At 72.2% G+C, this 56,099-nt stretch carries 49 protein-coding genes and 1 pseudogene (1 of these 50 running past the window's edge); 30 read left to right on the plus strand and 20 right to left on the minus strand.

The genetic code is table 11. From position 1 onward, the window contains the following. Nucleotides 1-403, minus strand: partial view of an IS1380 family transposase gene (locus DDQ41_RS16275; protein ID WP_262508436.1) — the 5' portion only. 1,025 nt of this gene lie to the left of the window's left edge; 403 of the gene's 1,428 nt are visible here — the first part of the coding sequence; the start codon lies at nt 401-403; its stop codon lies beyond the left edge, outside the window. Between the two features lie 1,403 nt (nt 404-1,806). On the opposite strand from DDQ41_RS16275, the gene DDQ41_RS16280 reads away from it, so the two are divergent. From DDQ41_RS16280 to DDQ41_RS16290, 3 genes are all read left to right on the plus strand, one after another. Further along, on the plus strand, nt 1,807-3,246 hold the full coding sequence (locus DDQ41_RS16280; RefSeq protein ID WP_109295141.1) for a DUF2252 domain-containing protein: 1,440 nt from the start codon (nt 1,807-1,809) through the stop codon (nt 3,244-3,246). Nucleotides 3,247-3,304: 58 nt separating this feature from the next. Beyond that, entirely contained in the window at nt 3,305-4,273 is a 969-nt protein-coding gene (locus DDQ41_RS16285) for a hypothetical protein (protein WP_109295142.1), read from the plus strand. 88 nt (nt 4,274-4,361) lie between these two features. Continuing rightward, nucleotides 4,362-4,706, plus strand: coding sequence for a rhodanese-like domain-containing protein (locus DDQ41_RS16290; protein ID WP_109295143.1), 345 nt, complete (start codon nt 4,362-4,364; stop codon nt 4,704-4,706). 8 nt (nt 4,707-4,714) lie between these two features. Here the strand turns inward: DDQ41_RS16290 and DDQ41_RS16295 are convergent. Further along, nucleotides 4,715-4,966: pseudogene (locus DDQ41_RS16295) on the minus strand (hypothetical protein); the annotation flags it as partial. Nucleotides 4,967-5,040: 74 nt separating this feature from the next. Between DDQ41_RS16295 and DDQ41_RS16300 the strand changes: the two are divergent. Next, nucleotides 5,041-5,583 carry a DapH/DapD/GlmU-related protein gene (locus DDQ41_RS16300; protein ID WP_167450260.1) on the plus strand — a complete coding sequence of 181 codons (543 nt, stop codon included), beginning with the start codon at nt 5,041-5,043 and terminating at the stop codon, nt 5,581-5,583. Between the two features lie 158 nt (nt 5,584-5,741). Here DDQ41_RS16300 and DDQ41_RS16305 read toward each other — a convergent pair whose 3' ends face one another. From DDQ41_RS16305 to paaA, 6 genes are all read right to left on the minus strand, one after another. Further along, nucleotides 5,742-6,896, minus strand: coding sequence for an acyl-CoA dehydrogenase family protein (locus DDQ41_RS16305; RefSeq protein WP_109295145.1), 1,155 nt, complete (start codon nt 6,894-6,896; stop codon nt 5,742-5,744). Nucleotides 6,897-7,018: 122 nt separating this feature from the next. After that, nucleotides 7,019-8,071 (minus strand): 2Fe-2S iron-sulfur cluster-binding protein, encoded by a 1,053-nt coding sequence (locus DDQ41_RS16310; protein ID WP_109295146.1) that lies wholly within the window; start codon nt 8,069-8,071, stop codon nt 7,019-7,021. Beyond that, nucleotides 8,072-8,572, minus strand: coding sequence for a 1,2-phenylacetyl-CoA epoxidase subunit PaaD (gene paaD / locus DDQ41_RS16315; protein ID WP_109295147.1), 501 nt, complete (start codon nt 8,570-8,572; stop codon nt 8,072-8,074). It lies immediately after the preceding gene. Further along, a complete protein-coding gene (paaC, locus tag DDQ41_RS16320; RefSeq protein WP_109295148.1) occupies nt 8,566-9,267 on the minus strand; it encodes a 1,2-phenylacetyl-CoA epoxidase subunit PaaC in 702 nt (233 codons plus the stop codon). The genes paaD and paaC overlap by 7 nt, the downstream gene beginning before the upstream one ends. Then, nucleotides 9,264-9,554, minus strand: coding sequence for a 1,2-phenylacetyl-CoA epoxidase subunit PaaB (paaB, locus tag DDQ41_RS16325; RefSeq protein ID WP_109295149.1), 291 nt, complete (start codon nt 9,552-9,554; stop codon nt 9,264-9,266). Before paaB ends, paaC begins: the two co-directional genes overlap by 4 nt. Continuing rightward, nucleotides 9,551-10,582, minus strand: coding sequence for a 1,2-phenylacetyl-CoA epoxidase subunit PaaA (gene paaA, locus DDQ41_RS16330; RefSeq protein WP_172607676.1), 1,032 nt, complete (start codon nt 10,580-10,582; stop codon nt 9,551-9,553). Before paaA ends, paaB begins: the two co-directional genes overlap by 4 nt. Nucleotides 10,583-10,702: 120 nt before the next feature. Here paaA and DDQ41_RS31710 point away from each other — a divergent pair, with 120 nt between their 5' ends. Genes DDQ41_RS31710 through DDQ41_RS16345 form a run of 3 tightly spaced genes read left to right on the plus strand, consistent with a single transcriptional unit; the run spans nt 10,703 to nt 13,523 of the window. Further along, nucleotides 10,703-11,677, plus strand: coding sequence for a DUF5819 family protein (locus DDQ41_RS31710; RefSeq protein WP_167450261.1), 975 nt, complete (start codon nt 10,703-10,705; stop codon nt 11,675-11,677). Further along, nucleotides 11,674-12,867, plus strand: a complete 1,194-nt coding sequence (locus tag DDQ41_RS16340) for an HTTM domain-containing protein (RefSeq protein WP_109295151.1) — start codon at nt 11,674-11,676, stop codon at nt 12,865-12,867. The genes DDQ41_RS31710 and DDQ41_RS16340 overlap by 4 nt, the downstream gene beginning before the upstream one ends. Next, a complete protein-coding gene (locus DDQ41_RS16345; RefSeq protein ID WP_109295152.1) occupies nt 12,864-13,523 on the plus strand; it encodes a TrmH family RNA methyltransferase in 660 nt (219 codons plus the stop codon). The genes DDQ41_RS16340 and DDQ41_RS16345 overlap by 4 nt, the downstream gene beginning before the upstream one ends. 113 nt (nt 13,524-13,636) lie before the next feature. On the opposite strand, the gene paaN is transcribed toward DDQ41_RS16345, so the two are convergent. After that, entirely contained in the window at nt 13,637-15,298 is a 1,662-nt protein-coding gene (paaN, locus tag DDQ41_RS16350; RefSeq protein ID WP_109295153.1) for a phenylacetic acid degradation protein PaaN, read from the minus strand. A gap of 123 nt (nt 15,299-15,421) precedes the next feature. Between paaN and DDQ41_RS16355 the strand changes: the two genes are divergently transcribed. Then, nucleotides 15,422-16,990: a 3-hydroxyacyl-CoA dehydrogenase gene (locus tag DDQ41_RS16355; protein WP_109295154.1), complete on the plus strand. Its 1,569-nt coding sequence runs from the start codon at nt 15,422-15,424 to the stop codon at nt 16,988-16,990. Continuing rightward, nucleotides 16,987-17,580 carry a TetR/AcrR family transcriptional regulator gene (locus DDQ41_RS16360; protein WP_109295155.1) on the plus strand — a complete coding sequence of 198 codons (594 nt, stop codon included), beginning with the start codon at nt 16,987-16,989 and terminating at the stop codon, nt 17,578-17,580. The genes DDQ41_RS16355 and DDQ41_RS16360 overlap by 4 nt, the downstream gene beginning before the upstream one ends. A 169-nt stretch (nt 17,581-17,749) precedes the next feature. Here DDQ41_RS16360 and DDQ41_RS16365 read toward each other — a convergent pair whose 3' ends face one another. Then, on the minus strand, nt 17,750-18,265 hold the full coding sequence (locus DDQ41_RS16365) for an Lrp/AsnC family transcriptional regulator (protein ID WP_109295156.1): 516 nt from the start codon (nt 18,263-18,265) through the stop codon (nt 17,750-17,752). A gap of 214 nt (nt 18,266-18,479) precedes the next feature. Here DDQ41_RS16365 and pdhA (DDQ41_RS16370) point away from each other — a divergent pair, with 214 nt between their 5' ends. From pdhA (DDQ41_RS16370) to DDQ41_RS16400, 7 genes are all read left to right on the plus strand, one after another. Then, entirely contained in the window at nt 18,480-19,640 is a 1,161-nt protein-coding gene (gene pdhA / locus DDQ41_RS16370) for a pyruvate dehydrogenase (acetyl-transferring) E1 component subunit alpha (RefSeq protein ID WP_109297765.1), read from the plus strand. Then, the gene (locus DDQ41_RS16375) at nt 19,637-20,653 is read left to right on the plus strand and encodes an alpha-ketoacid dehydrogenase subunit beta (RefSeq protein WP_109295157.1); all 1,017 of its coding nucleotides are present in this window, start codon (nt 19,637-19,639) and stop codon (nt 20,651-20,653) included. Before pdhA (DDQ41_RS16370) ends, DDQ41_RS16375 begins: the two co-directional genes overlap by 4 nt. Then, nucleotides 20,650-22,344 carry a 2-oxo acid dehydrogenase subunit E2 gene (locus tag DDQ41_RS16380; protein ID WP_109295158.1) on the plus strand — a complete coding sequence of 565 codons (1,695 nt, stop codon included), beginning with the start codon at nt 20,650-20,652 and terminating at the stop codon, nt 22,342-22,344. Before DDQ41_RS16375 ends, DDQ41_RS16380 begins: the two co-directional genes overlap by 4 nt. 91 nt (nt 22,345-22,435) lie before the next feature. Next, the gene (locus DDQ41_RS16385) at nt 22,436-23,452 is read left to right on the plus strand and encodes a molybdenum cofactor guanylyltransferase (protein WP_262508479.1); all 1,017 of its coding nucleotides are present in this window, start codon (nt 22,436-22,438) and stop codon (nt 23,450-23,452) included. Continuing rightward, a complete protein-coding gene (locus DDQ41_RS16390; RefSeq protein ID WP_109295160.1) occupies nt 23,449-24,882 on the plus strand; it encodes a molybdopterin molybdotransferase MoeA in 1,434 nt (477 codons plus the stop codon). Before DDQ41_RS16385 ends, DDQ41_RS16390 begins: the two co-directional genes overlap by 4 nt. A 20-nt stretch (nt 24,883-24,902) precedes the next feature. Next, nucleotides 24,903-25,979 (plus strand): potassium channel family protein, encoded by a 1,077-nt coding sequence (locus tag DDQ41_RS16395; RefSeq protein WP_109295161.1) that lies wholly within the window; start codon nt 24,903-24,905, stop codon nt 25,977-25,979. 10 nt (nt 25,980-25,989) lie between these two features. Beyond that, nucleotides 25,990-26,979 carry an NAD(P)H-quinone oxidoreductase gene (locus tag DDQ41_RS16400; RefSeq protein WP_109295162.1) on the plus strand — a complete coding sequence of 330 codons (990 nt, stop codon included), beginning with the start codon at nt 25,990-25,992 and terminating at the stop codon, nt 26,977-26,979. Nucleotides 26,980-27,370: 391 nt separating this feature from the next. Here DDQ41_RS16400 and DDQ41_RS16405 read toward each other — a convergent pair whose 3' ends face one another. The 3 genes from DDQ41_RS16405 to DDQ41_RS16415 form a co-directional block, all read right to left on the minus strand. Beyond that, nucleotides 27,371-27,910 (minus strand): bacterial proteasome activator family protein, encoded by a 540-nt coding sequence (locus DDQ41_RS16405; protein ID WP_109297766.1) that lies wholly within the window; start codon nt 27,908-27,910, stop codon nt 27,371-27,373. Nucleotides 27,911-28,398: 488 nt separating this feature from the next. Continuing rightward, nucleotides 28,399-29,445, minus strand: coding sequence for a hypothetical protein (locus DDQ41_RS16410; RefSeq protein ID WP_109295163.1), 1,047 nt, complete (start codon nt 29,443-29,445; stop codon nt 28,399-28,401). A gap of 335 nt (nt 29,446-29,780) precedes the next feature. Further along, complete coding sequence (locus tag DDQ41_RS16415; protein ID WP_109295164.1) at nt 29,781-31,466, minus strand: protein kinase domain-containing protein; 1,686 nt, start codon at nt 31,464-31,466, stop codon at nt 29,781-29,783. 307 nt (nt 31,467-31,773) lie between these two features. On the opposite strand from DDQ41_RS16415, the gene DDQ41_RS16420 reads away from it, so the two are divergent. Beyond that, nucleotides 31,774-33,405, plus strand: a complete 1,632-nt coding sequence (locus DDQ41_RS16420; RefSeq protein WP_167450262.1) for a protein kinase domain-containing protein — start codon at nt 31,774-31,776, stop codon at nt 33,403-33,405. Nucleotides 33,406-33,541: 136 nt separating this feature from the next. On the opposite strand, the gene DDQ41_RS16425 is transcribed toward DDQ41_RS16420, so the two are convergent. Together DDQ41_RS16425 and DDQ41_RS16430 are read right to left on the minus strand one after the other, a co-directional pair. Further along, nucleotides 33,542-34,723 (minus strand): phosphotransferase, encoded by a 1,182-nt coding sequence (locus tag DDQ41_RS16425; protein ID WP_109295165.1) that lies wholly within the window; start codon nt 34,721-34,723, stop codon nt 33,542-33,544. A gap of 733 nt (nt 34,724-35,456) precedes the next feature. Continuing rightward, nucleotides 35,457-36,116, minus strand: coding sequence for a response regulator (locus DDQ41_RS16430; RefSeq protein WP_109295166.1), 660 nt, complete (start codon nt 36,114-36,116; stop codon nt 35,457-35,459). A gap of 321 nt (nt 36,117-36,437) precedes the next feature. On the opposite strand from DDQ41_RS16430, the gene pdhA (DDQ41_RS16435) reads away from it, so the two are divergent. The 3 genes from pdhA (DDQ41_RS16435) to DDQ41_RS16445 are packed head-to-tail and all read left to right on the plus strand — an operon-like array spanning nt 36,438 to nt 40,121. After that, entirely contained in the window at nt 36,438-37,628 is a 1,191-nt protein-coding gene (gene pdhA, locus DDQ41_RS16435) for a pyruvate dehydrogenase (acetyl-transferring) E1 component subunit alpha (RefSeq protein WP_109295167.1), read from the plus strand. Between the two features lie 2 nt (nt 37,629-37,630). Further along, a complete protein-coding gene (locus DDQ41_RS16440; protein ID WP_109295168.1) occupies nt 37,631-38,611 on the plus strand; it encodes an alpha-ketoacid dehydrogenase subunit beta in 981 nt (326 codons plus the stop codon). A gap of 10 nt (nt 38,612-38,621) precedes the next feature. Next, on the plus strand, nt 38,622-40,121 hold the full coding sequence (locus tag DDQ41_RS16445) for a dihydrolipoamide acetyltransferase family protein (RefSeq protein WP_109295169.1): 1,500 nt from the start codon (nt 38,622-38,624) through the stop codon (nt 40,119-40,121). A 204-nt stretch (nt 40,122-40,325) separates the two neighbouring features. Here the strand turns inward: DDQ41_RS16445 and DDQ41_RS16450 are convergent, their stop codons facing one another. Continuing rightward, complete coding sequence (locus DDQ41_RS16450; RefSeq protein WP_109295170.1) at nt 40,326-41,249, minus strand: D-alanyl-D-alanine carboxypeptidase family protein; 924 nt, start codon at nt 41,247-41,249, stop codon at nt 40,326-40,328. A 466-nt stretch (nt 41,250-41,715) separates the two neighbouring features. Between DDQ41_RS16450 and DDQ41_RS16455 the strand changes: the two genes are divergently transcribed. Together DDQ41_RS16455 and DDQ41_RS16460 are read left to right on the plus strand one after the other, a co-directional pair. Beyond that, the gene (locus DDQ41_RS16455; RefSeq protein ID WP_174720292.1) at nt 41,716-42,369 is read left to right on the plus strand and encodes a GntR family transcriptional regulator; all 654 of its coding nucleotides are present in this window, start codon (nt 41,716-41,718) and stop codon (nt 42,367-42,369) included. Then, on the plus strand, nt 42,366-43,667 hold the full coding sequence (locus tag DDQ41_RS16460) for an MFS transporter (RefSeq protein ID WP_109295172.1): 1,302 nt from the start codon (nt 42,366-42,368) through the stop codon (nt 43,665-43,667). The genes DDQ41_RS16455 and DDQ41_RS16460 overlap by 4 nt, the downstream gene beginning before the upstream one ends. 222 nt (nt 43,668-43,889) lie before the next feature. Here the strand turns inward: DDQ41_RS16460 and DDQ41_RS16465 are convergent, their stop codons facing one another. Further along, nucleotides 43,890-44,714: a maleylpyruvate isomerase family mycothiol-dependent enzyme gene (locus DDQ41_RS16465; protein ID WP_109295173.1), complete on the minus strand. Its 825-nt coding sequence runs from the start codon at nt 44,712-44,714 to the stop codon at nt 43,890-43,892. A 165-nt stretch (nt 44,715-44,879) separates the two neighbouring features. Here DDQ41_RS16465 and DDQ41_RS16470 point away from each other — a divergent pair, with 165 nt between their 5' ends. From DDQ41_RS16470 to DDQ41_RS16495, 6 genes are all read left to right on the plus strand, one after another. Next, nucleotides 44,880-45,683, plus strand: a complete 804-nt coding sequence (locus tag DDQ41_RS16470) for a carbon-nitrogen family hydrolase (protein WP_109295174.1) — start codon at nt 44,880-44,882, stop codon at nt 45,681-45,683. Between the two features lie 245 nt (nt 45,684-45,928). Beyond that, a complete protein-coding gene (locus DDQ41_RS16475; protein WP_174720293.1) occupies nt 45,929-46,333 on the plus strand; it encodes a DUF6879 family protein in 405 nt (134 codons plus the stop codon). Between the two features lie 13 nt (nt 46,334-46,346). After that, a complete protein-coding gene (locus DDQ41_RS16480) occupies nt 46,347-47,195 on the plus strand; it encodes a helix-turn-helix domain-containing protein (RefSeq protein WP_109295175.1) in 849 nt (282 codons plus the stop codon). 63 nt (nt 47,196-47,258) lie between these two features. Next, entirely contained in the window at nt 47,259-47,483 is a 225-nt protein-coding gene (locus DDQ41_RS16485) for a hypothetical protein (RefSeq protein ID WP_109297768.1), read from the plus strand. 11 nt (nt 47,484-47,494) lie between these two features. Continuing rightward, entirely contained in the window at nt 47,495-47,710 is a 216-nt protein-coding gene (locus DDQ41_RS33235; protein WP_438700388.1) for a DUF7848 domain-containing protein, read from the plus strand. Nucleotides 47,711-47,776: 66 nt separating this feature from the next. Next, on the plus strand, nt 47,777-49,609 hold the full coding sequence (locus DDQ41_RS16495; RefSeq protein ID WP_109295177.1) for an NHL domain-containing thioredoxin family protein: 1,833 nt from the start codon (nt 47,777-47,779) through the stop codon (nt 49,607-49,609). A gap of 104 nt (nt 49,610-49,713) precedes the next feature. Here DDQ41_RS16495 and DDQ41_RS16500 read toward each other — a convergent pair whose 3' ends face one another. From DDQ41_RS16500 to DDQ41_RS16510, 3 genes are all read right to left on the minus strand, one after another. Further along, the gene (locus DDQ41_RS16500) at nt 49,714-49,944 is read right to left on the minus strand and encodes a hypothetical protein (protein WP_109295178.1); all 231 of its coding nucleotides are present in this window, start codon (nt 49,942-49,944) and stop codon (nt 49,714-49,716) included. Nucleotides 49,945-50,120: 176 nt separating this feature from the next. Beyond that, entirely contained in the window at nt 50,121-51,434 is a 1,314-nt protein-coding gene (locus DDQ41_RS16505) for a M18 family aminopeptidase (protein WP_109297769.1), read from the minus strand. 458 nt (nt 51,435-51,892) lie between these two features. Beyond that, nucleotides 51,893-53,719 carry an acyl-CoA dehydrogenase gene (locus DDQ41_RS16510; protein WP_109295179.1) on the minus strand — a complete coding sequence of 609 codons (1,827 nt, stop codon included), beginning with the start codon at nt 53,717-53,719 and terminating at the stop codon, nt 51,893-51,895. Between the two features lie 405 nt (nt 53,720-54,124). Here DDQ41_RS16510 and DDQ41_RS16515 point away from each other — a divergent pair, with 405 nt between their 5' ends. Beyond that, entirely contained in the window at nt 54,125-54,667 is a 543-nt protein-coding gene (locus DDQ41_RS16515) for an SseB family protein (RefSeq protein WP_109295180.1), read from the plus strand. 412 nt (nt 54,668-55,079) lie between these two features. Further along, nucleotides 55,080-56,039 (plus strand): pirin family protein, encoded by a 960-nt coding sequence (locus DDQ41_RS16525; protein ID WP_109295182.1) that lies wholly within the window; start codon nt 55,080-55,082, stop codon nt 56,037-56,039. Nucleotides 56,040-56,099: the final 60 nt, after the last annotated feature.

A 56,099-nucleotide genomic window follows, 5' to 3' on the forward strand; every position in this document is an offset into this window, starting at 1 on the left:
ACCCGCCCGGCCGCAGGTGCAGCAGGCTCCAGACGTGCCGACGCACCCGGGCCCGCACCCGAGCGATCTTCGCGAGGACCTCGGCGTCCATCGCCGCCAGCGTCCGCCGGGTCGTCGAGTCGGACACCGTCGCCCCGAACAAGCCCTGGTGGTGTGCCTGCAACTGCTCGGCGTCCGACAGGTTCGCCGCCCCCAGCACGATCGCCACGGCGAGCTGCACGACCACCACCGCCCGATCCCGCCAGCCGGCCCCCGTCCCGGCGGGCAGCACAGGCGCCAGCGCACTCGTCAACCCCGTACGGTCGGCCAGCCGGCGCAGCAGCACCGCTCCGGCATGCCCGATCAGCCCCTTGCCGTCGGCGACCACGGACAACCGCCGGTCCCACCCTGTAGGCTCGCTCACCAGATTGGTGCCCTGACTCTCGCAGCGGATACGACCTCGACACTCGCATCCTTGCAGGTCAGCGGCACCTTTCTGCTACCGGGGCGTCAGATCCCCCAATTCCGCTGAATATCCAGGGTTGATGGCGCGTTCGAGTCGATCTATCGCAGGGCCGTCATCTGCTGCGTCCAGGGTGTGCTTCAGCCCATCCCGCATCGGCCGAGCCACCCTCGCCCTACCCATCGCGCTGAGCGAGGACCTTGACCTGTAGGTCCCCGCGCAGACATCCCCGGCAAGCCCCGAAGCCACGGAGGCCTGACCGGTGACGTTCGCCCGTTGGCCGCGCCGCCGCACCCGACGGGCGCTGGGGCGCGGCCTGTCCTGCTTCGAGGCCCGGCTGCCCAGCAGGGTGCCCAGCATCGGCTTCACCGCTCGCATCACGGCCAGCCTCCTCACTGCCCCTGTACCCGCAGAGTGCGGCCGAGCTCGCGGCCGCGATCCGGGCCACCCGGTACCAAGCGGCCTCCGACGTCGCACACGACTGTGACCCCGCCGACGGTGCCACCGCCCGCGACGTCTGCGGAGGCCACCTCGCCCGCCGCTGGTCCCTCGCCACGGAGCCGCCCGTCGAGTAGGGGTGATGCCGGCCGACAGCGTTGATCAGGACGGTGGGAAACGATCTACATCAGCGTGGGAAGCGATCTCTGAAGGTGACCGTATTGCCGCTGACCAGCGCGTTTCGTCGGTGCCCCACCAATCCACCACGAGGCACCGGTTTTCGATGCTTCTGATCAGTGGCGGTACGGCTCTCATCGTTATCACGGTGGGAGCCGTTTTTCTTGGGTTTCGGGGCCGGGAGCAGGGCCGATGGTGCAGGCGGCCGGCCGGTGCCCGTCGGGTGGGGTGGTGGCGGACCAGCGGTCGATCTTGCGGCGTCTCGGGCCGCGACAGAGGAATCCGCTCTCTGACAGCACTTTGGAGGATCGCGGCGGCGACCACCGCATGCGCGGCGACCGGCGGGCGCTCCCAGTGCCCGGAATCGGTCTCCGCGGGCACGGGCAGCGATGTGCGGCCGACTGCGGATCAGCGCCGGCCGGGACGCCCGCCGTGCCTCACCCCGGGGCACCCCGGGAAGGTGCCCCGGTGGCACCGGCGAAGCGGTCGGTGTGGTGATCACGGTGCGGGCGCTTCGCCCCGGCGGACCCTCGTCGCCTCCCCGCCCGCCGCGGTTCAGCGCGTTTCGCCCGCTCTCCGCGCACCCCGCATGCGCACTGCCGGACCGAACTCGTGGCGAGCTCCACCCGGGGTCCGGTGGCGGCCGCAACGGGGCGGGGTGGTTTTCCACAGGGGGAGACGGCGGACCTGTCCGGCGGTACGGTCATGGCCACTTGATGTTGCACGACAGCGGGGGAGGCGGTCACGCCATGAGTGGGGCCGAAGCGGTGGCGTACCGGCGGACGGCGTCGGAGGAGGCGCGCATACCGGAGGTCGCGGGGTTCGCCCGCCGGGTACCGGGCGGGGTGCCCGACTCCCCCAAGCGGGACGGCAGGGCTCTGCGCCGGCAGGTGCCGCGTTCCTCCCATGACGTGCTGGTGTCTGCCGGGGGCCGTCCCGATGCGGTGCAGGCCGTTGAGGAGTCCGGCCGGGGCCGGGTCCCCGAACTCACACCGATCCGTGTGGGCAGGATGGCGGCCGCCCCGTTCGCGTTTCTGCGCGGTTCCGCCGGGCTGATGGCCCACGACCTGGCGGGCACGCCGGTCACCGGCATCGCGGCGCAGATCTGCGGTGACGCACACGCCGCCAACTTCGGTCTGTACGGTGATGCGCGCGGCAGTCTCGTGATCGACCTCAACGACTTCGACGAGACCGCCGTGGGCCCCTGGGAGTGGGACCTCAAGCGGCTGGCCACCTCTCTCGTGCTCGCCGGCCGAGAGGCGGGCGCCGACGAGGACGAGTGCCGCAAGGCCGCGTTCGACGCGGCCGGCTCGTACCGGCGCACCATGCGGTTGCTGGCCAGACTCCCGGTGCTGGACGCGTGGAACGCCATCGCGGACGAGGAACTCGTCTCGCACGCCGACGCGCGTGACCTCGTCGGCACGCTGGAGCGGGTCTCGGAGAAGGCCAAGAACAACACGAGCGCCCGTTTCGCCGCCAAGTCGACCGAGGAGTCCGACGACGGGGGCCGTCGTTTCGTGGACTCCCCGCCGGTACTGCGCCGGGTCTCCGATGCGGAGGCCGCGGCGGTAGCCGCGTCGCTCGCCGGGTATCTGGATACCGTCTCGGAGGACCGCCTGCCGCTGCTCGCGCGCTATGCGATCCACGATGTGGCGTTCCGGGTCGTCGGCACCGGAAGCGTGGGGACCCGGTCGTATGTGGTGCTGCTGCTGGACCACCGGGGCGAGCCGCTCGTGCTCCAGGTGAAGGAGGCACGCCCCTCGGTGCTGACGCCCCATCTGCCCGCGGCCGGCTTCGAGCCCGCCGGTGTCCCGCACGAAGGGCGTCGTGTGGTGATGGGGCAGAAGCGGATGCAGGTGGTCAGCGACAACCTGCTGGGATGGACGACGGTGGAGGGCAGGCCCTTCCAGGTGCGGCAGTTCCGCAACCGGAAGGGCAGCGTGGATCCGGCTGCCCTCGCGGCCGACGAGGTGGACGACTACGCCCGTATGACGGGTGCGCTGCTGGCCAGGGCGCATGCGCACAGTGTCGATCCGCGGCTGGTCGCCGGCTACTGCGGCAAGGGTGAGGAACTGGACGAGGCGGTGGCCGGCTTCGCCGTCCGCTACGCCGACCGGACCGAGGCCGATCATGCCGATCTGGTCGCCGCGGTCCGCAGCGGCCGGATATCCGCCGAGCTCGGGGTGTGACGGAGGCATTGTCCGTCCGTGCCCCTGGACGGCCGGTGCTCTGCCATACGCTGGGCGGGTGACTCAGGACGCTCCCGGGGGCCCGGCCACCCGGAACGAGGACGAGCAGGACGGCCAGCCCGTGGACGATCGGAATGCGCAGAGCGCTCGCCCGGCGCAGGAGGGGCCCGGCGCGCGTGGGCCTGGCGCGGACACGCCTGGCGCGGACGAGGGGGGCGCGGACGAGGCGGGCGACGGTTCCGCCGAGGAGTCCGTGCGTGCCGCGGCCCGGCTGGAGAAGGCCGTGCGCGCTGCCGAGCAGGCCCTGATCGAGTTCGAGATCGCGGTCGAGACCTTCCGGGTCGAGGTGGAGAACTTCTCCCGGCTGCACCACCAGAAGCTCGGCCCCATGTACTCCCGTCTGGACGAGCTCGACGCACTCATCGCCGAGGCCCGGGCCGCCCGCAGCGGCGATCCCGAGGACCAGCGCAAGGCCCGGGAGGCCCGGGCCGCGGTGATGCCGATGCCCGGTGTCGAGGAGCTCTTCCACGGCTGGATCGACTCCGAGGGCCTGTCCGCCGAGGCAGCGGCCATGCTCACGGATCGGCCCGTGCAGCCTCCCAGGCGGGTGCGGCCCACGGACGAGGCCCGCAGGCTCTACCGCGAGCTTGCCCGCAGGGCCCACCCGGATCTCGCTCAGGAGGACACCGAGCGCGCCCGCCGGGAGGCGTTCATCACCCGGGTCAACGCCGCGTACGCGCGAGGTGACGAGCAACTGCTTCGGGAGCTGACCCGGGAGTGGGAGGCGGGTCCGGCACCGGAGGAGGTGCGACCGGGCGAGACCGAGGAACTCTACGCCCGCCTGGAATGGCTGGCGCGGCGCAAGGAACTGCTGTCCGTGGTCGCCCAGGACCTGGAGGAAAGCGCGATCGGCGCGATGCTGCGGATGGCGCCCGACGACCCCGACCGGCTGCTCGAGGACATCGCGGAGCAGCTGCTTGCCCAGGTCGCGGAGCGAGAGTCGGAGTTGGCCGCGCTGGTGCAGTAGGTTTTCGCCAGAGACGCCCGGTCGCCCGCGCCCGCACGTGCGGCGAACGCGAGCCGGCACGAGTCCAGGTACGAGAAAGGCCGGAACCATGAACTTCGCCCCGCTGCCCTCGGTGGACGCCGCTTCCGTGCCCGTCGGCGGCCTGGTGCTCGACGTCCGGGAGCACGACGAGTGGGCGGCCGGCCATGTCGAGGGTGCGCTGCACGTCCCGATCAGCGACTTCGCGGCCCGCTTCGGCGAGGTCACCGAGGCCGTGGCCGATGGCCGCCGCGCCTATGTGATGTGCCGGGTCGGCGGCCGGTCCGCCCAGGTCACCCGGTATCTGGTGCAGCAGGGCATTGACGCCGTGAACGTCGAGGGTGGTATGCAGGCATGGGACGCCGCAGGGCGTCTCATGGTCACGGACAGCGGAAAGGATGCCTACGTCCTCTAGGAGCTGCGCTATTCCAAGGGGCAGGTGATCGTGCGAGGTAGCGAGCGGAGGGTGTCTTGTCCGGTGTGGCCGTTGCGCCGGATCACGGTGGTGAGTATGCGCTGAACGACGCGGGCGATGACGCCGTGGGGTGTGCGTCCTTGGTGCTGTTCGAGGTCGAGGCCTCTCCTGAAGGTCTCGTTGACCGACTCGATGATCTGCCGCAGCGGCTTGAACAGGGATCCACAACGCACTGAGCCGGGGATACCCGTCCTTGAGGGCGGGGAGGATGCCGAACAGCGAGCTCGGGCACCTTCGTTCCCGCCCCTACGGGCACCCTTGAAAGGATCGCGGCTTGTCCAGCGACCGTCTCATGCGCATCCACAGCACCGAGTTCCAAGCCATGGCCGAGAGGGTCCTGCGGGTCACCGAGCTCACCTCGCACCTGAACGCCCTGCCTTTCGCAGACGAGGCGGGCAAGGCGAAACTGTTCGGAGAGATCCTCGGCAAGCCACTGCCACCGAGAGTCACGATCTATCCGCCCTTCTACACGGACCACGGCCTGAACCTCGACCTCGCCGAGCGCGTCTTCATCAATCAGAACTGCACGTTCCTGGACTATGCCGGCATCCGGCTCGGCGAGCGCGTGATGATCGGACCGAAGGTCACGTTCATCACCAGCGGCCACCCGGTTGATCCCGGGGAGCGGCGGCTGTATCTCACCGGCGCTCCCATCGACGTCGCGGAGAACGTGTGGATCGGTGCCGGTGCCACGATCCTGCCCGGCGTCAGTATCGGCCGTGATGCCGTGGTTGCCGCCGGTGCGGTCGTGGCCGATGACGTTCCGCCGGCAAGCCTGGTGACCGGTAGCAAGGCGGCCGTGTACCGGCAGTGGTGAGGGACCCGACTGAGCCGTGCCGCGGCCGCGGCTGATGGCAGTCGTGCATCACCTCGGAAGTCTCATGGGCCGGCCCTGCCGGACGCGGGCAGCAGGCGCCGCTCCGGCGCCTGCTGCCCGGGGTCGGCAGGGCGCCGCCCGCAGGCGTGTCGGTGCCGTCAGCCGAGCGGGTGCGACGCGAGCAGTTCTCCCAGGGCCTCCTCGTGAGCCGCGGCCGGCCCGAGGCCGAGTTCCAGTTGTTTGGCCCACGCGTGGTACCGGTGCAGCGCGTAGTCCGTGTCCGCGCCGAAGCCGCCGTGCAGATGCTGTGCCGTCTGGACGACCCGGCGCACACCCTCGGACGCCCAGATCTTCGCGACCGCCACATCACCCGACACGGGCAGCGGGCCGCCCACCGATCCGTTCCGGTCGTCGGCACCGAGCCGCCATGCCGCCTGCCAGAGGGTCGCCTCCATCGCGCGCAGATCGATGTAGCGGTCGGCGGCCTGTACGGCCACGGCCTGGAAGGTGGCGACCGGAAAGCCGAACTGCTCACGCTTGCCGGTGTACTCGCTGGTCATGGACAGGACCTGTTCGCCCAGGCCGAGGGCCAGTGCGCAGGTGCCGGTGGTGAGCAGGCCGCGCAGCCAGTCCCACGAGCCCTCGGTGTCGATCACATCGCCGCCGTCGATCCGCACCCCGTCGAGCCGGACTTCGGCGAGGAGTTCTCCGCTGGTGGAGATCTGTCCGGCGAGTGACAACCCGTCCCGGAGCCGGGGAACGAGAGCGATCACGGCTCGGCCGTCCTCGGCGTGCGCGGGAACGGCGATCAGATCCGCGCACTGCGCCCACGGTACGGCGGTCTGGACACCGTCGAGGAGCCAGGCGCCGTCGCCGGGAGCGCGACGGGCGGAGACGGCGAGTTCGGCAGGGTCGTGGCCGGTGCGTCCGCTGGTGGCGGCCGTCAGCACGACCTCACCGCGGCCGACCCGCGGCAGCAGCCGCGAGGCGCACTCGGAGCCGCCGAAGCGCCGGACGGCAGCCGCGACCGCGCCCGTCTCCAGCAGTGGCACCCGCGCCAGCATTCTCGCTGATTCCCGCAGTACCAGGCAGAGGGCGACGGGGTCCAGGCCGGCACCGCCGTGCTCGGGGCCCAGGACCAGGCTCAGCAGGTCGGCGGCGGCCAGCCGGGCCCAGAGTGCCCGGTCGATGTCGTCCGCCACGGCACCGGCGGTGAGAGCGGGGCTCGGGACCGCGTCCGGTGCGACGCCCGAGAAAACCGCCCTGGCCGCCTCGACGGCCGCTTGCTGCTCCTCGGTGAAGGTGAAGTCCACAGCCCAGTCCCTCCCGTGCACCGGATCGGCCGACGGCCTCGTCGTCCGTCGTCCGGAGTTCCCCACCGGTTATCTGACGGATCGTCAAGATAGGGCAGGATCCCGGGGAAGGGAATGGCGCGTCAGCGGTCGAAGTCCAGCTCGACTTCCGAGGTGACCGGATGGGACTGGCAGGCCAGCACATAGCCGGCCTCCGTCTCCTCCTGCTCCAGTGCGAAGTTCCGGTCCATCCGGACCTCACCCGACACCAGGAACGCCCTGCACGTCCCGCACACCCCGCCCTTGCAGGCGTACGGGGCGTCGGAGCGGGCGCGCAGCACCGTCTCCAGCAGTGACTCGCCCTCCTCCACCGGCCAGGAACCGGAGCGGCCGTCCAACGTCGCCGTCAGCCTGCTGTGCGCCGGCGCCGCGACGGGAGCCGGCGCGGGCACGTCGTCGACATGGAAGATCTCCTCGTGGATACGGCTTCGCTCGACACCCAGCCCCCGCAGGGCCCGTTCGGCGCCCTGTACCAGTCCGTACGGCCCGCACAGGAACCAGCCGTCCACCTCCGGAACATCGAGCAGCACCTGCAGCAGATCCGTCAGCCGGGCCTCGTCGAGTCGGCCCGAGGGCAGCCCCGTCTGCTGCTCCTCCCGGGAGAGCACCGTCACCAGCTGAAAGCGGTCCGGATAGCGGTCCTTGAGGTCTGCCACGTCTTCCAGGAACATCGTCGACGCCGCCGTGCGATCGCTGCGGACCAGGCAGAACCGGGCCTGCGGCTCCCTCGCCAGCAGCGTCGCCGCGATCGACAGCACCGGGGTGATGCCGCTGCCGCCGACCACGGCCGCGAAGCGCCCGGCCCGCGGCTCCAGGACGAACCGGCCGGTCGGCCGCATGACCTCGAGAGTATCGCCGGCCGACAGCTCCTTGAGGGCGTAGCTCGAGAACTCACCGCCGTCGACCAGCCTGATGCCCACCCGCAGCACGCCTTCCTCCCCGGACTGGACGGCCGGGGAGCAGATCGAGTACGTGCGGCGGATCTCCTCGCCGTGCGCCCCCGTCCGGCGCACTGCGATGTGCTGGCCCGGTGTGTGGCGGAAGCCCTCACGGAGATCGGCGGGCACCGCGAGGGTCACGGCCACGGAATCGTCGGTCAGCCGCTCGACCTCGCTGACCCGGAGTGGATGGAACATCTACAACTCCTTGAAGTGGTCGAACGGTTCGCGGCAGGCGACACAGCGGCGCAGTGCTTTGCAGGCGGTGGAGGAGAAGCGGCTCAGCAGTTCGGTCTCGGACGACCCGCAGTGCGGGCAGCGCACCGTGAGCGTGAGGGGAACCGGGCCGTGCACGGCGCTCGGCCGCGGCGGGGCGATCCCGAACTCCGTCAGCTTGCGCCTGCCGTCGGCGCTGATGTCGTCGGTCGACCAAGCGGGGGAGAGCACCTTGACGACCGACACCTCGGCCATGCCGTACTCGTGCAGCACCCGCTCTATGTCGGCGGTCATCGCCTCGATGGCGGGGCAGCCGGTGTAGGTGGGGGTCAGCTCGACCTCGACCCTGCCGGGGCCGAGTATCCGCACCCCGCGGAGGACCCCGAGTTCCTCCAGGGTCAGCACGGGCAGCTCGGGGTCGGGTACGGACCCGGCCAGCCGGCGCAACTCCGCCTCGAGGGCGGTATCCGCCCCGGTCACCACGACGCCCCCGGGTGGCTCCTGTGCAGATGCTGCATCTCGGCCAGCATCCGCCCGAACGCCTCCGTGTGGAGACCCTGGCGCCCGGCGCCGGCCGACCAGGCACCGCTGTCCGCGGTGTCCGGCACGTCGAGGGTGGCCCGCTTGATTACCGCCGTGACCGACTCCAGCCAGGCCGAGCGAAGTGACTCCCGGTCCACGTCCAGGCCCTCGACGGGCTGGAACATCTCGCCGGTGAAACGCCACAGGGCGTCGCAGGCACGCTGCATCCGCTCACGGCTCTCGGCGGTCCCGTCGCCCAGGCGAAGCGTCCACTGCTCCGCGTGGTCCTGGTGGTATGCGACCTCCTTGACCGCCTTGGCGGCGAGTGCCGCGAACTCGCCTTCTCTCGCGGCCAGTTGCCCGTACAGCAGCCGCTGGTACGTGGAGAAGTACAGCTGGCGGGCGATGGTGTGCGCGAAGTCGCCGTTCGGCTGTTCCACCAGCTGGAGGTTCCGGAAGGCCCGCTCCTCACGCAGATACGCCAGCTCGTCCTCGTCGCCGGCGAGGGAGAGCAGTGTCCGGGCCTGCCCCAGCAGGTCCAGTGCGATATTGGCGAGGGCGACCTCCTCCTCCAGGACGGGGGCGTGCCCGGCCCACTCCCCCAGCCGGTGCGAGAGCACCAGCGCGTCGTCGCCCAGGGCGAGTGCCGCGGTCACAGGTGCTTCACCCCTTCGGGAATGTCGTAGAAGGTCGGGTGGCGGTAGGGCTTGTCGGCGGAGGGCTCGAAGAAGGGGTCCTTTTCGTCCGGCGAGGACGCGGTGACCGCCGTGGACGGGACCACCCAGATCGACACGCCCTCGTTGCGCCGGGTGTAGAGATCACGGGCGTTGCGCAAGGCCATCTCGGCGTCGGGTGCGTGCAGGCTCCCTGCGTGGGTGTGGGACAGCCCGCGCCGCGAGCGCACGAAGACCTCCCACAGCGGCCAGTCCTTCGAGTCGCTCATGCCGTCGCCTCCACCTGTGCCTCGTCGGACTCCGTGCCCGACCCGTGCGGCTCTGTCGTCCCGTGCGGTGCCCCGGAGGCGCCGGACGCCTTGGCGGCGTACGCCGCGGCTGCCTCGCGCACCCAGGAGCCTTCTTCGTGGGCTCTGCGGCGCTGGCGGATCCGCTGTTCGTTGCACGGCCCGTTGCCCTTGAGGACCTGCCGGAACTCGTCCCAGTCGATGGCGCCGAAGTCGTGGTGGCCGCGTTCCTCGTTCCAGCGCAGGTCCGGGTCGGGCAGGGTCAGGCCGAGGGCCTCCGCCTGCGGGACGCAGATGTCGACGAACCGCTGGCGCAGCTCGTCGTTGGAATGCCGTTTGATCTTCCAGGCCATGGACTGCGCGGAGTGTGCCGATGCGTCGTCCGGGGGGCCGAACATCATCAGGGACGGCCACCACCAGCGGTCCACCGCGTCCTGGGCCATCTCATGCTGGGCGGGCGTGCCCCGGGACAGGGCCAGCAGCAGCTCGTAGCCCTGGCGCTGGTGGAAGGACTCCTCCTTGCAGACCCGGACCATCGCACGGGCGTACGGCCCGTAGGAGCAGCGGCACAGCGGGACCTGGTTGGTGATGGCCGCGCCGTCGACCAGCCAGCCGATCGCACCGACATCGGCCCAGGTCAACGTCGGGTAGTTGAAGATCGACGAGTACTTCTGGCGGCCCGAGTGGAGTTTGTCGAGCAGCTCGTCCCGGCTCGCGCCGAGCGTCTCCGTCGCGCTGTAGAGGTACAGGCCGTGGCCGGCCTCGTCCTGGACCTTGGCCATGAGGATGGCCTTGCGGCGCAGGGAGGGTGCACGGGTGATCCAGTTCGCCTCGGGCTGCATACCGATGATCTCGGAGTGGGCGTGCTGCGCCATCTGGCGGATCAACGATGCGCGGTAGTCGTCGGGCATCCAGTCGCGCGGCTCGATGCGCTCGTCGGCGGCCACGGCAGCGTCGAACCGCGCCTGCCGCGTCGAAGCCGCAGCCGTCCCTGCTGTCACTGCCGTCATCGGACCCCCTACCGACCGATCGTTCGGTTGAATGACTTCAATGGTGAGTCGGCGGGCCGTAAGGTGTCAACCCTGTGGATAACCGCGGTGGACCATTGGACCGATGGGGATCGGGGCGGGATGGACTCGTACGACGGCGACGGCGACGGCGCCGCGCGCACCGAGGCGGCTCCGTCCGCCGCCCCCGGCGGGATACGCCATACGGAGGGCCCGCGCGGTCCGGGCGGTCCGCTCGGTCCGGACGGGCGCCGGGCGACGGCGGCGAAGGACGCGAAGGACGCGAAGGACGCGGCCGGTGGTGAGCCGGAGGGGACCGGTAGCGCGGGCCGCCCCCACGGCCTAGAAAGCCTCCGAAGCCTCCAAGGTCTCCACGGCTCTGGTGGCGCGGAGAGCGCGCTGCGCCGGCCGCACCCGGCCGGCGGGATCGCCGCCCTGTCCCTCCCGTACCAGGTCGTGGCGGCGGTCGCCCTCGGCCTCGTCGCCGTCTTCGCCTGCGTCCACGTGGCCATGGTGTTCCTGCACGTGGCGCCGTCGAACACGGTGACCAAGCAGCACGGCAAGGTGGTCGACGAGTGGGTCTACCCCGAGTTCGAGCAGAACTGGAAGCTGTTCGCGCCCAACCCGCTCCAGCAGAACATCGCGGTCCAGGCGCGAGCCGAGGTCACCGGACGTGACGGCGCCCGCCGGACGACCGAGTGGATCGGCCTCTCCGCCGAGGACGGCGAGGCCATCCGGGGCAACCTCGTCCCCAGCCATGTGCACCAGAACGAACTGCGCCGGGGCTGGGACTTCTACGCCAACTCGCATACCGACGACAACAAGCCCAACGGCCTGCGCGGCCGGCTCTCCGAGCGCTACGTCCGCCGCATCGTGATGATCCGCCTGGACCGCCACGACCTGGGCGGCCGCGTCGAGCGCATCCAGCTCCGCTCCGCCACCCGCTCCGTCAGGGCGCCGGTGTGGAGCCGCGAGAAGATCGACACCCGCCCGTACTACCGGGTGCTGCCCTGGTGGACGGTGACCTCCGCCGATCTGCCGCTCGACGTGCGCAACGGAGCCGCGGACAGGGCGGGCGACCGGGAGGCGGACCGGTGAGCCAGACCCTCGACCGCAGGCTCGCCGGCGCCGTCCAGCGGGTGACCGCGACGGCCCTCGGCCCGTACCAGAGCGCGATCGTCCGCATCGGCTTCTCCCTGACCTGGCTGGTCTTCCTGCTGAGGGAGTTCCCGCACCGCCGGGAGCTGTACGGTCCGGACGGTCCCTGGGGCTGGGACATGGCCCGGGAGCTGATCGCCGAGAACCACGCCTTCACCGTGCTGATGTGGTCCGACAGCGCTGCCTGGTTCGAGTGCGTGTACGCCCTCGCGCTGCTGGCCGGCGTGCTGCTGCTGCTCGGCTGGCGCACCCGCACCACGTCGGTGGTCTTCATGGTCGGTGTGCTGTCGCTGCAGAACCGGTCCATCTTCATGGGCGACGGCGGCGACAACGTGATCCATCTGATGGCGATCTATCTGGTGTTCACCCGCTGCGGCCGGGTCTGGTCGCTGGACGCCCGGCGGGCGCGGCGGAAGGCGCCGGGGGACCGGGCGGCGGACCGCTGGGGACCGGCGCTCTGGGCGGTGTTCGGCCTGCTCCTCCTCGTCGGGACGCTCACACACCGGACCGGCGGGGAATGGTGGCTGGCCCTCCTGCTCTGGACGCTGTGGGCGAGCCAGGGCGTGTGGTGGGCCGTGAACCGCTGGGCGCCGGGCAGCGAGCCGCGCACCCTGCTCGACGTCCTCGCCAACCTGGCCCACAACGCCGCCCTCGTCGTGATCATGGCGGAGGTCTGCCTGATCTACGCCACGGCGGGCTGGTACAAGATCCAGGGCTCCCGGTGGCAGGACGGCAGCGCGCTGTACTACCCGCTCAAGCTCGACTACTTCACCCCCTGGCCCGCACTGTCCGACCTCATCGCCGACAGCGGACTGATCGTGATGGTGCTGAGTTACGGCACGGTGATGGTGCAGGTCGCGTTCCCCTTCACGCTGTTCAACCGGAAGGTCAAGAACGTCCTGCTGGCGGTGATGATGCTGGAGCACGCCGGTATCGCCCTCCTGCTCGGTCTGCCCTTCTTCTCCCTCGCGATGATCGCCGCTGACGCGGTCTTCCTGCCCACGTCCTTCCTGCGCCGGCTCGGCGGCTGGGTGGCGGGTGCCCGGGACCGGTTCCCGAGGAGGGCCGTACGGATCCCCGAGCAGCGCGCTACGCCCGGGGAACAGGTCGCCCGTACCCTCGTCGGGTGAGCAGCGAGACCCAGGAACCCGTTCAGTACGACGACGGCTACGGTCCGGAGGTGGGCGTCGGGCCCCATCCGGCCCCGTGGCCGGAAGGGGCGCCCTACGATCCCGAGCTGCTCGCGCACGGGGACCGGCGCAACGTGGCCGACCGCTACCGCTACTGGACGCGGGAGGCGATCGTCGCCGACCTGGACACCCGGCGGCACGACTTCCATGTGGCCGTGGAGAACTGGGGCCATGACTTCAACATCGGCTCCGTGGTCAGGACCGCCAACGCGTTCCTGGCCAAGGAGATCCACATCGTGGGGCGGCGGCGCTGGAACCGGCGCGGTGCGATGGTCACCGACCGCTACCAGCATGTGCGCCACCATCCCGACACCGGATCGCTGACCGCCTGGGCGGCCGCCGGGGAACTGCCGATCATCGGCATCGACAATCTGCCGGGTGCGGTGCCCCTGGAGCGCACCGTGCTCCCCAGGCGCTGCGTGCTCCTCTTCGGCCAGGAAGGCCCCGGACTCACCGAGGAGGCGCGGGCGCGCGCCGCCATGGTGTGCTCGATCGCCCAGTTCGGCTCCACCCGGTCGATCAACGCCGGTGCGGCCGCGGCTATCGCCATGCACGCCTGGATCCAGCGGTACGCGGACGTCCCGCCGTCACCGTGACCGCTGCCGTGGGCGGCACCGGCCACCCGGCCACCCGGCCACCCGGCCCGGCACCGGCCCGGCACCGGCCCGCGAGGGTGGGGCACGGGACCGGCCGGCCGGTGGGCGCGGAGTCAGGCCTGGCGGCGGACCTCCACCACACGGAAGCGGTTCGAGACGAAGGCGGCGTCGCACAGGGCCGCGTTCGCCGCGGGGTTGCCGCCGGAGCCGTGGAAGTCCGAGAACGCCGCCGTCTGGTTCACATAGACCCCGCCCGTGAGGTTGAGGGAGAGCTGCGCCGACTCCTCCAGGCAGACCTCCTCGACCGCGCGCTCGGTCTCCGCCGAGGTCGTGTACGCCCCGACCGTCATGGCGCCCTTGTCGCGCACCGTGCGGCGCAGCAGGTCGAGCGCGTCCCCCGTCGAGTCGACCGCCACGGCGAAGGACACCGGCCCGAAGCACTCGGACATGAAGGACGCCTCGTCGTCCGGTTTGGCGCCGTCCAGTTTCACGATCACCGGCGTGCGGACGACGGCGTCGGGGAACTCCGGGTGGGCGACCTCGCGGGAGGGCAGCGCCACCTCGCCCAGCCCCGCCGCTGCCTCGAGCCGGGCCTTCACGTCCGGGTTCACCAGGGCGCCCAGCAGGGCGTTCGCCCGGCCGTCGTCGCCGAGCAGACCGCCGACGGAGGCCGCGAGGTCGGCGACCACCTCGTCGTACGACTTGGGGCCGGCGTCCGTGGTGATGCCGTCGCGCGGGATGAGCAGGTTCTGCGGGGTGGTGCACATCTGGCCGCTGTACAGGGACAGCGAGAAGGCCAGGTTCGAGAGCATCCCCCGGTAGTCGTCGGTGGAGTCGATGACCACCGTGTTGACGCCGGCCTTCTCCGTGTAGACCTGGGCCTGGCGGGCGTGCTGCTCCAGCCAGTCGCCGAAGCCGGTCGAGCCCGTGTAGTCGATGATCTTGACTTCCGGGCGGAGGGCGAGCGTCTTGGCGATGCCCTCGCCCGGGCGCTCGGCGGCGAGGGCCACCAGGTTCGGGTCGAAGCCGGCTTCGCCCAGCACCCCGCGGGCGATCCGCACCGTCATCGCGAGCGGGAGTACCGCGCGCGGGTGGGGCTTGACCAGCACGGGGTTGCCGGTGGCCAGCGAGGCGAACAGGCCCGGATAGCCGTTCCACGTCGGGAAGGTGTTGCAGCCGATGAGCAGCGCGATACCGCGCGGCGCGGCCGTGAAGGCCTTCCGCAGCTCCAGCGGATCCCGCTTGCCCTGGGGCTTGGACCACTGGGCGGTCTGCGGCGTGCGCGTCTGCTCCTGGTAGGCGTACGCCACCGCCTCCAGGCCGCGGTCCTGGGCGTGCGGGCCGCCGGCCTGGAACGCCATCATGAACGCCTGGCCGCTGGTGTGCATGACCGCATGGGCGAACTCGTGGGTGCGGGCGCTGATCCGCGACAGGATCTCCAGGCAGACCAGGGCGCGTGTCTCGGCACCCGCGTCCCGCCAGTCCGCCATGCCCGCGCGCATCGCGGGCAGCAGGACGTCGAGGTCCGGGTGCGGATACTCGATGCCCAGCTCCGGACCGTACGGCGACACCTCCCGGCCGGTCCAGCCGTCGGTACCGGGCTGGCCGAGTTCGAAGCGGTTGCCGAGCAGGGCCCGGTAGGCCGCCAGACCGTCGGCCGCGCCCGTCTCGCCGTACGCCTTGGGGTGCTCGGGGTGGGGAGACCAGTACTCCCGTGAGCGGATCGCCTCGAGCGCCCGGTCGAGCGTCGGCCGGTGGGTCTCGGTCAGCTGCATGAAAGACCAACTCCTCGGTGAGCTGGGCAGGGGAACGCGGACAGAGTTAGAGTAACCGAACGATCGGTCGGGACAAGGGGGGTCGCGGATCCTGTGGACAACTCGTAGGGGAGGATCACTGCCATGACCGTCACCGACGCCGCAGGCGGCCCGAGTGGCCAGAGCGGCCCGAGCGGCACCGGCGCCGTCGCGCCCGGTCGTACCGTCGCCGTCGTGGGCGCAGGCACCATGGGGCAGGGCATCGCGCAGGTCGCGCTGCTCGCCGGCCACCGGGTGCGGCTCCACGACGCCGCCCCCGGCCAGGCGGAGACCGGCGCGGAGGCGATCCGCACCCGTCTGGACCGCCTGGTGGAGAAGGGGCGGCTGGAGGAGGGGGCCCGCCGTGCCGCGGCCCGCCGGCTGACGTGCACGGCGGAGGTCGCCGAACTCGCGGACAGCGCCCTCGTCGTCGAGGCCGTAGTCGAGGACCTCGCCGTCAAGCAGGAGCTCTTCCGCGCCCTGGAGGAGGTCGTCGCCGACGACTGCCTGCTCGCCACCAACACCTCCTCGCTGTCCGTCACCGCCGTCGCGGGCGCCCTGCGACGGCCCGGGCGCTTCGTCGGACTGCACTTCTTCAACCCGGCGCCGCTCCTCCCGCTGGTCGAGGTCGTCAGCGGTTTCGCCACCGACGAGGCGGCGGCCGCCCGCGCCTGCGAGACGGCGAGGGCGTGGGGCAAGACCCCGGTCCGCTGCGCCGACACCCCCGGCTTCATCGTCAACCGCATCGCCCGCCCCTTCTACGCCGAGGCCTTCGCCGTCCACGAGGAGCGCGGCGCGGACCCCGCCACCATCGACGCGGTCCTGCGCGAGTGCGGCGGATTCCGGATGGGCCCGTTCGAACTCACCGACCTGATCGGCCAAGACGTCAACGAGGCCGTCACCCGCTCCGTGTGGGAGTCGTTCTTCCGGAGCCCGAAGTTCGAGCCCTCGCCGGTCCAGCGCCGGCTCGTGGAGTCGGGCCGCCTGGGCCGCAAGTCGGGCCACGGGTGGTACCCCCACGGGCCCGGGGCGGAGCGCCCCGAACCGCACACCGCACCGGCGGCCGAGCCGCCGCCGCAGATCGTCGTGGAGGGCGACCTGGGGCCGGCCGGGGCGCTGACAGCGCTGTGGCGGGAGGCCGGGATCACGGTGCGCGAGGAGGACGGGGACCGCGGGCCCCGCGTCCTGCTGCCGAGCGGCGGGCAGCTCGCCCTCGCCGACGGCCGGATGTCGGCCGAGTCCCGCGATGTCGTCTACTTCGACCTGGCCCTCGACTACCGGGCGGCGGCAAGGGTCGCGCTGTCCGCGTCCGAGGCCACCGGCCGGGAGACGCTGCGCCAGTCGATCGGCCTGTTCCAGGCCCTCGGCAAGAAGGTCAGCGTCATCGGCGACGTCCCCGGCATGATCGTCGCGCGGACGGTCGCGATGCTGGTGGACGCCGCGGCCGACGCCGTCGCCAAGGGAGCGGCGTCCCCCGAGGACATCGACACCGCGATGCGGCTCGGGGTCAGCTACCCGGTCGGCCCGGTGGAGTGGGGCCACCGGCTGGGGCGCGCCTGGGCGCACGAACTCCTCGACGAACTCCACGCACGTGTGCCGACCGGCCGGTATGCGCCGTCCCTGGGCCTCTATCGTCAGTCGTACGCCACGACGAAGGGCGACCAGGCCTCATGACGACTGCCAAACGCGACACCTACACCCCGGAGACACTGCTGTCCGTCGCCGTCCGGGTCTTCAACGAACGCGGCTACGACGGCACGTCGATGGAGCACCTCTCCAAGGCCGCGGGCATCTCCAAGTCCTCGATATACCACCATGTGTCCGGCAAGGAGGAGCTGCTGAGGCGGGCCGTCAGCCGCGCCCTGGACGGTCTCTTCGGGATTCTCGAGGAGCCGGGCGCGACTCGCGGGCGGGCGCTCGAGCGGGTCGAGTACGTGACCCGGCGCACCGTCGAGGTGCTGATGGCCGAGCTGCCCTACGTCACTCTGCTGCTGCGGGTCCGGGGCAACACCAGGACCGAGCGGTGGGCCATGGAGCGGCGCCGCGAGTTCGACCACAGGGTCGCCGACCTCCTCAAGGCCGCCGCGGCGGACGGCGATCTGCGCGCCGACCTGGACACCAGGCTCGCGACACGGCTGCTGTTCGGCATGGTCAACTCCCTGGTGGAGTGGTACCGGCCGCAGGCCGGCACCGGCTACGACCGGCAGCAGGTGGCCGACGCGGTGGTCCGGCTGGCCTTCGACGGGCTGCGCACGGCGTCCTGAGCCACGGGTGCGCCGCCCGGCCGGCGGCGTACCGGGGCGGGACCGCGCCCCGGTACGCGCCGTCGGCCGGGGCCCTCCGGTCGGCGGCCCGGGGCGCGCTTCCGTCACCAATCGGCGGCCTCCGATCGGCCGTCCCCGATCGGCCGGGCCGGGCCGGGGTGCGCGGGCCTCAGCGGGCCGGGTCGGGATCCAGGTCCGTCTCCTCGAAGACCAGCAGCGTGCGTGTGGACAGCACCTCGGGGATCGCCTGGAGCCTGGTCAGTACGAGTTCCCGCAGGGTGCGGTTGTCCGGTGTGTGGACCAGGAGCAGTACGTCGAAGTCGCCGCTGACCAGCGCTATGTGTGCCGCCCCCGGCAGCGCCTGCAACTGCTTGCGGACCGTCCGCCACGAGTTCTGGACGATCTTGAGGGTGATGTAGGCGGAGGCGCCGTGGCCGGCCCGCTCGTGGTTCACGCGTGCGCTGAACCCCCGGATCACCCCGTCGTCGATCAGCCGGTTGATGCGGGCGTACGCGTTGGCCCGCGACACATGGACGCGTTCGGCGACGGAGCGTATCGAGGCCCGGCCGTCGGTCTGGAGGATGCGGAGGATGTCGCGGTCGATCGAGTCCAGGCTGCGCGGCGACGGCCCCTGGCCCGCGCCGGGCACCACTTCCCAGGCCGTGCGGTCCCCGCCGTCGGCCATTTGTTCAGCTGTCACGTCCCCCCACCTTTCCGCTGTGGACGACCTGCTCCTATCCCAGGCTGTGGAGAACCGTTTGTCCACAGGCTGGAGGTGCCTGTAGCCAAAATGCGCCCACGACCGAACAATCGGTAGGTGAGGCGCCTCACACTCCGCGCCCTTCAAGGGTCCTTATGCCCGCTCCCACGAGGAGGTGCTCGCGTTGAAGAAGAGCAGCATGACGGTCCAGGAGCGGCCGGGCGCGGCCTACCGGCCCACCCCGCCGCCCGCCTGGAAGCCGCGCACCGACCCCGCGCCGCTGCTTCCCGACCCGGAGCCGTACCGGGTCCTCGGCACCGGCGCCGCGTCCGGGGCCGACCCCGAGCTGCTTCTGCGGCTTTACGCGGAGCTGGTCCGCGGCCGCAGGTACAACGCGCAGGCGACCGCCCTCACCAAGCAGGGCAGGCTCGCCGTCTATCCGTCGAGCACCGGCCAGGAGGCGTGCCAGGTCGCCGCCGCCCTCGCCCTGGAGCAGCGCGACTGGCTGTTCCCCAGCTACCGGGACACCCTCGCGGCGGTCGCCCGCGGCCTCGACCCCGTGCAGGCGCTGACGCTGCTCCGCGGTGACTGGCACACCGGCTACGACCCGCACGAGCACCGCATCGCGCCGCTGTCCACCCCGCTCGCCACCCAGCTCCCCCACGCGGTGGGTCTGGCCCACGCCGCGCGCCTCGAGGGCGACGACGTCGTGGCGCTCGCCATGGTCGGCGACGGCGGCACCAGCGAGGGCGACTTCCACGAGGCACTCAACTTCGCCGCCGTCTGGCGGGCACCCGTCGTCTTCTTCGTGCAGAACAACGGGTTCGCCATCTCCGTGCCCCTCGCCAAGCAGACCGCCGCACCGTCCCTCGCGCACAAGGCGGTGGGATACGGGATGCCCGGCAGGCTCGTCGACGGCAACGACGCGGCGGCGGTGCACGAGGTGCTCGGCGAAGCGGTCGCGCGGGCCCGCCGGGGCGGCGGGCCCACCCTCGTCGAGGCGATCACCTACCGCATCGACGCGCACACCAACGCCGACGACGCCACCCGGTACCGGGGCGACGGCGAGGTCGAGGCCTGGCGCGCGCACGACCCGATCCGGCTGCTGGAGACGGAGCTGACCGGCCGCGGGCTGCTCGACGAGGACGCGGTGAGGGCTGCCGCCGAGGGGGCCGAGGCGATGGCCGCGCGCTTGCGGGAACGGATGAACGCGGATCCCGTGCTGCACCCGATGGACCTTTTCGAGCACGTCTACGCCGAGCAGACCGGACAGCTGCGGGAGCAGGCCGCACAGCTGCGGGCCGAGCTGGAGGCCGAGGGCGCCGAGGACGCCCACCGCGCGGAGGGTGACGCACGATGAGCACGGCAACCGCACGGCAGGCCAAGCCCGCCACGATGGCGCAGGCCCTTCAGCGGGCGATGCGCGACGCCATGTCCGAGGACCCGGCCGTCCACGTCCTGGGTGAGGACGTCGGCACCCTCGGAGGGGTCTTCCGGGTCACGGACGGCCTCGCCGAGGAGTTCGGCGAGGACCGGTGCACCGACACCCCGCTGGCCGAGGCGGGCATCCTCGGGACGGCCGTCGGCATGGCGATGTACGGGCTGCGCCCCGTCGTCGAGATGCAGTTCGACGCCTTCGCCTACCCGGCGTTCGAGCAGCTGATCAGCCATGTGTCCCGGATGCGCAACAGGACGCGCGGGGCGATGCCGCTGCCGATCACCGTGCGGGTCCCCTACGGCGGGGGAATCGGGGGTGTCGAGCACCACAGCGATTCCTCCGAGGCGTACTACATGGCCACTCCGGGGCTGCATGTCGTCACCCCGGCGACGGTCGAGGACGCCTACGGACTGCTGAGGAAGGCGATCGCCTCCGACGACCCGGTGGTCTTCCTGGAGCCGAAGCGGCTCTACTGGTCCAAGGCCGACTGGTCGCCGGACGCCCCGGCGGCCGTGGAACCGATCGGCCGTGCGGTGGTGCGCCGCACGGGGCGCAGCGCCACGCTCGTCACCTACGGTCCCTCGGTGCCGGTCTGCATGGAGGCGGCCGAGGCGGCCGAAGCCGAGGGCTGGGACCTGGAGGTCGTGGATCTCCGTTCGCTCGTTCCCTTCGACGACGAGACCGTGTGCGCGTCCGTGCGCCGTACGGGCAGGGCCGTCGTCGTCCACGAGTCGACGGGCTTCGGCGGGCCGGGCGGCGAGATAGCGGCGAGGGTGACGGAGCGTTGCTTCCACCACCTCGAGGCCCCCGTGCTGAGGGTGGCCGGTTTCGACATCCCCTATCCGCCGCCGATGCTGGAACGTCACCACCTGCCGGGTGTGGACCGGGTGCTGGACGCCGTGGCACGGCTGCAGTGGGAGGTGGAGAGCCGATGACCCAGGTGCTCGAATTCAGGCTGCCGGATCTCGGCGAGGGCCTGACCGAAGCGGAGATCGTCCGCTGGATGGTGGACGTCGGCGACGTCGTCGCGGTCGACCAGCCGGTCGTCGAGGTCGAGACGGCCAAGGCGATGGTCGAGGTGCCCTGCCCGTACGCGGGCGTGGTCACGGCGCGCTTCGGTGCGGAAGGGGCGGAGCTCCCCGTCGGCGCTCCCCTGCTCACCGTCGCGGTGGGCGCCAGGGAACCCGGCTCCGCGGAGGGTGCGGGTACAGCCGGGGACCCGGTTTCCGCCGCGAGCCAGGAGGAGGAGACCTCCGGCAATGTCCTCGTGGGCTACGGGACGGGTGCTCGGGCGGCCCGCCGCCGACGGGTCCGCCCCGCGTCGCCGACGGGCCGGGACCGCCCGGACCGCCCGGGGTACGGGACCGGTGGCGACTCCCCTGCCGCGAGCGGTCCGGGGCCCGTCGCCTCCGCCGCCGGACCGGCGCCCGGGGAGACGCCCGGTCCGGCGCCCGAACCGGGGCGCAGGGCGGCGCCCGGGGCGCCCGGGGGGACGCCCGGTCCGTCCTCCACGGCGCGTGAACCGGTGTGGGACAGTGCCGTGGAGAGCCCGGCGCCCGACGCGCCGCGCGGCATCCCCGCGTTGGGGGACGCCGTCCTCGGCACCGCCCGGTCCGCCCACGAGGGTCCGGTCGCGGTCATCTCGCCCCTGGTGCGGCGCCTGGCCCGGGACAGCGGGGTCGATCTGCGGAAGCTGCGGGGATCCGGGCCGCACGGGCTGATCCTCCGCGTAGACGTGGAGCACGCCGTACGGGTCGGGGCCGGCGCGACCGAGCAGCGTGTCCCGACTCAGCCGCCCCAGCCGACTCAGCCGCAAGAGCCGACTCAGCCGCCCCAGCCGTCGGCTCCGCTCACCGCTTCCGGACCCGTGTCGGCCCCGGACTCCGCTACCGGAACCGTGCCGGTCTCCGCTCCCCGACCTGTGGCGGCCCCGGCCACCGGTGAGCGGATCCCGCTGCGCGGGGTGCGCGGCGCAGTCGCGGACAAGCTGTCCCGCAGCCGCCGTGAGATCCCGGACGCGACCTGCTGGGTCGACGCGGACGCCACCGAACTCATGGCGGCCCGCACGGCCATGAACGCGGCCGGCGGCCCGAAGATCTCGCTGCTCGCCCTGCTGGCGCGCATCTGCACGGCGGCACTCGCCCGCTATCCCGAACTCAACTCCACGGTGGACCCGGAAGCCTGGGAGATCGTGCGGATACCCGAGGTCCGCCTCGGCTTCGCGGTCCAGACCGACCGGGGCCTGGTCGTCCCCGTCGTCCGCGACGCCGGGAACCGCACGGCCGAGTCGCTCACCGAGGAGTTCGCGCGGCTCACCGGCAAGGCCCGCCAGGGCACGCTCACCCCGGCGGACCTCACCGGGGGCACGTTCACACTCAACAACTACGGGGTGTTCGGGGTCGACGGCTCCACACCGATCATCAACCATCCGGAGGCGGCCATGCTCGGCGTCGGCCGCATCGTGCCCAAGCCCTGGGTGCACGAGGGGCAGCTCGCCGTCCGCCAGGTCGTCCAGCTCTCGCTCACCTTCGACCACCGGGTGTGCGACGGCGGTACGGCCGGCGGCTTCCTGAGGTATGTGGCGGACTGCGTGGAGCAGCCCGCGGTACTGCTGCGCACCCTGTGACCCCGTCGCGGTTCCCCGGTGGATGCCGCAGACCGCGCATCCACCGGGGCCGGCTGGTTCCGTATCGGCGGCCACGGCCCATACTTCTGGGGTGACTGCCGATGCCGAAACGGAATACGACGTCATCGTGCTCGCCGGAGGTGGCGCCAGGCGCCTTGGCGGGGCGGACAAGCCAGGGGTGACCGTCGGGGGCCGAACACTGCTCGACCGCGTCCTGACGGCGAGCCGGGGCGCCCACCGCACGATCGTGGTCGGCGGGCGCCGCCGCACCGCGCGGCCGGTGACCTGGACGTGTGAGATCCCGCCGGGCGGCGGGCCGCTCGCCGCGCTCCACGCGGGGCTCCGCCAGTCCCGCGCGTCCACCGTCGTCGTGCTCTCCGCGGATCTCCCCTTCCTTGACGGCACGGCCGTACGACGGCTGCTCACAGCCCTGGACTCCGGCGGGCGGGAGGGTGTGCTCCTCGTCGATTCCGACGGACGGGACCAGCCGCTCGTCGCGGCGTACCGCGCGGAGCCGCTCCGGCACGGACTGGCACTGGTCGCAGCCGAGCACGGCGGTCTCTCCGGGCTGCCGCTGCGGCTGCTGACCGGCGAGCTCGACCTCGACCGGGTGGCCGCCGAACCGCTCGCCGCGTTCGACTGCGACACCTGGGAGGCCGTTGTCACGGCCCGGGCCAGGATCAGGGAGCATGGGAATGTGCTGGATGAATGGATTGCCTCGGTGAAGGACGAACTCGGCATCGACCTCGAGGTGGACACGGGTCTGCTGCTCGACCTCGCCCGGGACGCCGCCCACGGCGTCGCCCGGCCTGCCGCTCCGCTGACCACCTTCCTCGTCGGCTACGCGGCGGCCAGGGCGGGCGGGGACGCCCAGGCGGTCGCCGAGGCCGCCGGCAGGGCGGCGGCCCTCGCGGAACGCTGGGCTGCCGAGGCTGCCGAGGCTGCCGGGGCCGCCGGGGCCGCCGGGGCCGCCGGGGCTGCTGAGGCTGCCGGGGCCGCCGGGGCTGCTGAGGCTGCTGAGGCTGCCGAGGCAGCGGGCGGCGCGTCGGGTGACCGCGAGGCCGGCCGGCACGGTCCGGCCCGGAGTGACGAGGCCGGCAGCCGATGACCGCGCAGGACCACGATCTCGGCGCTGCCGCCCCGGGGCAGGGCGCCACGGAGGAGCCGGCGGCGGATCCCGTGCCCCACGGCAGGTCAGCCGACCGCACCCGCACCCCGGTGGCGGACGGCGACGACGGCGTCGAGGACGCCCTGGCGCTGGTGGGGACGCGGCCGGGGTCCTCGCACCGGAACCACGGCGCCCCCGCACCCGGCCAGGGCACTCCGGCCGGACGGCACCACGGCATGCCATGGGAGGAGGCCCGCGCCCTGGCGTCGCGCGCCGGACGCGCCGGTGTACTGCGCACCCGCCGCGACCCCCTTCCCGCCTCCCTCGGCCGGGTGCTCGCCACTCCGCTCATCGCGCTCGTCGACCTGCCGTCGTTCGACACCTCCGCCATGGACGGCTGGGCGGTCGCGGGCCCCGGGCCGTGGACGGTGGCGTCCGCTGGGAGCGGCATCCTCGCCGGGCACGGCGGGGCGGAGACCCTCGTGGACGGCACTGCCGTACGGATCGCGACCGGCGCCCGGATTCCGCCCGGTGCCACCGCGGTGATCCGCAGCGAGCGCGCCAGGGCCGACCGCACCGGCCGGGTGCACGCGCTGGGCCGGGTGATGCACGGTCAGGACATCAGGCCGCGTGGCCAGGAATGCCGTTCCGGCGATCAACTGCTGCCCGCCGGGACGCTGGTGACCCCCGCCGCGCTCGGTCTCGCCGCCGCCGCCGGCTGCGACGAACTGCTCACGGTGGTCCGTCCGAAGGTGGAGGTACTCGTTCTCGGCGACGAACTGCTCACCGAGGGGCTGCCCCATGACGGGCTGATCCGTGATGCCCTCGGGCCGATGATCGGTCCCTGGCTGCGGGCCCTCGGAGCCGAAGTGACCGGTACCCGCAGGTTCGGCGACGACGCCGACGCACTGCGGCGGGCCGTCACCGAATCGGATGCCGACCTCGTGATCACCACGGGCGGTACGGCCGCGGGACCGGTCGACCATGTCCACCCCATGCTCGACAAGGTGGGCGCCGAGCTGCTGGTCGACGGAGTCGCCGTACGGCCCGGGCATCCGATGCTGATGGCCGGGCTGGCCGGGGGCGGGCATCTGGTGGGACTTCCCGGCAATCCGCTCGCTGCCGTCTCCGGGCTGCTCACCCTCGCGGAACCCCTGCTGAGGCAGCGGTCCGGGCAGGCAACGCCGGCGCCGTACCGCGCGTCCCTGAGGGACGAGGTCCATGGTCATCCGCAGGACACCCGGCTGGTGCCGGTGGTCCACCGCGGCGACCAGGTCGTGCCGTTGCACTACAGCGGTCCGGCCATGCTGCGGGGCATCGCCGCCGCGCACGGCCTCGCCGTCGTGCCTCCCGGGGGAGGGCGGCCCGGCGACGAGCTGGAGATCCTCGACCTGCCCTGGCCGCCGAGTTCCGAAGGGTGTTTCACGTGAAACTTCCCGGCCATGACGCCATGGCCCGGCAAGCGGACGAGCAGATCGCCGCCTCGCGGGTGCACCTGCCCAAGCAGACCGTCGAAAGACCACTGCGGCAGGTCACCAAGCGGCTGCTGCTCGCCCTGGGCGTCCTTGTGCTGACGGTCCTCATCGTCTGGCTCGACCGCGGCGGCTACTACGACAACGCCGACCAGAAGGTCGACTTCCTCGACGCCGTCTACTACTCCACGGTGACGCTCTCGACCACGGGCTACGGCGACATCGTTCCGCACAGCGACACCGCCCGCCTGGTCAATGTGCTGCTGGTGACGCCGCTGCGCGTGCTCTTCCTGATCATTCTGGTCGGTACCACTCTCGAGGTCCTCACCGAGAGGACCCGGGAGGAGTGGCGGCTGAACCGTTGGAGGTCCACCTTGCGTGACCACACTGTCGTCATCGGCTTCGGCACCAAGGGGCGCTCCGCGCTGCTGACCCTGTGTGCGACGGGCCTGCAGAAGTCGCAGGTCGTCATCGTCGACCCGAGCTCGAAGGTGGTCGAGGCGGCGAACGCGGACGGATTCGCCGGTGTCATCGGCGACGCGACGCGCAGCGACGTACTGCTCCGCGCCGAGGTCCAGCGGGCACGGCAGATCATCATCGCCACCCAGCGCGACGACACGGCGGTCCTGGTCGCGCTCACCGCACGGCAGCTCAACCGGGGCGCGAAGATCGTGGCAGCGGTCCGGGAGGAGGAGAACGCCCCGCTGCTGCGCCAGTCGGGCGCCGACGCCGTGATCACCAGCGCCAGCGCGGCGGGCCGGCTCCTCGGACTCTCGGTGCTCAGCCCGTACGCGGGCACGGTGCTGGAGGACCTGATCCAGCAGGGCACCGGACTCGATATCGTCGAGCGCCCGGTGATAAAGAGCGAGGTCGGCAAGAGCGTCAGGGAGACGGAGGACCTGGTGGTAAGCGTGCTGCGCGGGCACCGGCTACTCGGTTACGACGACCCCCAGGCCAGCCCCCTCCAGCTCACGGACCGGCTCATCACCATCGTGCGGGCGGTGAACACACCCCCGGGAGCGGTGCGGGGCAGCGGTGTCAACAAGCCGGAGTAGCCTCGCGGCCATGCATGCGATCACGATTCCCGAACCCGGTGGTCCCGAGGCGCTGGTCTGGGCCGAGGTGCCCGACCCCGAACCCGGCCAGGGAGAGGTTCTCGTCGAGGTTGCCGCGAGCGCGGTCAATCGCGCCGACATCCTCCAGCGGCAGGGCTTCTACGACCCCCCACCCGGTGCGTCCCCCTACCCGGGGCTCGAGTGCTCGGGCCGGATCCTGTCCGTCGGCCCGGGGGTGTCCGGATGGAGGGAGGGCGACGAGGTGTGCGCGCTGCTGTCGGGCGGCGGATACGCGGAGAAGGTGGCCGTGCCGGCCGGCCAGCTGCTGCCGGTACCCAGAGGCCTCGACCCGGTCACGGCGGCGGCCCTGCCCGAGGTCACGTGCACCGTCTGGTCCAACGTGTTCATGGTGGCCCGTCTGCGGCCCGCCGAGACGCTGCTGGTGCACGGCGGCGCCAGCGGGATCGGCACGATGGCCATCCAACTGGCCAAGGCCGTGGGCGCACGCGTCGCCGTCACCGCAGGAGGACCCCAGAAACTGGCGCGCTGCGCCGAGCTGGGAGCCGACGTCCTGATCGACTACCGCGAGCAGGACTTCGTCGAAGAGCTGCGCAAGGCGACGGACGGGGCGGGGGCCGACGTCATTCTCGACATCATCGGTGCCAAGTACCTGGAGAGGAACGTTCGTGCGCTTGCCGCCAACGGACGGCTGGCCGTGATCGGACTGCAGGGCGGCGTGAAGGGCGAGCTGAACCTCGGGATGCTGCTCGGCAAGCGGGGCGCGGTGACCGCGACGTCGCTGCGCGGACGGCCGCTGCAGGAGAAGACGGCGATCGTCGCCGCGGTGCGGGAGCATGTCTGGCCGCTCGTCGAGGCGGGCACGGTGAAGCCCGTGGTGGACCGTGTACTGCCGATGCCGGAGGCGGCGGAGGCCCATCGGACCCTCGAGTCCGGCGCCCATGTGGGCAAGGTACTGCTGGTGGCGCCTGCCGATCGCTGAGCGGGGGCCGACCGGACCCCTGGCCCGGACTCCAGGCCCGGACCCCTGGCCCGGACCTCCGAGGCGGGCCGGGCGCGGACCCTGGCGAGCAGTTGCTCCGGGCTCCTGTCCGGTTGTGCCCCGCGATGCCGGGCCGGCCCGGTCCCGGGGCTCGCGCAGGGCCCGCACCCGGGCCGGTCTCTTCGCAGCACCGTGCCCCGATGATTCGCCGCCCGGATGATTCGCTGCCTCGTCGGTCCGCCGGCCGCCAAGCCGCTGCTCCGCCGAGTCGGCGATCGGCGGACCAGCGGACCAGCGGAGCAGCGCGGCGGTCGGCGGGCCCGGGTCGGCGGAACTCATCCTCGCCGGGAGGCGGGACCGCGCCCCGGGGAAGACCCGGGCCGTGGGAAACTCAGAGGTAGGGGCCCGAGCGGGCAGGGCCGCCGTGCACGGACTCGTCATCGGTGGGGGCGCCCGGCGGAAGGGCGCGGCGCATCTGCTCCAGCTGGGCGCGGGCCGCCATCTGCTGGGCGAACAGCGCCGTCTGGATGCCGTGGAACAGCCCCTCGAGCCAGCCGACCAGCTGGGCCTGGGCGATCCGCAGCTCGGCCTCCGACGGCACGACCTCGTCGGTGAACGGAAGCGACAGCCGCTCCAGCTCCGCGACCAGCTCCGGCGCCAGCCCTTCTTCGAGTTCCTTCACCGAACTCGCGTGGATCTCCTTCAGCCTGACCCGGCTCGCCTCGTCCAGAGGTGCCGCCCGCACCTCCTCCAGCAGCTGCTTGATCATGCTGCCGATCCGCATGACCTTCGCAGGCTGTTCGACCATCTCCGTCACCGGGATTTCGCGAGCCTCGCCGTCACCTTCACCGCCGCCAAGCGCCATCCCGTTCTGTCCCACGATCAGGACCGGGGGACTCTCCTGCGACCGTTCACTCCTCGGCATCTCCATGCCGTCCATTCTCTCGCACATACGGTTCACCCCACGGTGTGCCCCCGCACCGAGTTGATCCACCCTGGTGCGCGGACACGATTCGGTCCGGCCCGTCCCCAGGGTCCTCGGACCGCCTCGCGGCGGGTCACCGTTCCCCGGGACCGGGCGACCGGTGCCGCCCGTACCGCTTGTGCTGCCCGTGCTGCCCGTACTGCCCGTACCGCCCGTACTGCCCGTACTGCCTGTACCGCCGCGCCGAGCGGCACCGTACCCAGCAGGGCGGCCAGGGTCCCCGGCGAACGGTGGTCGCGGCCACCGGCGGAGTCACCTGCGTGCCCCACCAGCCGGAGTCCAGGGTCTGCTCGTGCCACCCGAGCTGCCGACGGTGTTCGGTGGGCCGCGGGCCGCGGGCCGATCGCGGGCGGGACTCCCGCGGCCGAGCCGACGCATGCCGCCTGAACCAGCCGGGTCGATGGCCGCGGTGCAGGGTCCCCGTGCGCCCGGGCTCAGCGCCGGCGCAGCCGCAGCCCTATGTAGCCGAGCCCCAGCCCCATGAGGGCACAACCGGCGCCCAGCGTGAGCGACGGGGCCTGGCGTTCGAGCGGCCGGGGCACGGGATACGGGTCCGACTCGCCCGCGGCTGCGGGTGAGGGCGCGTCGGCGGAGGCGGACCGCGGTGTGGCCGGGGCGTCGGGCAGGGGCCGGAACCCACCCTCCTCGCCGTCGCGCGGTGCCGCGCTCCCGTCGGGCTCGCGGTCGTGGTCGCGGACCTCGTCGCGCCTGCCGTCGTGCCCGCCGTCGCGGACCTCGTAGCGGCCGCCGTCGTGGACCTCGCGGCCGTCACCGGGCCGATCGGGTGATGCCGGTGAACCGACCGAGGGGTCTGCGGTCCGGCCGGGGCGCAGCCGGCCCTGACCGGCCTGGCGTCCGGCGAGCGAGGCGCTGAGCGATGGGGAGGGCGACGGGGAGGGCGACGGGGTGGGCCGTTCGGCGGACTGCCGCAGCGGGGGAGTGTGGGGCTCGCCGGGACGTCGGGCAGCCGCCGCAGGGCGGTCGCCTTGCCTTGCGGGGCCCGGTCCCGCCGCGGCGCCGCCGGTGGTCCGCGGCGCCGCCGGTGCGCCGTGCGCAGGGCTGCCGTGGCCGGGTGCCGGCGGACCCGGACCCGGACCCGCCGCGGCAGGGTCTGCGGCCTGCCCTCGGGAGCGCCCGTGCACCCCGCCGCCCGGGTGGCGGCCGGACCGGTCGCCCATGGCGGCTCCGTCACCGTAGCGCGCGCCCTCGCGGCGCCCGGGGCTGCCGGATCGGGTGCCTGCATCGCCCACGGCGCCGTACCGATGTGCTGCGGCCGGCCCGGCGCTGTCGTCCCGCCGTGGTCCGTCGGACCGGTCGTCTCCTCCGCCGGTGGCGCGCGGCCCCCGCTCCCCGCCGTCCTCCCCGCGCGACGCCCCGGCGCGGGCCGGGGAGCCCTCGGCGTAGGCGTACACGGTCACCGGCAGGGCGAGCACCAGTGCCGCGAGGGTCGTCGCGCAGTGTGTGCGGAGCTTCGGAGTCACGGGTGACCCCCTCCCGAGCCGGGTCGCCGAGGTCGTCGAGGTTGCCGGTGCCAGTGGACGGAACCCGGGCAGCGCACGCCGTCGAGACTGCCGGGCGAGGTTGCCGAGATCTCGAAGTCGCAGAGCTTGCAGACGTTGCAGAGCTTGCAGACGTTGCGGAGGTTGCGGAGGTTGCCGAGGTTGCGGACTCAGCGTCACATGGCGGAGGAGTTCCGGCATCCCGGGCGAAGCGGGGGCGATGATTGAGGAGCGGCGCGGCATGAGCGCAAGCAGAGCCGGGACTCACCGCCGGGGCTGAGGTCGCGGAGCGGCGCTGCGAAGCACCCGGGCGGTGCCTACGGCTCCGGGTACCCGCTCGCGACCATGATCTCGAATGTCTGGTCGCCCAGGAGCACGGCCGTGCCCTCCGCGGGGGACTGCTCGATGACCTGGTCCTCCGCGTACTGCGGATGGTCGACCCGGGTCTCCTTGATCTTCCAGCCGGCGGCCTGGAGGCACGACTTCACCGAGATCAGGTCCTTCTGCACGAAGCTGGGGGCCTGGACCTTCCCCGGATCTTCGGTGTCCTCCTCCGCGTCCGAGCACTCCTCCGCGTCCATCGTGCGGTCGCGCTCGGGCGGCCTGTGGCCCCAGGCCTCGGCCGCCTCCGTCACCGACGGGCCGGCGTCTCCGTCTCCGTCGTCGCCGCCGATCAGGTTGAGCGCTGCGTTCAGTCCGCCGATCGCGAGGAGCGCCACCAGGATCGAGCCGATGACCACCGGCATGATCCGCCCGCCCTGGCGGGACGGTGCGGGGGCTCCGGCCCGCCGGGCGGAGTGGTGGTACGCGGGCGGCACGGTGGCCGGGCTCCGGTAGGCCTGGGCCGGGGCCTGGTGCGGGTAGCCGTAGCCGGGACCGGGACCGTGGCCAGGACCAGGACCAGGACCGGGACCGGGTGCCGGGGCCGGTGGGCCGTACGGGCCCGGCTGGTACGGCTGCTGGACATGGCGGACATGGTGCGGACCGGGGGGCGGGCCCTGGGCCGACCGGTCGACCGGCGGGAACACCGCGGACCCGACCCCCGAGCCGCTGTTCGTCGTCGGCGTGCCGTGCACGATCACCGGTGGGTGCGCGCCGCCCGCGCTCGCGACCCGCAGGCACTCGTCCCGCATGGCGGCGGCGGTGGGGAAGCGCTCGTTGGGGTTCTTCCTCATCGCCCGGGCGACGAGGGCGTCCATCGCCGGTGTCACCGAGCGGTTGACGGAGGACGGGGCGGCCGGTTCCTCCTGCACATGGGCGTACACGATCGCCAGCGGTGATTCCGCGTCGAACGGCAGCCTGCCCGTCAGCAGCTGGAAGAGCATCACGCCGACCGAGTACAGGTCGGAGCGGGCGTCGACGCCGCGCCCCAGGGCCTGCTCGGGGGACAGGTACTGAGGGGTGCCGACGACCATGCCGGTCTGCGTCATCGACGCGACGCCCGACTGCATGGCACGGGCGATGCCGAAGTCCATCACCTTCACGACGCCGCGCTTCGTCATCATCACGTTGCCCGGTTTGATGTCCCGGTGGACCAGTCCCATCTCGTGGCTGGTCTCCAGCGCCGCCAGCACGTCCGCGGCCACCTTCAGAGCCTTCTCGGCGGGCATCGCGCCGAACTGCCGGACGTCCTCGTGGAGCACGGCACCCAGCGGCATGCCCTCCACGTACTCCATGACGATGTACGGCATCGGCATGCCGTCCCCCGCGGGGGAGCCGTCGAACGCCACCGCGTCCTCCCCCGTGTCGAAGACGGACACGATGTTCGGGTGGGACAGCTTGGCCACGGCCTGCGCCTCGCGCCGGAAACGCTCGCGGAAGGACTGCTCCCGGCCGAGTTCGGTGTGCAGGGTCTTCACGGCCACCTGGCGGTCCAGCGCGGTGTCGTACGCCAGGTGCACCGACGCCATCCCGCCCTCGCCGAGCAGATCGCGAAACCGGTACCGGCCGCCCCCGACCGAACCGCCCGCGTAGCGGCCGCCCCGTGCGCCGTCCTGGCTCATGACTGTGTTTCCCCCCAAGGCGCGAACACCGCCGAGCGGTGGCCGCGGTGATCCCGACTACGGGGCAAGTCTGCCCGAGGGCGGTGACACGTCAAGCCGGACGCCCTTTCCGTGACCGTACGCACAAGAAGCGACTCGCGAGCGTTACACGAACCGGACACGATTTGCTCCCGTGCGGGGGCAACGGGTTTGATGGCCGGTCCATCTCGGACCGGCGGGTCACCGGAAGCCTGTAGCGTGGCGTGTCGAACCACCGGCAGACGCCGCTCGCAGCGCGCGGCGCGGCAAGACACGACGGCGAGGACTGATGGCACCCGAATCCGAACCACCTGGCGGCGGAGTGTCGGATGCTGCGGACTCCTGGGGTGAGGGCAAGCTCGTCGGCGACGGCCGCTACCGAATGACCCACCGTCTGGGACGGGGCGGCATGGCCGAGGTGTTCGCGGCGGAGGACGTCCGGCTCGGCCGCACCGTCGCGGTGAAGCTGCTCCGGGCAGACCTGGCCGAGGACCCGGTGTCCAAGGCGCGTTTCACACGCGAGGCGCAGTCCGTCGCGGGCCTCAACCACCATGCCATCGTCGCCGTGTACGACTCCGGCGAGGACGTGGTGGACGGCCAGCCCGTGCCGTACATCGTGATGGAGCTGGTCGAGGGCAGCACCATCCGCGATCTGCTGATCAACGCCGAGGCGCCGCCGCCCGAGCAGGCGCTCATCATCGTCTCCGGTGTCCTGGAGGCCCTCGCCTATTCACACCAGCACGGCATCGTCCACCGCGACATCAAGCCGGCGAACGTCATCATCACCAAGAGCGGCGCGGTCAAGGTGATGGACTTCGGCATCGCCCGCGCCCTGCACGGCGCTTCGACGACGATGACCCAGACCGGCATGGTCATGGGCACCCCGCAGTACCTCTCGCCCGAGCAGGCGCTCGGCAAGGCCGTCGACCACCGCTCCGACCTGTACGCCACGGGCTGCCTGCTGTACGAACTGCTCGCGCTGCGACCGCCGTTCACCGGTGAGACACCGTTGTCCGTCGTCTACCAGCACGTCCAGGACATGCCGGTGCCGCCCTCCGAGGTCTCGGACGTGGCGCCGCCGGAGCTGGACGGCCTGGCGATGCGCGCGCTCGCCAAGGACCCCGACGACCGGTTCCAGAGCGCCGAGGAGATGCGGGCGCTGTTGCAGTACGGGCTGCAGATGCTCCAGCAGCAGGGCAGCCACACGGGTGCCTGGAACACGGGCCCGGTCGTGATGCACGAGGCGGGCCACACCCCGGCGCAGGGCATGGGCGCTACGGCGGTGATGGGGCACCCGCACCACGGGGAGACCTCGCAGGGCCCGCTCCTCCCGCCGCGCAATCCGGAGGACGGAGCCTACGGCGCCGGACCCGGCGGCGGGGGCGGACGGGGCAAGGTGTGGCTGTTCGTCGCGCTCGCCGTGATCGCGGTCGTGGCGGGTGTGGCCTTCGCGCTGGACCGGGCGGGCAGCCCCGGCACGACGCCCAGGGACGACCAGAAGGTCTCCGAATCCCCGACCACGTCCGGCCCTTCGACGACCCCCTCCTCGGAGGAGCCGGAGGAGGAAGAGGAGCCGGAGCAGAACACCAACGGCCACCAGGGCAACTGGCCGCCGAGCGAGCGTCCCTCCCAGCGGGACAGGTGGCCGTCCGCGCCGCAGACCCCGAGTGACGCCCCGAGCGGCACCCCCTCGACCACCGAGGGCGCCACCGAGGGGGCCACGGAGGGCAACACCAGCGAGGGGACGACGGAGGGCAACACCAGCGAGGGGACGACGGAGGGCAACACCAGCGAGGGCACGTCCACCGGTACTTCCACCGGCACGTCGACCGGCACCTCCGCCGGCACGGACGCCGGCACGACGACCGGCACGGACGCGGGTGCGGACGCCGGCACCACCGCCGGGGACACGGGCAGTTGACCCCCGGGCGGGGGGCGTTCCCGCCCGGCGCGGGCGGCCGACCACCGGGGCGCGGGCGCCCTGCCGGGAGCGGGCGGCCGGCTCCCGGGCAGTTGACCCCCGGGTAGGTCCCCCGCCCGGGGGCCGGCCCGCGCCGTCATCCGGCGAAGGCGTCGCACACCGCCTCGTACTCCCGAGTCCACCACACCGCCAGGGCCGACACCGCGGGGAATTGCGGGTCGGCCCTTCGGTCGTGCAACTGGTAGCGCCAACGCAGTATCCAGAAGTCGTTGAGCCGCTCCCACCACACCCGGTGCACGGCGGCGGCGAGTTCCGCCCGGTCCGCCCCGGCCGCACGCCGGTAGGCGCGCGCATAGGCCCGCACCTTCCCCAGTTCCAGCCGGCCGGACGGCCGTACGAAGAAGATGGCCGCGGCCCGTACGGCCTCCTCGGCCCGCGGCTGGACGCCCAGCCGGTCCCAGTCGACGATCGCGGCCGGCTCCGCGCCCGTGTGGTCGCCCCGGTAGAGGAGGTTGAGCGGGTGGAAGTCCCCGTGCACCCAGCCGCCGGCGGCGGCCGGCGGCGGCCGGCGGTGGGCATGGCCCTCCAGCAGCGCCCGGCGCTCCAGCAGCCGGTACTCGGCGAGCGCGTCGAAGCTGTCCCGCGGACGGTGGGCGCGAGCCAGCACCAGCAGCGTGTCGATCAGGGCGAAGGTCTCCCCGGGGTCCGCGCTCTCGTGCGGGCGCAGTGCCCCCGGGTACCCGTCGGTGCCCGTGACGGTGCCCGCCGCGCCCGCCGTGCCCGCGCCCATGACTTCGTATGTCTCGGGGCTCACGGCTGCGTTCACGGTTGCGTTCACGGCTGCGTTCATGGGCGCGGCCATGGACGCGCCCGCGTCTGCGTGCATGACCCGCTCCAGGCCGGTATGGACCAGACCGAGCAGCGCGCCCAGCCGGCGGGACTCGACCGTGGTGAGCTGGGCGCCCCGGCGATGCCTTCCGTCCACCCAGGGATGCAGGGCGTAGCAGTGGCCGCCGATCACGGCCACCGTGTCGCCGGACCGGTCGGCCACGGGTGGGGCGACGGGCACTCCGATGGACTGGAGGCGGCGTACGGCGCGGTGCTGGCGGGCGATGGTCGCGCGGTCGGCGGTCGGCTCGTCCACGTGCTGTTTGAGGAAGTAGGCACCGCGTGTGGTGGCGATCCGGTAGCCGCGGTTCAGCAGGCCCTGGGTGACGGGCTCGCAGGAGAGAGGTTCGCCGGCGTCCTCGTACCGGCGCAGTAGCGCGGTGAGAGGGGGTGGGGCAGGGGGTGGGGCAAGAGCAGATGAGCGCGGCACCCGTCAGATGTTAGATCACTCAGCGTGTCGCCGATGTCGCTGCCCGGGAGGGGCCGGGTGCGAACCAGGGCGAAGCGGGCTGCGATGCGTGTTCGGACCGGACCGGACCGAAGGGCGTGGGCGGCGCAGCGCGGGGTGGGGTCCGTCCCTGCCGAGGTGTCACGCGGCTCCACCCGGGTCCCGGCACGGCCCGTACGGCCGGCCACCCGCGCCGCCCACCCCGTACGGCTCGGGCCCAACCGGGTGGAGTCCGGGCGAGGGCGGCCGTGAGGGCCCCGGGGCGGACTCCGTCCAGGTGGCCTGGGGGCGCCGCCCGCGGACGTCCCGGTGCCTCGGTGGGGTCCGCTGGGGTCCGGTGGGGTCCGGTGGGGTCCGGTGGGGTCCGGTGGGGTCCGGTGGGGTCCGGTGGGGTCCGGTGGGGTCCGGTGGGGTCCGGTGGGGCTCCGGTGGGGTCCGCTGGGGTCCGGTGCGGCCCGGTGCCGCCCGGCCTCGCCCCGCCTGTCCCGGTTCTGGACGGTCTCGCCCTGTCTCGCCCTGTCTGTCCCAGTCCGGTGCGGCCGGATCCGGTGAGGTCCGGTGAGGTCCGTCCTGGTGGTTGATGTCCCGGGCTGCGCCGGTGCTGTTCGTCGAGGTGTGTCCTGTCCCGGTTCGGGGCGCCTCGGTGCGATTTGTTCCGCCACGGGTTGCCTCGGTGCGGTTTGCGTCGATGCGGCCTGCCCCGGTACGGCTCCGCTCAGTGCCGCTCGGCGTGGAGCCGCGCCACGTAGGCGGCGGCCTGGGAGCGCCGTTCCATGCCCAGCTTCGACAGCAGGCCGGAGACGTAGTTCTTGATGGTCTTCTCCGCCAGGTGCAGCCGCTCGCCGATGGCCCGGTTGGTGAGCCCCTCGCCGATCAGGTCCAGAATCCTGCGTTCCTGCTCGGTGAGGCTCGCCAGCCTGTCGTCGGTCCTCGGGGCGTTCCCGTCGCGCAGCCGCTGAAGGACGCGCGCGGTGGCGGCGGGGTCGAGCAGCGACCTGCCCGCAGCCACATCGCGCACCGCCGCGAGCAGCTCGGCGCCGCGGATCGTCTTCAGAACGTAGCCGGAGGCCCCGGCCGTGATCGCGTCGAACAGCGCCTCGTCGTCCGCGTGGGAGGTGAGCATCAGGCACGAGGTGTCCTCGTTCCGCGAACGGATCTCCCGGCAGACCGCGACCCCGCTTCCGTCGGGAAGACGTACTTCGAGGATCACCACATCGGGGCGCAGCGCAGGGATCCTGACCAGGGCTTCTGTCGCCGTGTCGGCCTCGCCGACGACCTCGATGCCGTCCTCGGCGGACAGCAGCTCGTACACGCCGCGACGGACGACCTCATGGCCGTCCACCAGGAATACGGTGATTTTTCCCTTTTCATGCACGGCCCAAGTCTCACATACTGACTCTTCCCATGCCGGGGTGACCGGGATAACGTGCCGGTGTTCCGGCAGTCGCAAGGCTGTGACCAGTGGTTGTTCCCGTGTTTCTCGATTTACTTGGAAATCCAAGCAAAATCGCAGGTCAAATGGGGTTTCGCAGGAATGCTCCCCACTGGGTAACGTGCCTTTGGCAGGCGCTCGCCGGGGCACCTGTCACGCCTGTCCCCGGCCGAGCCGCACCCACCCCGTGCACCGTAGGGAGACAGGCGAGCCGCACTGGACCCCGGCGGACCCCGGGGGCCGGACAGACGGAGGAGCACGCACGTGACCGTGGAGAACACTGCCGCGCGCAAACCGCGCCGCAGCAGTAAGCGCGTCAGCGCCGCGAAGAAGCCAACGAGTTCCGAGCCCCAGCTCGTACAGCTGCTGACGCCCGAGGGCGAGCGGGTGGCCAACCCGGACTACGACCGCCATGTCGCCGACCTCGGCCCCGAGGAGCTTCGCGGGCTCTACCGGGACATGGTTCTCACCCGTCGTTTCGACGCCGAGGCCACCGCCCTCCAGCGCCAGGGCGAGCTGGGCCTGTGGGCCTCGCTGCTCGGCCAGGAGGCCGCCCAGATCGGCTCCGGACGCGCACTGCGCGACGACGACTACGTCTTCCCGACCTACCGCGAGCACGGGGTCGCCTGGTGCCGCGGAGTCGACCCGACGAACCTGCTGGGAATGTTCCGCGGCGTGAACCACGGAGGGTGGGACCCCGGCAGCAACAACTTCCATCTGTATACGATCGTCATCGGCTCGCAGACGCTGCACGCCACCGGGTACGCGATGGGGGTCGCCAAGGACGGCGCGGACTCCGCGGTGATCGCGTACTTCGGCGACGGCGCCTCCAGTCAGGGCGACGTGGCGGAGTCGTTCACCTTCTCCGCGGTCTACAACGCCCCGGTCGTGTTCTTCTGCCAGAACAACCAGTGGGCGATCTCCGAGCCCACCGAGCGCCAGACCCGGGTACCGCTCTACCAGCGAGCCCAGGGCTACGGCTTCCCCGGTGTCCGCGTCGACGGCAACGACGTGCTCGCCTGCCTGGCCGTGACCCGGTCGGCGCTGGAGCGCGCCCGCCGCGGGGAGGGCCCCACGCTGGTCGAGGCGTTCACCTACCGCATGGGCGCCCACACCACCTCGGACGACCCGACCCGCTACCGCCACGACGACGAGCGGGCGGCCTGGGAGGCCAAGGACCCGATCCTGAGGCTGCGGAAGTACCTGGCCGACCAGGGCCACGCCGACGAGGCCTTCTTCACCGGGCTGGAGGCGGAGAGCGACACGCTCGCCAAGCGCGTCCGCGAGGCGGTGCGCGCCATGCCCGACCCGGACGACATGGCGATGTTCGAGCACGTCTACGCCGACGGGCACGCGCTCGTCGACGAGGAGCGCGCGCAGTTCGCCGCGTACCAGGCGTCGTTCAGCACGGAGCCGGACAGCGGCTCCGCCGCGGGTGCCGAGGAGGGCAAGTAGCCATGGCCGTAGAGAAGATGTCGCTCGCCAAGGCGCTCAACGAGTCGCTGCGCAAGGCTCTCGACACGGACCCCAAGGTCCTCGTGATGGGCGAGGACGTCGGCAAGCTCGGCGGGGTCTTCCGTATCACCGACGGGCTCCAGAAGGACTTCGGCGAGGAGCGGGTCATCGACACCCCGCTCGCCGAGTCCGGCATCGTCGGCACCGCGATCGGACTGGCGCTGCGCGGCTACCGCCCCGTCGTCGAGATCCAGTTCGACGGTTTCGTCTTCCCCGCGTACGACCAGATCGTCACCCAGCTCGCCAAGATGCACGCCCGCGCGCTCGGCAAGGTCAAGCTGCCGGTGGTCGTCCGCATCCCCTACGGCGGCGGGATCGGCGCGGTCGAGCACCACTCCGAGTCGCCCGAGGCGCTGTTCGCCCATGTGGCCGGCCTCAAGGTCGTCTCGCCGTCCAACGCCGCCGACGGCTACTGGATGCTGCAGCAGGCCATCCAGAGCGACGACCCGGTGATCTTCTTCGAGCCCAAGCGGCGCTACTGGGACAAGGCCGAGGTCGACACCGAGTCCATCCCGGACCCGCTGCACACCGCCCGGGTCGCCCGCCCCGGCACGGACATCACCCTCGCCGCCTACGGCCCGATGGTGAAGGTCTGCCTGGAGGCCGCGGCCGCCGCCGAGGAGGAGGGCAAGTCGGTCGAGGTCCTGGACCTGCGCTCGATGTCCCCGATCGACTTCGACGCCGTGCAGCGGTCGGTGGAGAGGACCGGCCGGCTGGTCGTCGTCCACGAGGCCCCGGTGTTCTACGGCTCGGGCGCGGAGATCGCCGCCCGTATCACCGAGCGGTGCTTCTACCACCTGGAGGCGCCGGTCCTGCGGGTCGGCGGATTCCACGCCCCCTACCCGCCGGCCCGGCTGGAGGAGGAGTACCTTCCGGGACTGGACCGGGTGCTCGACGCCGTCGACCGCTCGCTGGCGTACTGAGGAGAGGGTCGTGACGACGATGACTGACGCTTCCACGCGCTTCCGCGAGTTCAGGATGCCCGACGTGGGCGAGGGGCTCACCGAGGCCGAGATCCTCAAGTGGTACGTCCGGCCCGGCGACACCGTCACCGACGGCCAGGTCGTGTGCGAGGTCGAGACCGCCAAGGCCGCGGTGGAACTGCCCATCCCCTACGACGGAGTGGTGCACGAGCTCCGTTTCGACGAGGGCACCACCGTGGACGTCGGCACCGCGATCATCACCGTGGACGTGGCGCCGGGCTCCGGCCCGGCCGAGCGGTCGGCACCGCCGGCGGCCACCGGGTCCGCGGTCGCGGCCGCCGAACCGGAGACCGGGGCGGAGACCGGAGTGGGGACCGGGTTGGGTACCGGGGCGGAGGAGAAGCCCGCCGGCCGCCAGCCCGTCCTGGTCGGCTACGGCGTCGCCGAGTCCTCCACCAAGCGCCGCCCGCGCAAGGGCACTGCGGCATCCGGGCAGGCCCGGTCGGCCGCGCGGACCGAGGCCGCGGCGGCCGTGCAGGCCGAGCTGAACGGCCACGGGACCGCGGCGTCCGCCGCGTCCCGCCCGCTGGCCAAGCCCCCGGTCCGCAAGCTGGCCAGGGACCTCGGGGTGGACCTCGCCACGGTCGTGCCCAGCGGCCCCGACGGGATCATCACCCGCGACGACGTCCGGGCGGCCGCGGCGCCGGCCCAGGCGCCCGCGCCCGTCGCGGCAGCCGGGCAGGGGGCGGCGCCCGAGCAGGTGGCGGCGGAGGCCGCGGCGGCGCCCTCCGGGCCGGCGGTGGCCGGTGCCCGCGAGACCCGCGTCCCGGTGAAGGGCGTCCGCAAGGCCACCGCCCAGGCGATGGTCGGCTCGGCCTTCACCGCGCCGCACGTCACCGAGTTCGTCACGGTCGACGTCACGCGCACGATGAAGCTGGTCGAGGAGCTGAAGGCCGACAAGGACATGGCCGGGCTGCGGGTGAACCCCCTGCTGCTCGTCGCCAGGGCGCTGCTGGTCGCGATCAGGCGCAACCCGGAGGTCAACGCCGCCTGGGACGAGGCCAACCAGGAGATCGTGCTCAAGCACTACGTCAACCTGGGCATCGCCGCCGCCACCCCGCGCGGTCTGATCGTGCCGAACATCAAGGACGCGCACGACAAGACCCTGCCGCAGCTCGCCGAGGCCCTCGGCGAGCTGGTGTCCACCGCCCGTGAGGGGAGGACGACCCCGGCCGCGATGCAGGGCGGCACGGTGACGATCACCAATGTGGGCGTCTTCGGGGTCGACACCGGCACGCCGATCCTCAACCCCGGCGAGTCGGCGATCCTCGCGGTCGGCGCGATCAAGCTCCAGCCGTGGGTCCACAAGGGCAAGGTCAAGCCCCGCCAGGTCACCACGCTGGCGCTCTCCTTCGACCACCGGCTGGTCGACGGGGAACTGGGCTCGAAGGTCCTGGCGGACGTCGCCGCCGTGCTGGAGCAGCCGAGGAGGCTCATCACCTGGGCCTGACGCTCCGGTTCGGCACGCAACGCCGTACGGCCGTACCACCGCACCGGCGTACCACCGTATCGCCGCACAAACACGCGGCCGGGCACGGGCGGGCGGACGGGCGGACGGGCGCGCTAGTCGGTACGAAAGAAGGTCCCGGGACGCCGCCGCGTCCCGGGACCTCCTGCGCCGATCGGTGGGTGCGCCGATCCGCGACGGGTTCGATCAGTCCCGCTGGGTGCCGGCCGGGAGCGAACGCAGCTCCATCGTGCGGGCGCTGCTGGAGGCGAAGCCGAAGTCGAGCAGCTTCGCCGCGTCCTTGAACCGGTTGTCGCCGGTGGACGAGGCCAGCACCACACCGGTGTAGGTCTTGCCGTTGCGGGTCGCGGCGAAGACGAGGCAGGGCCCCGCCGCCGTACCGGTACCGGTCTTCACGCCGATCGCGCCGCTGTAGGAGCCGAGCAGCTTGTTGGTGTTGTACCACGTGTAGGTGCGGGTGCCGCCCGTGCTCGTCGTGGCCGCGGCCTTGTAGGACGTCGGCTTGACGACCTCGCGGAAGACGGAGCTGCTCATCGCGTGCCGGGCCAGCTTCGCCAGGTCCGACGGGGTCGTGTAGTTGTTCCCGGTGCGCGAGATGCCGTCGAACGAGTCGAACTTGGTGTTGACCAGGCCCAGTTGCTTGGCCTTCGCGTTCATCTTGCCGATGAAGGAGCTGGTGCGGGCGGCGGTCGTCGTGCCCGTGCCGTACGTGTCGGCCAGGGCGTACGCGGCGTCGCAGCCGGACGGCAGCATCAGCCCGGAGAGCAACTGGCGGACAGTCAGTTTGTCGCCGGTGCGCAGGTCCGCGGTGCTGGCGCCCTCGCGGGCGACGTAGTTCCGGTACTCCGCCTTGACCGTGACCTTCTTGTTGAGGTCCACTCCCTTGATGGTGAGGACCGTTATGGCCGTCACGAGCTTGGTCGTGCTGGCCATCTGACGGCGGGTGCCGGTGGCCTTGCCGTAGACGGCCTTGCCGTCCGCCTGGTCCAGGAGGAAGCCGCCCTTGGCCGTGATGGACGGGGTCGGCGTCGCCGCTTGGGCGGGGGCGGCCAGGGGCGAGACCGTCAGCAGCACGCCACCCGCGAGAGCGACGGTGGCGGCGCGGCGCACGCCCTTGTGGCTGGTTTTCAAAGGAAACACTCCGATGGTCGCGTATGCGAGGAATGCGTGGGGCTCTCAGAGTCGATCGGGCCCTCGGGAAACAAGGATCCCGATACAAGACGCCCGAGGGGCGTGAATGGATGTACCGGTGTGGCGCGCTTCTCGGCGCACCCTCGGTGCGGGTCCGGCTCTTCCCGCCCCCATCCCGGTCCGCCTTCCGGCTCCTTCCCGGTCCGCGTCCGGCCTTTCCGGGCCGCGGTTGACCCGACCCGGTCCGGCCTGTACCGCACGACCCGGCCTGCACCGTACGACCCGACCCGGTCCGGCCTGCACCGCCTCCGGAGTCCCGGCTCAAGCCACCCCGCCACCCGGCCACCCGGCCACGCCGCCACCCGGCCACCCGGCCACGCCTCCGCGCCGTCCTGCATGCTGGACGACGCCGCCGTTGCACACCTGTTGTATCTATGCTGTGCGCATGCCCGCCGCCCCCGTGCGACAGCCCCCTGCCGCCGAACGCGTCTACGCCCATGTCAAGCAGGCCGTCCTCGACCGCCGATACGAGGGCGGCACCCTGCTCACCGAGGGCGAACTCGCCGACGCCGTAGGGGTGTCCCGCACCCCGGTCCGCGAGGCGCTCCTCAAGCTGGAGATGGAGGGACTCCTCAGGCTCTACCCGAAGAAGGGCGCGCTCGTCCTCGCCGTCTCCGCGCAGGAGATCGCGGATGTCGTCGAAACCAGGTTGCTGGTCGAGGAGTTCGCCGTCCGCCGGGCCGTCCCCGCCCCGCCCCGGCTGATCCGGCGCCTGGCGGAACTGCTCGACGAGCACAGGAAGTGTGCCGAGTCCGGCGACCTCGCCGAGGTCGCCGCCACAGACCGCCGCTTCCACGCGGAGATCGTCCGCCACGCCGGCAACGAGATCCTGTCCCGCCTCTACGACCAGCTGCGCGACCGCCAGTTGAGGATGGGGGTCGCCGTCATGCACTCCCACCCCGACCGCGTCGCCAAGAACATCGCCGAGCACGCCGAGCTGCTGGACGCCATCAGGGCCGGTGACGCCGAGCGGGCCGCGGCCTGTGTACGCCGGCACCTGGGCCGGGTCAGGGTGCTGGTCCGGGGGGAGCAGGGATGAGCCGGGACTGCGCCGCACTGCCCGGTGACCCCCCGGGTGGACGCCGGGCCGCCCTCGTCTGGGGCATCGGCGTCGCCGTCTACTTCGTCGCCGTCATCTTCCGTACCTCGCTGGGAGTCGCCGGGCTCGACGCGGCCGACCGCTTCGACGTCAACGCCTCCGCCCTCTCCGCCTTCTCCATACTCCAGCTGCTGGTCTACGCGGGCATGCAGATACCCGTCGGTCTCATGGTCGACCGGCTCGGCACCAGGAAGGTGCTGACCCTCGGCGTCGTCCTGTTCACGGCGGGGCAGCTCGCCTTCGCCTTCTCCCCCTCCTACGGGACCGCCCTCGCCGCGCGGGCGCTCCTCGGCTGCGGCGACGCGATGACCTTCATCAGCGTGCTGCGGCTCGGCTCCCGCTGGTTCCCGGCCCGCCGCGGACCGTTCGTCGCCCAGGTCGCGGCGCTGTTCGGGATGGCGGGCAACCTGGTCTCCACCCTGGTGGTCTCCCGGATGCTGGAAGGCCTCGGCTGGACCGCCACGTTCGCGGGCAGCGCCGCGGCCGGAGCGATCGTCCTCGTCCTGCTCGTCCTCTTCCTCAGGGACCATCCCGAGGGTGCGGAGCCGCCGTCCGCCGTCCGCACCGGCGCGGCCTTCGTCCGCCGGCAGCTCGCCCTCTCCTGGCGGGAGCCCGGGACCCGGCTCGGGATGTGGGTGCACTTCACCACCCAGTTCCCCGCGATGGTGTTCCTGCTGCTGTGGGGGCTTCCGTTCCTCGTCGAGGCCCAGCGGCTCTCCCGGGAGACCGCCGGCTGGCTGCTCACCCTCGTGGTCGTCTCCAACATGGTGGTGGGACTGGTCTACGGCCAGGTCATCGCCCGGCACCATGCCGCGCGGGCACCACTCGCCCTCGGCACGGCCGCGGCGACGGCGGCGGTGTGGGCGGCCACCCTCGCCCACCCGGGCGGCCGCGCTCCCCTGTGGCTGCTGATCACCCTGTGCGCGGTCCTCGGGGCGTGCGGCCCCGCCTCGATGATCGGTTTCGACTTCGCCCGGCCGGCCAACCCGCCGGAACGCCAGGGGACCGCGTCCGGCATCGTCAACATGGGCGGTTTCGTGGCCTCCATGACCACACTGCTGGCGGTGGGCGTACTGCTGGACGCGACCGGCGACGACTACGGCGTCGCGTTCTCGTCCGTCCTCGCCCTTCAGGCGCTTGGCGTGACCCAGATCCTGCGGCTGCGGGCGCGCACGGTCCGGCTGGAGCGGGAGCGGCTGGTGGCGAGCCGGGTCGAGGCGGTGCACGTCCCGGTGTGAGGCGTGCGGCCGCGGGCCCTCGGGTGTGCGGGCGTGCGGCGCCGGCCCTCGGGCGTCCGGGTGGGGACCGTCGGGCACCTCCCGGCGTCAGGCAGTCCGTGTACGCCCGGGCGCGAGGGTACGAGGGTACGAGGGCGCGGCGGCCGGGGGGCGGACCCGACGCGCCCGCGCCCGCCACGGCGCCCGCGGTGGAACCGGCCGCGGTGCCCCCGGATCCACCCGCTAGGGCGTCACCGCGAACGACTCCAGGATCGCGGCCGCGAGCCCGGCGTCCCCTTCGATCTTGATCCGGTCGGCGACGGCGGCGGGCCGGACCCGGCCGGCCGCCAGCCGCACATAGGTCTCCCAGTCCAGGGCCAGGGTCACGGCCGGGCCCAGTGAGGGCGAGCCGTCGACGGTGCCGCGTCCGTCCGCGCCGACCCGCACCGTCCGCAGGAACTCCACCGGCCCGTGCACATCGAGGACCACCGCCGTGTGGGGCGGCGCCCCGGCGCCCTTCGCGACGACCTTCGGCAGCGCCGAGATGAACTGGTCGCGGGCGACCAGCGCCCCGGGGGAGTCGAGGTTGCCGGGCGCGTTCAGCGCCACGCGCAGGTCCTGTTCGTGCACCCAGACGTCGAACGCCCGGATGCGGTAGGCCTGTTCCAGGGTCTGATGCGCACCCAGCGGGGCGCGCACCATCGTCTCCGGAGAGCGGTTCTCGTTCCGCAGCTGACGGTTCCGCCGGATGATCGTGTACTCGAACTCGGAGGTCATCTCCGGCGCCGTGTGGTGGCGGCGCACATCGACCTGCATCTCCATGTAGCGGGCGAACTCGCTTCGCACATGGTAGAGATCGCGCGGCAGGCTGTGGATGGGGCGGGGGTCGCCGAGCATCTCGCACTCCATGCCGATGATGTGCGACACGATGTCGCGAACCGACCATGCGGGGCACGGTGTCGCGCGGTTCCACTGGCCCTCCGCGAGCGGCTTCACCAGCTCGAATATGGCTTCGATGGAGTGGGTCCAGGCGTCGGCGTAGGTCTGGAGACTGGGATGGACGGTCACGGAACCCCTCGGCGGTCGTGCGCGGTCTGGGTGCGGGCGGCTGCCGGGGGTCCTGGGGGTGACCCCCGGGAGAGAACAGTACGCTGCCCTTGGGCACCCCGGCAGTGCTTTCGTGTGACGATCGTAGGCCCGTGTTGACGGCTCGAATGCCAGGACGGTGGTAGTGTGCGCGCCTCACTCATCCAGATCGCAGTAGATCGTGACGAACCGGTGGACTCCCGCCGTCGCCGCGCGGCCGCACTGGTGCGGGAGCAGCGCGGTTCCGCCCTCGTCGTCCTTCCCGAACTCTGGACCGTGGGAGCCTTCGCCTACGACTCCTTCGAGGCGGAAGCCGAGACGCTGGACGGCCCCACGCGCCGGGCCATGGCGGAGGCGGCGGCCGACGCGGGTGTCTGGCTGCACGCCGGCTCCGTCGTCGAGCGGGCCGCCGACGGCCGCCTTTTCAACACCTCGCTGGTCTTCTCCCCCGAGGGCCGCCTCGCCGGTGTCTACCGGAAGATCCACCGGTTCGGCTTCGACAAGGGCGAGGCCGTGATGATGGCCGCGGGCGAGGAACTGGTGACCGTGCGGCTGCCCGACGCCACCCTCGGTCTCGGCACCTGCTACGACCTGCGCTTCCCGGAGCTCTTCCGCGGTCTGGTCGACGCCGGCGCCGACCTCCTCGTCGTCCCCGCCGGCTGGCCGGAGCGTCGGCGTGCCCACTGGACCCTCCTGGCGCGCGCCCGGGCGGTCGAGAACCAGGCGTACGTTCTCGCCTGCAGCACCGCCGGTACCCACGCGGGCGTCGAGCAGGCGGGGCACAGCACCGTCGTCGACCCCTGGGGCGAGGTCCTTGCGGAGGCGGGCGCCGGTGAGGAGATCCTCGCGGTCGACCTCGACCCGAAGAGGCCGGCGGAGTCCCGTGAGCAGTTCCCGGCCCTCAAGGACCGCCGCCTGGGCCTGGCACCCCCGGTGGTACGGGGGAGCTGACGCCCCGGGACCGGCCCCGCCCGGCCCCGGTCGGCCGGGACCCCGCCCCGCCCGGCCGGGACCCGGCCACTCCCGCCCGCCGCGGGTCCGTGGCGGTCAGCCGTGGGTCCCGGCGGTCGTGGGTGGTCCCCGTCGGCGGTCGTGTGGTCCCCGTGTGTCCACTGCGTCCCGGGAGGAGCGGCCCCCCGCCGTGCGGTGCCGGACCGCCCGCGGTTCCCCGCTCCGCGAGTGGCACCCTTGACCGCATGAACGCCGCCGCTTCCCCCGCGCCCCGCCGCCGTGCCCGTGTCCGTGCCCCTGAGCTGATCGGCAAGGGTGGCTGGCTCAACACGGGTGGCAGGAGTCTGACGCTCGCGGACCTACGAGGTAAGTGCGTTGTCGTAGATTTCTGCACGTTCACAAACATCGCGACGGGTGAGCTGGTCCGGTGGCTGCCCCGGCGGCAGACCACGGACTTGGCCTTGCCGGGTACCGATTTCTGGCTGTTCGACAGTGCGCAGGCGCTCTTCCACCACTTCACCGGGAACGGGCAGCTCGACCAGGACGGGCGGGAGTACGCGGACGACCCCGAGCGGGTGAAGCTGTGCGCCGGCGCCTTCGAGGCAGCTTGGCAACGGGCCGTTCCACACGAGGAGTACCGACCGCGCTGAGCTGTCACCCACCATGGCCGTCTCACCCTCATCAAGCGCACAGCAGGCCCGGCAGGCTCTGGCGAATCGACTCGCTGAGCTGTGCCGGGATGCCGGCCTCACCGGACGGGACATCGCCCGTTTGTGCTCCTGGCATCCGTCCAAGTCGTCACGGATCATGAACGCCCGTACGCCTCCGTCCGCTGATGACATCCGGGCGTGGTGCCGGGCGTGTGGCTCGGAAGATCAGACGGAAGATCTGTTGGCCTCGCTGCGTACCGCCGAAGGCATGTGGGTCGGGTGGCGGCGAATGGAGCGCGCCGGGCTCAAGCAGGCCCAAGAAGCCCGTCTCCCGCTCTTCGAGCGAACCCGCCGGTTCCGCGCGTACTCCTCGTGGTTCGTTCCGGGCCTGATCCAGACCTACGGCTACACGGAAGCCGTCTTGCGCGCGGTCCAGCGCAGACGGGTCGAAGTGGACGACGTCGCCGATGCGGTCGCCGTCCGCATGGAGCGTCAGCGCGTGCTCTACAAGGGTGATCGGCGGTTCGCGTTCCTGGTTGAGGAATCGGTCTTGCGGAACGGGCTCGGAGGGGCGGAGGTACAGGAGGAACAGCTCCGCCACCTCCTCACGGTCGGCTCTTTGCCCAGTGTCAGCCTGGGCGTGGTCCCCACACGTACCGAGCGCTCGCGGATGCCGGTGGAAGGTTTCTGGATCTTCGACACCGCGCAGGTCAACGTCGAGTTGGTCTCGGGCTACCTCACGCTGACCCAGCCTGGTGAGGTTGCCGCTTACGCGGACACGTTCAGGGAACTTGCTGACATGGCGGTCTACGGAGCGAAGGCCCGAGCGCTGATCACGAGCGTCATCCAGACCCTGCGGTGATAGCCGTGCAACCTCATGCAATCTCATGGGAAGTGCGACCTCGGCGTTCCTAGCGTGGTCACCATGCGGACGACACGAGATCGGGCCGTGAAGCCGATCACCTATGCGCAGCCCCCGGTGGAGCTGCCGCTGCGAACGGATTCGGAGCCCGTACCGGCAGCCGGCTGCGGAGTCTGCGCCGCCCTGGCCGCGCAGCGCCGAGAGGCCCGCCTCGAAGGCGACGGCTCCGTGGTCAGTGACTGCAACGTGGAGCTCAGGAACCACCCGCACCCCGGGGAGTCGACGTGAGCGTGAAAGCCGTGCTGCGGTACGTGAGCTACGTCATGCGCCGCCACCCATCGGCCGAGACGACGGCAACCGCGCGGTGCCTGAACCCGGATTGCCGGTGGACCTCAGAACCGACCGGGAACGCGGACGTGTGCACCGACATGTGCATACAGCACACTGGCCGGACCGGGCATATGACCTACCTCCGAGAATTCTCGGAGGTCGCCGTGGTGGAGCGGATCCCATAGCTGCGCAGGGCAACCGCGTCGTACGGCTGTGATCCGGTGTTCATGGGCCAATGGCAAGCTTGAAACATGAACGATGCTGCCCCGGCGCCCACCCCCGCGCCCGCACCCCGCCGTGCCCGTGTCCGTGCCCCCGAGCTGATCGGCAAAGGCGGATGGATCAACACAGGCGGGAAGGACCTGAAGCTCGCCGACTTCCGAGGTCGCACATTGATCCTCGATTTTTGGACCTTCTGCTGCGTCAACTGCCTGCACGTCCTGGACGAGCTGCGCGAACTCGAGGAGAAGCACCGCGACACCACGGTGGTCGTCGGCGTCCACTCGCCGAAGTTCGTGCACGAGGCCGAGCACCGGGCCGTCGTGGACGCCGTCGAGCGGTACGGGGTGCACCACCCCGTCCTCGACGACCCCGAACTCGCGACGTGGAAGCAGTACGCGGTACGGGCCTGGCCGACGCTCGTGGTGATCGATCCCGAGGGGTATGTCGTCGCCCAGCACGCGGGCGAGGGTCATGCACACGCCATCGAGCGGCTGGTGGAGCAGCTGGAGGCCGAGCACTCGGCGAAGGGCACCCTGCGGCGCGGCGACGGCCCGTATGTCCCGCCGGAGCCGGTCGCGACGGATCTCCGCTTCCCGGGGAAGGCCCTGCGGCTGCCCTCCGGGCGCTTGCTGGTGTCCGACTCGACGCGGCACCAGCTGGTCGAGCTGGAGGCGGACGGCGAGACCGTGGTGCGGCGGATCGGCGACGGCGACTTCCGGGAGCCGCAGGGCCTCGCGCTGCTGCCGTCGGGGAAGGTGATCGTCGCCGACACGGTCAACCACGCGCTGCGGACGGTCGATCCCGCGACCGGCGCGATCGAGCGGGTCGCGGGGACGGGGCGGCAGTGGCGGCAGGGGGCGCCGACGTCGGGTCCGGCCCTCGAGACGGATCTGTCCTCGCCCTGGGACGTGGCCTGGTGGCAGGGCAGGGTGTGGATCGCGATGGCCGGGGTCCACCAGCTGTGGACGTACGACCCGGAGGCCGGCACGGTCGAGGCGGCCGCCGGCACGACCAACGAGGGACTGGTGGACGGACCGGCCTCCGAGGCGTGGTTCGCGCAGCCGTCCGGGCTGGCCGCGGCCGGGGACCGGCTGTGGATCGCCGACTCGGAGACGTCCGCGCTGCGATGGATCGACACCGGTGGCGCGGTGCACACCGCCGTCGGCACCGGCCTCTTCGACTTCGGGCACCGGGACGGCGACGCCGCACAGGCCCTGCTCCAGCACCCGCTGGGCGTCACCGCGCTGCCCGACGGCTCGGTTGCCGTGTCCGACACGTACAACCACGCGCTCCGCCGCTACGACCCGGCGACCGGCGAGGTGACGACCCTCGCCACCGATCTGCGCGAACCGTCCGGCGCGGTGCTGGACGGCGGGGAGATCGTCGTCGTGGAGTCGGCGCGGCACCGGCTGACGCGGCTGCGGCTCCCGGAGGAGGCCGTCCGGGTCGAGGGGGTGGCGCACCGTACGCAGCGTGCGGCCACCGAGGTGGCGCCGGGGACGCTGCGGCTCGACGTGGTCTTCCGGGCGCCCGAGGGGCAGAAGCTCGACAACCGCTACGGACCCTCGACCAGGCTGCTGGTGTCGTCGACCCCGCCGGAGCTGCTGGCCGGGGGCGGGGGTGCGGGCACCGACCTGTTCCGGGACCTGGAGTTGGACCCGGCGGTGGCCGAGGGCGTGCTGCACGTGTCGGCGATGGCCGCGTCCTGCGACGATCCTGCTGGGGGCACCTCCCAGTCGGAGACCGGGGGAGAGTACCCGGCGTGCCATGTGCACCAGCAGGACTGGGGCGTTCCGCTCAGGGTGACCGGTGGGGGAGCGTCCCGGCTGCCGCTGGTGCTGGCGGGCATGGACGACGCCTGACAGTGCCGGCCGGCCCGCTCGCGCCGCGCGACGGCGCCGGCGGGGCGGCGCGTCATGGCCCGGCCGGTGGCAGGCCCCTTCTGCCGGTCCGGCCGGAGGCCGCGTCAGCGCTCATGGCCGCCGTGCCGGGGCTCCTCGATCACGGTCGGGGCGACCGGGGAGACGAGTGCCCGGCGGCGGCGCGCGATGGCGGTGAAGGCGGCGACCCCGATGATGCCGACCGCCATCATGATCAGTCCGACCAGGTCGAGGTTGACGCTCTCGGACTTCCAGTCGGTCGCGAAGGTCAGAATCGCCCCCGCGCCGATCAGCAGGATGCAGCCTCCCAGGCCCATGGTCTCCGCCTCCCGTGTCGATGTGGGTCAACCGGCTACCCCGGCCCGCAACTCCCAAGCGGGAAAGCTTCCGTGGCGGTGCGCGGTCCTCGGCGGAGGGACCCCGGCCGGCTCTCGGCGGCTGCCGGCGGCTGCCGGGGCCTGCCGGCCGGCTCTCGGGAGGGCCCCTGCCACGGTCAGCCCTCGAGGAACGCGACCAGCGCGTTGGCCAGCAGGTACGGGTCGTCCGAGCCGCAGAGTTCGCGGGCGCTGTGCATCGAGAGGATCGCCACGCCGATGTCGACGGTCCGGATCCCGTGGCGGGCGGCGGTGATCGGGCCGATCGTCGTGCCGCACGGCATCGCGTTGTTGGAGACGAAGGTCTGCCACTCCACGCCCGCGCGCTCGCAGGCGGCGGCGAAGACGGCCCGGCCGCTGCCGTCCGTCGCGTACCGCTGGTTGACGTTCACCTTCAGGATGGGGCCGCGGTTGGGGCGGGGGTGGTGCGTGGGGTCGTGGCGCTCCGGGTAGTTGGGGTGCACCGCGTGGCCGGTGTCGGAGGACAGGCAGACGGTGCCGGCGAAGGCCCGGGCGCGGTCCTCGTAGGTGCCGCCACGGGCGAACACCGAGCGCTCCAGCACCGATCCGAGCAGCGGGCCGTCCGCGCCGGTGTCGGCCTGGGAGCCGTTCTCCTCGTGGTCGAACGCGGCGAGGACCGGGATGTACGGCAGGTCGTCCCGGCCCGAGACGGCGGCGAGCGCCGCCGTCCCCGCGTGCACGGAGAGCAGGTTGTCCATCCGCGGGCCGGCCACGAGTTCGCGGTTGCGGCCGAGGAACGCCGGGGCCTCCACGGCGTGGGTCATCAGGTCCCAGCCGGTGACCTCGCCGGGCGGCAGGCCGCTCTCCTCCTCCAGGAAGGAGATCAGGTCGCCTTGTCTGACGGTGCCGCCGAGGCCCCACACGGGCTGCATGTGCTTCTGCTTGTCCAGTTGCAGCCCCTTCTCGTGGATCGAGCGGTCCATGTGGATCGCGAGCTGGGGCACGCGCAGCAGCGGACGGTCGATGTTCACCAGGCGGGTGGAACCGTCCCGCAGCGTCAGCCGGCCCGCGAGGCCGAGGTCGCGGTCGAGCCAGGAGTTGAGCAGCGGTCCGCCGTAGATCTCGACGGCGATCTGGCGCCAGCCGTACGCCCCCGTGTCCGGTTCCGGCTTGACCCGGAGGTTGGGGGAGTCGGTGTGGGCGCCGACGATACGGAAGGGGGTGTGGGCCGGTGCGCCCTCCGGCACGTACCAGGCGATGACGGCGCCGCCCCGGAGCACGTACCTGCCGCCGCCGGCGCCGTCCCAGACGTCGGTCTCCTCGACCCGTCGGAACCCGGCTCCGTCCAGCCGCTCGGCGGCGCTCGCCACGGCGTGGTACGGCGTGGGGCTCGCCGCGAGGAAGGACATCATGTCCTCGGTGTGCCCGCGGTCGAAGGGGGTGGGCGACGGGGAGGCTGCACGGCTGTTCATGGTGCTCACCTTAACGAGCGTTCCTCGCACGGCCGGTCCGTACGGTGGACCGCGGCCGGGCGCTGCGGCACGGGGCCGCTCCGTGCGGTGGGCCGTGTGGTGTTCCGGTCCGTGTGGTGTTCCGGTCCGTGTGGTGTTCCGGTCCGTGCGGTGCGGTGGGCCGTGTGGTGTTCCGGTCCGTGTGGCGTTCCGGTCCGTGCGGTGCGGTGGGCCGTGTGGTGTTCCGGTCCGTGTGGCGTTCCGGTCCGTGTGGTGTTCCGGTCCGTGCGGTGGGCCGGGTGGTGCGCCGGTCCGGGTGCCGGTCCGTGCGGTGCGGCGTGCCGTGCGGTGTTCCGGTCCGTGCGGTGGGCCGGGGCGCGGCGGCGGGCCCGGTACGCGGGAAGACCCGCTCCCGGGCGGGAGCGGGTCTTCGCTTCGGTCGGCGTGAGGGCCGGACCGGGTCGATGCGGGGGCCGGGATCAGAAGGCCGCCTCGTCCAGGTCCATCAGCTCGTTGTCCACGCCCTCGGCGATCTCGCGGGCGAGCGAGACACCCGGCAGGACGTTGGCGGCGAAGAACCTCGCGGCCGCGATCTTGCCCTGGTAGAACGCCCGGTCCTTGGCGGAGGCGGTCTCCAGCTTCTCGGCGGCGACGGCCGCGCCGCGCAGCAGCAGGTAGCCGACGACCACGTCACCGGAGGCGAGCAGCAGACGGGTGGTGTTGAGGCCGACCTTGTAGATGTTCCTGACGTCCTCGCCCGTGGCGGTGAGGTCGGTGAGCATCCGGCCGACGATCGCCTCCAGGTCGACCGCGGCCTTGGAGAGTGCGTCGCGGGCGCCGGACAGCTCCTCGCCGCCGGTGCCGACCGCGAGGAACTTCTTGATCTCCTCGGCGAGCGCGTTCAGCGAGGCGCCCTGGTCGCGGACGATCTTCCGGAAGAAGTAGTCCTGGCCCTGGATCGCCGTGGTGCCCTCGTAGAGGGTGTCGATCTTGGCGTCGCGGATGTACTGCTCGATCGGGTACTCCTGCAGGTACCCGGAGCCGCCGAAGACCTGCAGCGACTGGGCGAGCTGCTCGTACGCCTTCTCGGAGCCGTAGCCCTTGACGATCGGCAGCAGCAGGTCGTTGAGGCCCTGAAGGGACTTGGCGTCCTCGCCCGCGGCCTCCTTGGACGCGATCTCGTCCTGCACCGACGCGGTGTAGAGGACGAGGGCGCGCATGCCCTCCGCGTACGCCTTCTGCGTCATGAGCGAGCGGCGCACGTCGGGGTGGTGGGTGATGGTGACCTTGGGCGCGGTCTTGTCCATGAAGTTGGCCAGGTCGGGGCCCTGGACGCGCTCCTTGGCGTACTCCAGCGCGTTGAGGTAGCCCGTGGACAGCGTGGAGATCGCCTTGGTGCCGACCATCATGCGGGCGAACTCGATGATCATGAACATCTGGCGGATGCCGTCGTGCTTGTCGCCGATCAGCCAGCCCTTGGCGGGGTGCCTGTCGCCGAAGGTCAGCTCGCAGGTGTTGGACGCCTTGAGGCCCATCTTGTGCTCGACGTTGGTGGCGTAGACGCCGTTGCGCTCGCCCAGCTCGCCGGTCTCCCAGTCGAAGTGGAACTTCGGCACGAGGAAGAGGGACAGGCCCTTGGTGCCGGGGCCGTGGCCCTCGGGGCGGGCGAGGACGTAGTGGAGGATGTTCTCCTCCATGTCGTGCTCGCCGGAGGTGATGAAGCGCTTCACGCCCTCGATGTGCCAGGAGCCGTCGTCCTGCTGGATCGCCTTCGCGCGACCGGCGCCGACGTCCGAGCCCGCGTCGGGCTCGGTGAGCACCATGGTGGAGCCCCACCGCTTCTCCACCGCGATCCGGGCGACCTGCTTCTGCGCCTCGTTGCCCTCCTCGTAGAGGATCCCGGCGAAGGCCGGGCCCGAGGAGTACATCCATATCGCGGGGTTCGAGCCGAGGAGCAGCTCGGCGTAGGACCAGACGAGGGAGCGCGGCGCGGTGGTGCCGCCGATCCCCTCGGGGAGGCCGAGGCGCCAGTACTCGGAGTCCATGAAGGTCTGGTAGCTCTTCTTGAAGCTCTCCGGCACCGGAGCGGTGTTGGTCTCCGGGTCGAAGACCGGCGGGTTGCGGTCGGCGTCGGCGAAGGACTCGGCGAGGTCGTTCTCCGCGAGGCGGGCGATCTCGTCGAGGATGCTCTTGGCGGTCTCGACGTCCATCTCCGCGAACGGACCCGTGCCGTACAGCTTGTCGCGCCCGAGGACCTCGAAGAGGTTGAACTCGATGTCGCGGAGATTCGACTTGTAGTGCCCCATGGCGACGGCTCCGTAACGGATCGGGGAGGAGGCAGGGTCCTCGTTGCAACTACCGGCAAGTAGCTACGATGATGCTACCCGTCGGTAATAAGAAGCAACCCCCCACCGGCATCTGTGACGCGACCCGCATACCGGCGGCCGAGCCGGGTCGGGCGGCTCGCACCAGACTCTCCCGCCGTCGGGGCCCAGGTCCACACCCCGGCGCAGACCGACCGCCGCCGGCTGGGCGAGGCCCCGCCCCGACTCCTCGTGGCCCCGGCCCGGCGCCCCACGGGCCCGTCCTCGCCGTCGGTGCCGGAGCGTGGTCGTCGTTCGTCGGGGCGATCGGGTCCGGGGAGCCCGCCCGCTGAGACGTGACCGGCTGCCGGGCCCGCCCCCCGGCGGAGCCTCGGTAGTCTTGCGCCCATGTACGGCTACGACCAGACCCCCGGCGGTCAGCAGCACTACGGCCCTCCGCCGCAGCAGCCGATGTCGGGCGCGGGCATGCCCGGGGCGGGGATGCCCGGAGCCGGGATGCCCGGAGCGGGGATGTCCGGTGCGGGGATGCCCGGAGCGGGCTACGGAGAGCAGCCGCTGTACCCCGAGCCGTCACCCCCCTCGCTCGCCGACGCGGTGCGGGCCTTCACCACGGGGTCGCTGTCCGCGGAGGACTTCCAGCAGATCTTCGCGACGTCGAAGGTGTACTGCCCGCGCGGTGACAACCCGGGCTTCCTGGCCCTGCACAACACGCAGCAGCCGGTGATCCCGATGTTCAGCTCGCTCAAGGAACTGCGCCGCTACGCGGGCAAGGAGTCCAAGTACTTCGTGATCACGGGTGCCGAGGTGATCGACCTGCTGCCCACCGGGTACGGCTTCGTCCTCGACATGGAGGGCGAGCACCGGATGGTCTTCGACGCGAAGGCCGTGGAGCAGATGGTCGACTTCGCGATGCGGCGCATGTACGGCTGACCGGTCCGGACCGTACGCCTCCTTGTCTCCGGTTGCCCCCGCTGCCGGCGTTTCCGCTGCTCTCTCCGCTCTCTCGGGTGTCTCTGCTCTCTGGCTGTCTCACGTTTCTTGCGTTTCTTGCGTTTCTCGCGGTTCTTACGTCTCTCTGGTCTTCCCACGCGGCGACCGGCCCGCACCCCTCGGTGCCCGCCGGTCGTTTTCCGTGCGGGGTGCGGGGTGCGGGGTGCGGGGTGCGGGGTGCGGGGTGCGGGGTGCGGTGGCGCCCGCGTCCCGGTGGGGGGGCGTGCGACCACCCCCGCCGCGGCCGCCGGTCCGGCGACCGCGGCGGGGTGGGAATGCGGTCGGCGGGATCGGCGTTGTGGGTGGCGAGAAGTTCGAGATTCAACTAACTTGGACGTACGAGGAGGCCTCCATGCCCGCAGTGACCGTCCAGAACCCGCTGACCCTGCCGCGCGTGACCGCGGCCGGTGACGCCGTGCAGCGTCCCGTACTCGCCGTGACCACGGCGCCCCAGGGGTACGAGGGGGAGGGCTTCCCGGTGCGCCGCGCGTTCGCCGGGATCAACCACACCCACCTCGACCCGTTCGTCATGATGGACCAGATGGGCGAGGTGGAGTACCAGCCCGGGGAGCCGAAGGGCACCCCCTGGCACCCGCACCGCGGCTTCGAGACCGTCACCTACCTGATCGACGGGACCTTCGTCCACCAGGACAGCAACGGCGGCGGCGGGACCATCCGCAACGGCGACACCCAGTGGATGACGGCGGGCTCCGGGCTGCTCCACATCGAGGCCCCGCCGGAGGAACTCGTCGTGAGCGGCGGTCTCTTCCACGGGCTGCAGCTCTGGGTGAACCTGCCGGCGGCGAACAAGATGATGGACCCGCGCTACCAGGACATCCGCGGCGGCCAGGTCCGGTTGCTCACCTCCCCCGACGGCGGCGCCCTGCTCCGGGTGATCGCCGGAGAACTCGAGGGTCACCGGGGACCCGGCATCACCCACACCCCGATCACGATGGTCCACGCGACCCTGCGGCCGGGCGCGCGGATCACCCTGCCGTGGCGCGAGGACTTCAACGGCCTCGCGTACGTCCTCGCCGGACGCGGTGCGGTCGGCGCCGAGCGGCGGCCCGTGCACACGGGGCAGACGGCCGTGTTCGGCGAGGGCGGTGCGCTGACCGTGCGGGCCGACGACACCCAGGACGCCGTCGGCACCGGTGACCTGGAGATCGTGCTGCTCGGCGGACGGCCCATCCGGGAGCCGATGGCGCACTACGGGCCGTTCGTCATGAACACCCGAGAGGAACTCAAGCAGGCGTTCGAGGACTTCCAGAAGGGCCGCCTCGGTACGGTCCCGGCCGCCCACGGGATGTGAGCCCCCGGCCCGGGCGCGCCCGCCCGGGCGCTCGGGCCGGGCGACGCCGCCCACCCCGGG

The organism is Streptomyces spongiicola (assembly GCF_003122365.1).
GTDB lineage: Bacteria > Actinomycetota > Actinomycetes > Streptomycetales > Streptomycetaceae > Streptomyces > Streptomyces spongiicola.

What these genes read in the sequence shown, in the direction of transcription:
- DDQ41_RS16280 (WP_109295141.1), top strand. Translation starts at nt 1,807, where the DNA reads ATGAGTGGGGCCGAAGCGGTGGCGTACCGGCGGACGGCGTCGGAGGAG.
- DDQ41_RS16290 (WP_109295143.1), top strand. Translation starts at nt 4,362, where the DNA reads ATGAACTTCGCCCCGCTGCCCTCGGTGGACGCCGCTTCCGTGCCCGTC.
- DDQ41_RS16310 (WP_109295146.1), bottom strand. Translation starts at nt 8,071, where the DNA reads ATGTTCCATCCACTCCGGGTCAGCGAGGTCGAGCGGCTGACCGACGAT.
- paaB (WP_109295149.1), bottom strand. Translation starts at nt 9,554, where the DNA reads ATGAGCGACTCGAAGGACTGGCCGCTGTGGGAGGTCTTCGTGCGCTCG.
- paaA (WP_172607676.1), bottom strand. Translation starts at nt 10,582, where the DNA reads ATGACGGCAGTGACAGCAGGGACGGCTGCGGCTTCGACGCGGCAGGCG.
- DDQ41_RS31710 (WP_167450261.1), top strand. Translation starts at nt 10,703, where the DNA reads ATGGACTCGTACGACGGCGACGGCGACGGCGCCGCGCGCACCGAGGCG.
- paaN (WP_109295153.1), bottom strand. Translation starts at nt 15,298, where the DNA reads ATGCAGCTGACCGAGACCCACCGGCCGACGCTCGACCGGGCGCTCGAG.
- DDQ41_RS16355 (WP_109295154.1), top strand. Translation starts at nt 15,422, where the DNA reads ATGACCGTCACCGACGCCGCAGGCGGCCCGAGTGGCCAGAGCGGCCCG.
- DDQ41_RS16360 (WP_109295155.1), top strand. Translation starts at nt 16,987, where the DNA reads ATGACGACTGCCAAACGCGACACCTACACCCCGGAGACACTGCTGTCC.
- DDQ41_RS16365 (WP_109295156.1), bottom strand. Translation starts at nt 18,265, where the DNA reads ATGGCCGACGGCGGGGACCGCACGGCCTGGGAAGTGGTGCCCGGCGCG.
- pdhA (WP_109297765.1), top strand. Translation starts at nt 18,480, where the DNA reads ATGACGGTCCAGGAGCGGCCGGGCGCGGCCTACCGGCCCACCCCGCCG.
- DDQ41_RS16375 (WP_109295157.1), top strand. Translation starts at nt 19,637, where the DNA reads ATGAGCACGGCAACCGCACGGCAGGCCAAGCCCGCCACGATGGCGCAG.
- DDQ41_RS16380 (WP_109295158.1), top strand. Translation starts at nt 20,650, where the DNA reads ATGACCCAGGTGCTCGAATTCAGGCTGCCGGATCTCGGCGAGGGCCTG.
- DDQ41_RS16390 (WP_109295160.1), top strand. Translation starts at nt 23,449, where the DNA reads ATGACCGCGCAGGACCACGATCTCGGCGCTGCCGCCCCGGGGCAGGGC.
- DDQ41_RS16395 (WP_109295161.1), top strand. Translation starts at nt 24,903, where the DNA reads ATGGCCCGGCAAGCGGACGAGCAGATCGCCGCCTCGCGGGTGCACCTG.
- DDQ41_RS16400 (WP_109295162.1), top strand. Translation starts at nt 25,990, where the DNA reads ATGCATGCGATCACGATTCCCGAACCCGGTGGTCCCGAGGCGCTGGTC.
- DDQ41_RS16405 (WP_109297766.1), bottom strand. Translation starts at nt 27,910, where the DNA reads ATGGAGATGCCGAGGAGTGAACGGTCGCAGGAGAGTCCCCCGGTCCTG.
- DDQ41_RS16415 (WP_109295164.1), bottom strand. Translation starts at nt 31,466, where the DNA reads ATGAGCCAGGACGGCGCACGGGGCGGCCGCTACGCGGGCGGTTCGGTC.
- DDQ41_RS16420 (WP_167450262.1), top strand. Translation starts at nt 31,774, where the DNA reads ATGGCACCCGAATCCGAACCACCTGGCGGCGGAGTGTCGGATGCTGCG.
- DDQ41_RS16440 (WP_109295168.1), top strand. Translation starts at nt 37,631, where the DNA reads ATGGCCGTAGAGAAGATGTCGCTCGCCAAGGCGCTCAACGAGTCGCTG.
- DDQ41_RS16455 (WP_174720292.1), top strand. Translation starts at nt 41,716, where the DNA reads ATGCCCGCCGCCCCCGTGCGACAGCCCCCTGCCGCCGAACGCGTCTAC.
- DDQ41_RS16460 (WP_109295172.1), top strand. Translation starts at nt 42,366, where the DNA reads ATGAGCCGGGACTGCGCCGCACTGCCCGGTGACCCCCCGGGTGGACGC.
- DDQ41_RS16475 (WP_174720293.1), top strand. Translation starts at nt 45,929, where the DNA reads ATGAACGCCGCCGCTTCCCCCGCGCCCCGCCGCCGTGCCCGTGTCCGT.
- DDQ41_RS16480 (WP_109295175.1), top strand. Translation starts at nt 46,347, where the DNA reads ATGGCCGTCTCACCCTCATCAAGCGCACAGCAGGCCCGGCAGGCTCTG.
- DDQ41_RS16485 (WP_109297768.1), top strand. Translation starts at nt 47,259, where the DNA reads ATGCGGACGACACGAGATCGGGCCGTGAAGCCGATCACCTATGCGCAG.
- DDQ41_RS16495 (WP_109295177.1), top strand. Translation starts at nt 47,777, where the DNA reads ATGAACGATGCTGCCCCGGCGCCCACCCCCGCGCCCGCACCCCGCCGT.
- DDQ41_RS16500 (WP_109295178.1), bottom strand. Translation starts at nt 49,944, where the DNA reads ATGGGCCTGGGAGGCTGCATCCTGCTGATCGGCGCGGGGGCGATTCTG.
- DDQ41_RS16505 (WP_109297769.1), bottom strand. Translation starts at nt 51,434, where the DNA reads ATGAACAGCCGTGCAGCCTCCCCGTCGCCCACCCCCTTCGACCGCGGG.
- DDQ41_RS16510 (WP_109295179.1), bottom strand. Translation starts at nt 53,719, where the DNA reads ATGGGGCACTACAAGTCGAATCTCCGCGACATCGAGTTCAACCTCTTC.
- DDQ41_RS16515 (WP_109295180.1), top strand. Translation starts at nt 54,125, where the DNA reads ATGTACGGCTACGACCAGACCCCCGGCGGTCAGCAGCACTACGGCCCT.
- DDQ41_RS16525 (WP_109295182.1), top strand. Translation starts at nt 55,080, where the DNA reads ATGCCCGCAGTGACCGTCCAGAACCCGCTGACCCTGCCGCGCGTGACC.